Source organism: Corynebacterium sp. NML 120412, from assembly GCF_002285155.1.
Lineage (GTDB): Bacteria > Actinomycetota > Actinomycetes > Mycobacteriales > Mycobacteriaceae > Corynebacterium > Corynebacterium gottingense.
In genome coordinates, this window is record NZ_NSGL01000003.1 from 115,344 (window position 1) to 172,141 (window position 56,798).

At 67.8% G+C, this 56,798-nt stretch carries 55 protein-coding genes (2 of these 55 cut by a window edge); 38 read left to right on the top strand and 17 right to left on the bottom strand.

Features of this window, described 5'->3' with window-relative positions; genetic code table 11:
- On the top strand, positions 1-791 hold the 3' portion of the coding sequence (locus tag CKJ84_RS08755; RefSeq protein ID WP_095546688.1) for a glutamate--cysteine ligase. Its footprint begins 346 nt before the window's first position; 791 of the gene's 1,137 nt are visible here — the last part of the coding sequence; its start codon lies off the left edge, out of view; its stop codon occupies positions 789-791.
- Between the two features lie 30 nt (positions 792-821).
- Here CKJ84_RS08755 and CKJ84_RS08760 read toward each other — a convergent pair whose 3' ends face one another.
- The 7 genes from CKJ84_RS08760 to CKJ84_RS08790 all read right to left on the bottom strand — a co-directional run bounded on the left by CKJ84_RS08760 (position 822) and on the right by CKJ84_RS08790 (position 8,916).
- Positions 822-1,223 (bottom strand): monovalent cation/H(+) antiporter subunit G, encoded by a 402-nt coding sequence (locus CKJ84_RS08760; RefSeq protein ID WP_095275617.1) that lies wholly within the window; start codon positions 1,221-1,223, stop codon positions 822-824.
- Entirely contained in the window at positions 1,220-1,498 is a 279-nt protein-coding gene (locus CKJ84_RS08765; protein WP_095275616.1) for a monovalent cation/H+ antiporter complex subunit F, read from the bottom strand. The genes CKJ84_RS08760 and CKJ84_RS08765 overlap by 4 nt, the downstream gene beginning before the upstream one ends.
- Positions 1,499-1,501: 3 nt before the next feature.
- On the bottom strand, positions 1,502-2,023 hold the full coding sequence (locus CKJ84_RS08770) for a Na+/H+ antiporter subunit E (RefSeq protein ID WP_233125625.1): 522 nt from the start codon (positions 2,021-2,023) through the stop codon (positions 1,502-1,504).
- A complete protein-coding gene (locus tag CKJ84_RS08775) occupies positions 2,024-3,874 on the bottom strand; it encodes a Na+/H+ antiporter subunit D (RefSeq protein WP_095546689.1) in 1,851 nt (616 codons plus the stop codon). It abuts the gene before it with no gap.
- A complete protein-coding gene (locus CKJ84_RS08780; RefSeq protein WP_095275614.1) occupies positions 3,864-4,355 on the bottom strand; it encodes a Na(+)/H(+) antiporter subunit C in 492 nt (163 codons plus the stop codon). Before CKJ84_RS08780 ends, CKJ84_RS08775 begins: the two co-directional genes overlap by 11 nt.
- Positions 4,356-7,343, bottom strand: a complete 2,988-nt coding sequence (locus CKJ84_RS08785) for a Na+/H+ antiporter subunit A (protein ID WP_095546690.1) — start codon at positions 7,341-7,343, stop codon at positions 4,356-4,358.
- Positions 7,344-7,578: 235 nt separating this feature from the next.
- Positions 7,579-8,916, bottom strand: coding sequence for a dipeptidase (locus CKJ84_RS08790; protein ID WP_095546691.1), 1,338 nt, complete (start codon positions 8,914-8,916; stop codon positions 7,579-7,581).
- A gap of 217 nt (positions 8,917-9,133) precedes the next feature.
- On the opposite strand from CKJ84_RS08790, the gene groL reads away from it, so the two are divergent.
- The 4 genes from groL (at position 9,134) to ppk2 (ending at position 12,817) form a co-directional block, all read left to right on the top strand.
- The gene (groL, locus tag CKJ84_RS08795; protein WP_095546692.1) at positions 9,134-10,774 is read left to right on the top strand and encodes a chaperonin GroEL; all 1,641 of its coding nucleotides are present in this window, start codon (positions 9,134-9,136) and stop codon (positions 10,772-10,774) included.
- A 426-nt stretch (positions 10,775-11,200) separates the two neighbouring features.
- Positions 11,201-11,359, top strand: a complete 159-nt coding sequence (locus tag CKJ84_RS12235) for a hypothetical protein (protein ID WP_158221635.1) — start codon at positions 11,201-11,203, stop codon at positions 11,357-11,359.
- Positions 11,360-11,451: 92 nt separating this feature from the next.
- On the top strand, positions 11,452-11,580 hold the full coding sequence (locus tag CKJ84_RS12610) for a hypothetical protein (protein WP_255396015.1): 129 nt from the start codon (positions 11,452-11,454) through the stop codon (positions 11,578-11,580).
- Between the two features lie 337 nt (positions 11,581-11,917).
- Positions 11,918-12,817 (top strand): polyphosphate kinase 2, encoded by a 900-nt coding sequence (ppk2, locus tag CKJ84_RS08800; protein WP_095275641.1) that lies wholly within the window; start codon positions 11,918-11,920, stop codon positions 12,815-12,817.
- 57 nt (positions 12,818-12,874) lie between these two features.
- Here the strand turns inward: ppk2 and CKJ84_RS08805 are convergent, their stop codons facing one another.
- Both CKJ84_RS08805 and CKJ84_RS08810 read right to left on the bottom strand, forming a co-directional pair.
- Entirely contained in the window at positions 12,875-13,318 is a 444-nt protein-coding gene (locus CKJ84_RS08805; RefSeq protein WP_095546693.1) for a MarR family transcriptional regulator, read from the bottom strand.
- A 93-nt stretch (positions 13,319-13,411) separates the two neighbouring features.
- Complete coding sequence (locus CKJ84_RS08810; protein WP_095275609.1) at positions 13,412-13,705, bottom strand: rhodanese-like domain-containing protein; 294 nt, start codon at positions 13,703-13,705, stop codon at positions 13,412-13,414.
- A 27-nt stretch (positions 13,706-13,732) separates the two neighbouring features.
- Between CKJ84_RS08810 and CKJ84_RS08815 the strand changes: the two genes are divergently transcribed.
- From CKJ84_RS08815 to CKJ84_RS08830, 4 genes are all read left to right on the top strand, one after another.
- Positions 13,733-14,410, top strand: coding sequence for a hypothetical protein (locus CKJ84_RS08815; RefSeq protein ID WP_095546694.1), 678 nt, complete (start codon positions 13,733-13,735; stop codon positions 14,408-14,410).
- A 124-nt stretch (positions 14,411-14,534) separates the two neighbouring features.
- A complete protein-coding gene (locus CKJ84_RS08820; protein ID WP_095546695.1) occupies positions 14,535-15,374 on the top strand; it encodes a hypothetical protein in 840 nt (279 codons plus the stop codon).
- Between the two features lie 381 nt (positions 15,375-15,755).
- Complete coding sequence (locus tag CKJ84_RS08825; RefSeq protein ID WP_095546696.1) at positions 15,756-16,265, top strand: SpaA isopeptide-forming pilin-related protein; 510 nt, start codon at positions 15,756-15,758, stop codon at positions 16,263-16,265.
- 66 nt (positions 16,266-16,331) lie between these two features.
- Positions 16,332-18,563 (top strand): hypothetical protein, encoded by a 2,232-nt coding sequence (locus CKJ84_RS08830; RefSeq protein WP_095546697.1) that lies wholly within the window; start codon positions 16,332-16,334, stop codon positions 18,561-18,563.
- 221 nt (positions 18,564-18,784) lie between these two features.
- Here CKJ84_RS08830 and CKJ84_RS08835 read toward each other — a convergent pair whose 3' ends face one another.
- Positions 18,785-19,261, bottom strand: a complete 477-nt coding sequence (locus CKJ84_RS08835; protein ID WP_095546698.1) for an inorganic diphosphatase — start codon at positions 19,259-19,261, stop codon at positions 18,785-18,787.
- Between the two features lie 64 nt (positions 19,262-19,325).
- On the opposite strand from CKJ84_RS08835, the gene dacB reads away from it, so the two are divergent.
- The 20 genes from dacB to ptsP all read left to right on the top strand — a co-directional run bounded on the left by dacB (position 19,326) and on the right by ptsP (position 40,411).
- On the top strand, positions 19,326-20,603 hold the full coding sequence (gene dacB, locus CKJ84_RS08840) for a D-alanyl-D-alanine carboxypeptidase/D-alanyl-D-alanine-endopeptidase (RefSeq protein ID WP_095546758.1): 1,278 nt from the start codon (positions 19,326-19,328) through the stop codon (positions 20,601-20,603).
- Positions 20,604-20,760: 157 nt separating this feature from the next.
- Positions 20,761-21,489, top strand: a complete 729-nt coding sequence (locus tag CKJ84_RS08845) for an ATP-binding protein (RefSeq protein ID WP_233125627.1) — start codon at positions 20,761-20,763, stop codon at positions 21,487-21,489.
- Positions 21,490-21,495: 6 nt separating this feature from the next.
- Positions 21,496-21,735 (top strand): hypothetical protein, encoded by a 240-nt coding sequence (locus CKJ84_RS12085; RefSeq protein ID WP_143340351.1) that lies wholly within the window; start codon positions 21,496-21,498, stop codon positions 21,733-21,735.
- A 90-nt stretch (positions 21,736-21,825) separates the two neighbouring features.
- Positions 21,826-22,416, top strand: coding sequence for a hypoxanthine phosphoribosyltransferase (gene hpt / locus CKJ84_RS08850; protein WP_095546759.1), 591 nt, complete (start codon positions 21,826-21,828; stop codon positions 22,414-22,416).
- Between the two features lie 52 nt (positions 22,417-22,468).
- Entirely contained in the window at positions 22,469-24,925 is a 2,457-nt protein-coding gene (gene ftsH / locus CKJ84_RS08855) for an ATP-dependent zinc metalloprotease FtsH (RefSeq protein WP_095546699.1), read from the top strand.
- Complete coding sequence (gene folE / locus CKJ84_RS08860; RefSeq protein WP_095275596.1) at positions 24,915-25,487, top strand: GTP cyclohydrolase I FolE; 573 nt, start codon at positions 24,915-24,917, stop codon at positions 25,485-25,487. Before ftsH ends, folE begins: the two co-directional genes overlap by 11 nt.
- Before the next feature lie 2 nt (positions 25,488-25,489).
- A complete protein-coding gene (gene folP, locus CKJ84_RS08865; RefSeq protein WP_095546700.1) occupies positions 25,490-26,341 on the top strand; it encodes a dihydropteroate synthase in 852 nt (283 codons plus the stop codon).
- On the top strand, positions 26,341-26,715 hold the full coding sequence (gene folB, locus CKJ84_RS08870) for a dihydroneopterin aldolase (protein WP_095546701.1): 375 nt from the start codon (positions 26,341-26,343) through the stop codon (positions 26,713-26,715). Before folP ends, folB begins: the two co-directional genes overlap by 1 nt.
- A 1-nt stretch (position 26,716) precedes the next feature.
- Positions 26,717-27,190, top strand: coding sequence for a 2-amino-4-hydroxy-6-hydroxymethyldihydropteridine diphosphokinase (folK, locus tag CKJ84_RS08875; protein WP_095546702.1), 474 nt, complete (start codon positions 26,717-26,719; stop codon positions 27,188-27,190).
- A 4-nt stretch (positions 27,191-27,194) separates the two neighbouring features.
- Positions 27,195-27,677 (top strand): DUF3180 domain-containing protein, encoded by a 483-nt coding sequence (locus tag CKJ84_RS08880; protein ID WP_369801179.1) that lies wholly within the window; start codon positions 27,195-27,197, stop codon positions 27,675-27,677.
- A gap of 10 nt (positions 27,678-27,687) precedes the next feature.
- The gene (locus CKJ84_RS08885) at positions 27,688-28,614 is read left to right on the top strand and encodes a DUF6779 domain-containing protein (RefSeq protein ID WP_095546703.1); all 927 of its coding nucleotides are present in this window, start codon (positions 27,688-27,690) and stop codon (positions 28,612-28,614) included.
- The gene (locus tag CKJ84_RS08890) at positions 28,614-29,309 is read left to right on the top strand and encodes a hypothetical protein (RefSeq protein WP_095546704.1); all 696 of its coding nucleotides are present in this window, start codon (positions 28,614-28,616) and stop codon (positions 29,307-29,309) included. Before CKJ84_RS08885 ends, CKJ84_RS08890 begins: the two co-directional genes overlap by 1 nt.
- Complete coding sequence (locus CKJ84_RS08895; protein ID WP_095546705.1) at positions 29,306-30,097, top strand: pantoate--beta-alanine ligase; 792 nt, start codon at positions 29,306-29,308, stop codon at positions 30,095-30,097. Before CKJ84_RS08890 ends, CKJ84_RS08895 begins: the two co-directional genes overlap by 4 nt.
- A 20-nt stretch (positions 30,098-30,117) precedes the next feature.
- Positions 30,118-31,401, top strand: a complete 1,284-nt coding sequence (locus CKJ84_RS08900; RefSeq protein WP_095536294.1) for a hypothetical protein — start codon at positions 30,118-30,120, stop codon at positions 31,399-31,401.
- Positions 31,402-31,522: 121 nt separating this feature from the next.
- Positions 31,523-32,944, top strand: a complete 1,422-nt coding sequence (locus CKJ84_RS08905) for a DHA2 family efflux MFS transporter permease subunit (protein WP_233125628.1) — start codon at positions 31,523-31,525, stop codon at positions 32,942-32,944.
- Positions 32,945-32,963: 19 nt separating this feature from the next.
- Positions 32,964-34,505, top strand: a complete 1,542-nt coding sequence (gene lysS / locus CKJ84_RS08910) for a lysine--tRNA ligase (protein WP_095546762.1) — start codon at positions 32,964-32,966, stop codon at positions 34,503-34,505.
- Complete coding sequence (locus CKJ84_RS08915) at positions 34,506-35,672, top strand: glycosyltransferase family 87 protein (RefSeq protein WP_095546706.1); 1,167 nt, start codon at positions 34,506-34,508, stop codon at positions 35,670-35,672.
- 75 nt (positions 35,673-35,747) lie between these two features.
- Positions 35,748-37,799 carry a glucose PTS transporter subunit IIA gene (locus CKJ84_RS08920; RefSeq protein WP_095536291.1) on the top strand — a complete coding sequence of 684 codons (2,052 nt, stop codon included), beginning with the start codon at positions 35,748-35,750 and terminating at the stop codon, positions 37,797-37,799.
- A 64-nt stretch (positions 37,800-37,863) separates the two neighbouring features.
- Positions 37,864-38,694, top strand: a complete 831-nt coding sequence (locus CKJ84_RS08925; protein WP_095546707.1) for a PRD domain-containing protein — start codon at positions 37,864-37,866, stop codon at positions 38,692-38,694.
- Positions 38,695-38,725: 31 nt separating this feature from the next.
- Complete coding sequence (ptsP, locus tag CKJ84_RS08930) at positions 38,726-40,411, top strand: phosphoenolpyruvate--protein phosphotransferase (RefSeq protein WP_095536289.1); 1,686 nt, start codon at positions 38,726-38,728, stop codon at positions 40,409-40,411.
- A 66-nt stretch (positions 40,412-40,477) separates the two neighbouring features.
- Here the strand turns inward: ptsP and CKJ84_RS08935 are convergent, their stop codons facing one another.
- Positions 40,478-41,506 carry an HNH endonuclease signature motif containing protein gene (locus CKJ84_RS08935; RefSeq protein ID WP_095546708.1) on the bottom strand — a complete coding sequence of 343 codons (1,029 nt, stop codon included), beginning with the start codon at positions 41,504-41,506 and terminating at the stop codon, positions 40,478-40,480.
- A 203-nt stretch (positions 41,507-41,709) separates the two neighbouring features.
- Between CKJ84_RS08935 and CKJ84_RS08940 the strand changes: the two genes are divergently transcribed.
- Positions 41,710-44,442: an ATP-dependent Clp protease ATP-binding subunit gene (locus tag CKJ84_RS08940; RefSeq protein WP_095546709.1), complete on the top strand. Its 2,733-nt coding sequence runs from the start codon at positions 41,710-41,712 to the stop codon at positions 44,440-44,442.
- Between the two features lie 6 nt (positions 44,443-44,448).
- Here the strand turns inward: CKJ84_RS08940 and CKJ84_RS08945 are convergent, their stop codons facing one another.
- From CKJ84_RS08945 to CKJ84_RS08955, 3 genes are read right to left on the bottom strand one after another with little or no spacing between them, the layout of a single operon-like run.
- On the bottom strand, positions 44,449-45,759 hold the full coding sequence (locus tag CKJ84_RS08945) for a lipase family protein (protein ID WP_143340352.1): 1,311 nt from the start codon (positions 45,757-45,759) through the stop codon (positions 44,449-44,451).
- 10 nt (positions 45,760-45,769) lie between these two features.
- Positions 45,770-46,522 carry a zinc transporter ZupT gene (zupT, locus tag CKJ84_RS08950; protein WP_095546711.1) on the bottom strand — a complete coding sequence of 251 codons (753 nt, stop codon included), beginning with the start codon at positions 46,520-46,522 and terminating at the stop codon, positions 45,770-45,772.
- Positions 46,523-46,537: 15 nt separating this feature from the next.
- Positions 46,538-47,377 carry an A/G-specific adenine glycosylase gene (locus CKJ84_RS08955; protein WP_233125630.1) on the bottom strand — a complete coding sequence of 280 codons (840 nt, stop codon included), beginning with the start codon at positions 47,375-47,377 and terminating at the stop codon, positions 46,538-46,540.
- Between the two features lie 21 nt (positions 47,378-47,398).
- Between CKJ84_RS08955 and CKJ84_RS08960 the strand changes: the two genes are divergently transcribed.
- Both CKJ84_RS08960 and CKJ84_RS08965 read left to right on the top strand, forming a co-directional pair.
- A complete protein-coding gene (locus CKJ84_RS08960) occupies positions 47,399-48,028 on the top strand; it encodes a carbonic anhydrase (RefSeq protein ID WP_095546712.1) in 630 nt (209 codons plus the stop codon).
- 9 nt (positions 48,029-48,037) lie between these two features.
- Positions 48,038-48,766 carry a hypothetical protein gene (locus CKJ84_RS08965; RefSeq protein ID WP_095546713.1) on the top strand — a complete coding sequence of 243 codons (729 nt, stop codon included), beginning with the start codon at positions 48,038-48,040 and terminating at the stop codon, positions 48,764-48,766.
- Here the strand turns inward: CKJ84_RS08965 and radA are convergent.
- Together radA and CKJ84_RS08975 are read right to left on the bottom strand one after the other, a co-directional pair.
- Positions 48,759-50,108 carry a DNA repair protein RadA gene (gene radA, locus CKJ84_RS08970; RefSeq protein ID WP_095278727.1) on the bottom strand — a complete coding sequence of 450 codons (1,350 nt, stop codon included), beginning with the start codon at positions 50,106-50,108 and terminating at the stop codon, positions 48,759-48,761. The genes CKJ84_RS08965 and radA overlap by 8 nt on opposite strands.
- A complete protein-coding gene (locus tag CKJ84_RS08975; RefSeq protein WP_095536281.1) occupies positions 50,101-50,643 on the bottom strand; it encodes a hypothetical protein in 543 nt (180 codons plus the stop codon). The genes radA and CKJ84_RS08975 overlap by 8 nt, the downstream gene beginning before the upstream one ends.
- A 218-nt stretch (positions 50,644-50,861) precedes the next feature.
- On the opposite strand from CKJ84_RS08975, the gene CKJ84_RS08980 reads away from it, so the two are divergent.
- The 6 genes from CKJ84_RS08980 to CKJ84_RS09005 all read left to right on the top strand — a co-directional run bounded on the left by CKJ84_RS08980 (position 50,862) and on the right by CKJ84_RS09005 (position 56,111).
- Complete coding sequence (locus tag CKJ84_RS08980; RefSeq protein WP_095278725.1) at positions 50,862-51,446, top strand: CarD family transcriptional regulator; 585 nt, start codon at positions 50,862-50,864, stop codon at positions 51,444-51,446.
- Between the two features lie 4 nt (positions 51,447-51,450).
- Positions 51,451-52,182: a 2-C-methyl-D-erythritol 4-phosphate cytidylyltransferase gene (gene ispD, locus CKJ84_RS08985; protein WP_095546714.1), complete on the top strand. Its 732-nt coding sequence runs from the start codon at positions 51,451-51,453 to the stop codon at positions 52,180-52,182.
- Positions 52,183-52,192: 10 nt separating this feature from the next.
- Entirely contained in the window at positions 52,193-52,678 is a 486-nt protein-coding gene (gene ispF, locus CKJ84_RS08990) for a 2-C-methyl-D-erythritol 2,4-cyclodiphosphate synthase (protein ID WP_095546715.1), read from the top strand.
- A gap of 5 nt (positions 52,679-52,683) precedes the next feature.
- A complete protein-coding gene (cysS, locus tag CKJ84_RS08995; RefSeq protein WP_095536278.1) occupies positions 52,684-54,078 on the top strand; it encodes a cysteine--tRNA ligase in 1,395 nt (464 codons plus the stop codon).
- Between the two features lie 8 nt (positions 54,079-54,086).
- Positions 54,087-55,019: a 23S rRNA (guanosine(2251)-2'-O)-methyltransferase RlmB gene (gene rlmB / locus CKJ84_RS09000; RefSeq protein ID WP_095546716.1), complete on the top strand. Its 933-nt coding sequence runs from the start codon at positions 54,087-54,089 to the stop codon at positions 55,017-55,019.
- 159 nt (positions 55,020-55,178) lie between these two features.
- Positions 55,179-56,111 (top strand): Abi family protein, encoded by a 933-nt coding sequence (locus CKJ84_RS09005; protein WP_233125632.1) that lies wholly within the window; start codon positions 55,179-55,181, stop codon positions 56,109-56,111.
- A 14-nt stretch (positions 56,112-56,125) separates the two neighbouring features.
- Here the strand turns inward: CKJ84_RS09005 and CKJ84_RS09010 are convergent, their stop codons facing one another.
- On the bottom strand, positions 56,126-56,798 hold the 3' portion of the coding sequence (locus CKJ84_RS09010; RefSeq protein WP_095546717.1) for a metal ABC transporter permease. Its footprint extends 158 nt past the window's final position; the window shows 673 of its 831 coding nt (coding positions 159-831); its start codon lies beyond the right edge, outside the window; it ends in the stop codon at positions 56,126-56,128.

Here is a 56,798-nt window from a genome sequence, read left to right on the forward strand (position 1 = left end):
CGTACCAGGAGATCATTAACCGCACGCAGTATTGGGGGCAGCAAATGCTGCTCTGGGGCGTGCACTGCCACGTAGGCATCAGCCACGAGGACCGCGTGTGGCCCATCATCAACGCGATCATGGCGCACTACCCGCACTTGCTGGCTATCTCCGCGTCGAGCCCGGGGTGGGACGGCATTGACACCGGCTACGCCTCAAACCGCACCATGCTCTACCAGCAGCTTCCCACCGCGGGCATGCCGTACCAGTTCCGCGACTGGGACGAGTGGGTCGGCTTCATGCGTGACCAGCAGACCTCCGGCGTGATCAGCCATACGGGAAGCATGCACTTCGACGTCCGCCCGGCCGCCAAGTGGGGCACGATCGAGGTGCGCATTAGCGACGCCCCCTCGAACCTCCGCGAACTCGCCGGAATCGTCGCCCTCACGCACTGCCTCGTGGTGTACTACGACAGGAAGCTGTCCGCAGGCGAAGCGCTGCCGACGCTGCAGCCCTGGCACGTCGCCGAAAACAAGTGGCGCGGCGCCCGCTACGGCATGGAGGCGCTCGTGATTACCAGCCGCGACACCGACGAGCGCTGGGTAAAGGATGAGCTGCGCGACATGCTCGTGGAGCTCGCACCCATCGCGGAGGAGCTTGACTGCGTGGAGGAGCTGGAGCTCGTGCGCGAGATTTTGCGCGACGGGGCGGCCTACCAACGGCAGCGGAAAATCTACGAGGCGACCGGGGACTGGAAGCGCGTGGTGGACGCGACCTGCGACGAGATGCAGGAGATGCAGCCGCCCCGGTAGTCCAAGGCGGCGACCTGCCACCGGCGAGCTCTAGTCCGCGGGCGCGTCCGGGTTGACGCGGCGCGGGTGGTAGGCGGCGGGCCGATCGTTGCGGGTGAGCTGGTCCTCGGAACCGTAGAGCCCTTCGCGCCTGGCCACGCGGCCGAGGCGCTGCGCGGTGACCGGGTTGGTCATCAGCGCGAATAGGACCAGGAGCACCAGGATGCCCAGGTCACCGCGCTCGTGCACGGAGAAGCTGGGGGAGCTGACCAGCCGGATGATGGTGCCCACGAACATGAGCAGGAGACCGGTGGTTTGCGGCTTGGTAATCGCGTGGACCCGGGCCAGGGTGGAGCCGAACCGGACGGCGCCGACCGCCGCCGAGAACACCATGAAGGATCCGGGGAGGATGAAGAGGAGGGAGATGGCGTCGAAAAGCATTGCCCAATTCACAGCGAACCATCCCTCTTGCGGAAGCGGGCGACGGAGATGGAGGCGATGAAGCCGAGCAGCGCGATGACCATCATGACGTTGACCACCGTGGTATCCAGCGTCCAGCACACGTAGAGGGCGAGGGCGCACTGGAGGGAGGCGGTGATGGCGTCGTTGCCCAGCAGACGGTCCATGGAGTCGGGGCCGACGATGACGCGCCAGGCCAGCAGCAGGAAGCCGACGGCGATGAAGACGGCGGCGATGCAGAGGAAGACGTTGTACAGGGTTGGGTCCATGGGTTAGCTCCTGCTCTCAAAAATGTCGATCATCTGGCGCTCGAGCGCGGCGACGTTATCAATCTCGCGCTGGATGGCGTGCGGGTCGGCGGCGTCGAGGACGTGGATGGTCCACTCGCGGTCGGCGAGGTTGATGTCCGTAACCGAGCCACCGGGCTGCAGGTTGTACGCGCAGGTGGCCAGGTACAGGACGAACTCGCTGCTCAGCCGCATGGGGACGGTGAGGATGGCGTTCTTCGGCGGCGCCGCGGGGCGCAGGGCGAGCCAGCTCACCTTCGCCGACGCGATGAGCAGGTCGCGCAGCCACGCCAGCCCGAACAGGACCAGCTTGCCCCACCGGACCTTGTAGCCGGCGTTGGGGATGTGCGGTAGCGGCAGCAGCAGCACGATCAGCAGCGCGAGCGCGAGCCCGGCGGCGACGTTGCCCCAGCTCAGCTCGCCCATCAGCAGCACCCACATGAGCGTCAGCCACACCACAAACAGCGGCCGGAACCGGTGCCTGACGCCTTGCATCGTCTCCAGCATCTACTCCTCACCTCCGTCGGTGCTCGTGCTTGTCTGCGCCTCCGCCCCCGGCGTCGCTTCCTCCGTATCCCCAGCGACGGGCGTGGGCACGGTCTCCGTGGAAACGCCCTCGCCGCCTTCGGGGGTTCGCTGGTCCCGCTCTACGTGGTGGCGGTCCAGGTTGTCGGATGCGCCGTAGTCCGAGTGCGGGGTGGTGAAGCGCTCGGGGCGCCGGGTCGGCTCGTCGCTGTCCGCCCCTACGGGGCCCTCCAGCACCGCGTTGCGGTAGATGGAGCTGTCCTGCGCCGACTCCGCCGCGCGGTCCGTGATGCTGGAGATCGGTCCTGCCAGGAAGGTGATGGACACGGAGGCGGCGACGAGCAGCGCCGTGGACAGGAGCATGCCCGCGGGCAGGCGGCCGACGTCGTCGCGCTGCTCAAACTGGGTGGTTTCGCCGCGCTCGGCAAGCAGGGACGGCCGCGCCATGGCCACGTTGCCCTCGGGGGCGTCGGCGCGGTCGCGCAGGAAGCCCTTGGACCAGACCAGGATCATGGCGTAGAGGGTGAGCAGCGAGGTCACCACCGCGCCGCCGATGAGGACCCAGGCCAGCCAGGACCCGTCGTCTGCGCCTGCCTGGATGAGCATTACCTTGCCCAGGAAGCCGGAGAACGGCGGGATGCCGCCCAGGTTGAGCGCGGGGATGAAATACAGGATGGCAATGATCGGGGCCGTGTACAGCAGGGAGCCCAGGCGCCGCAGCTGGGCGGACCCGGCCTGGCGCTCCACCAGCCCGACGACCAGGAACAGGGAGGTCTGCACGAGGATGTGGTGGACCGCGTAGAAGATCGCGCCGGACAGGCCCGTCATGGAGCCGAGCGCGATGCCAAAGATCATGTAGCCGATGTGCGAGACCAGCGTGAACGACAACAGTCGCTTGATGTCGTTCTGGGCAAGTGCGCCCATCACGCCGATGATCATGGTCAGCAGTGCCACCCACATGAGCAGGGTGTCCAGGGAGCCATCCGTAAACACGGTGGAGCGCATGCGGATGATCGCGTACACGCCCACCTTGGTCAGCAGGCCCGCGAACACGGCGGTGACCAGGGAGGCCGCGGTGGGGTAGGAGTCAGGCAGCCACGCGTCCAGCGGGAACACGGCCGCCTTGATGCCAAACGCAACAAGCAGGGTGGCAAAGATGGCGGCGCGGGTGCCGTCAGGGATCTCCTCCATGCGCATGCCCGCCTGCGCCATGTTTACGGTGCCCACGGCGGAGTAGACCAGGGCCAGGGCGACAAGGAAGACCATGGACGAGGCCATGGAGACCATCACGTAGCCGATGCCGCTGCGCACGCGCCCGGGTGAGGCGCCGAGGGTGAGCAGGACGTACGAGGCAACCAGGAAGATCTCAAACCCGACGTACAGGTTGAACAGGTCGCCGGCCAGGAAGGAGAGGTTCACGCCCATGCACAGGAGCATGTAGACGGGGAGGAAGACGGCGATGGGGTCGTCCTCGTCGCCGTCGCGAAGCCCCTGCGAGATGCCGTACCACATGACGGCGAAGAGCACGGTGGCGGAGACGAACAGCATGATGGTGGACAGCCGGTCCGTCACGAGCGTGATGCCCACGACGGCGTCCCAGCCGCCCATGTGCACGGTCTGGATGCCGTGGACGTCGGCGATGATGATCATGGCGCCGGCGATGAGGGCGAGCGCGAACAGCGTGGTGAGCGCGATGGCGCGCTGCAGCTGGACGTGCTTGCCCGAGACCAGGATGAGCGCCGCCGCGATGGCGGGCAGGATCAGCGGCATCACCGTCAGGTACGGCATGGCGGGCAGCGCCCAGTCGGCGAAGTCGAAGAGGCTACTGGTCATTCTCCGCCTCCTTCACGGGTGTCTCGAACGAGCGCGGGCCGAATGAGTCGCCGGACACGCTCGGCTTGCCGGTCTCCGGGTCGTCGGAGCGGTCGTGGTCCGGCGCGGCCGCAGGCGTGGTCGGCCGCTTCGCAATCGCGCGGTCCTCCTCGTCGCGCTCGATGATGTCGTCGGTGCGGTAACGGTACTGCCGGTACGCCAGCGCGAGCATGAACGCGCTCATGGCCATGGAGATCACGATGGCGGTGAGGATCATCGCCTGCGCGAGCGGATCCGCGCTGTCCGCGTACTGCTCGGATTCGCGCCCGAGAATCGGCGGCGAGCCCGCCTGCCCGCCGGACTGCAGCAGCAGGAGGTTCGCCCCGTTGCCAATCAGCAGCACGCCGAGGATCATGCGGGTCATCGCCCGATCCAGCATCATGTACACCCCGCACGCGATGAGCACGCCCGAGCCGATCAGGAGGAAGAGGTTCGCTTCCATCTACTTGCTCCCTTCTTGGGCTTGGTTGCTTATCGACGATCCCGCGCCTCCAGCCGAAGCCCGCTCGGACTCCCTGGCGGCGCGCCGCTGCGCCTGCTGCTCCCGGCGCCGCTTGTTCTTTTCCTGCAGCTCGCGGGCGCGGTCGCGGGCCCGCTGCTTGCGGGTGTCTTCCTCGCGGTCCAGGTACGCGCCCATGGAGCCGAGGATGTGCAAGGTGAGGCCGACGACGATGGCGTACACGCCGGCGTCGAAAACGAGCGCCGAGGGGACGTCGAACTCGCCGATGAGCGGCAGCGCCAGCGAGGCGTAGCCGGTGGTGAGCGGCGGGTTGCCAAAGAAGAGCGGTACCACCACGCACGCGGCGGAGAGGAGGATGCCCGTGCCCAGGATTTTCGCGGGGTCGACCGGCAGCGCCTCGTCGATCTCCGCGCGGCCGCCCGCCAGGTAGCGCAGCGTGAACGCGAGCGCGGCAACCAGGCCGCCCGCAAAGCCGCCGCCGGGGGCGTTGTGGCCGGAGAAGAAGAAGTAGAAGGACAGGAGCATGATCGACGGGAAGAGGATGCGCGTGACCACATCGACCATGATGGAGCGGTTCTGCGCCGTCTCCGAGTCCACGCCCGAGGCGAGCCAGCGGGGCTTGTTGGTGGACAGGGTGGGGCGCCGGGACTCGCGCCCGAACGTGCCCGTGCCGAAGATGAGGCTGGCCACGCCGGTGGCGGCGATGACCAGGACCAGGATCTCTCCAAAGGTGTCGGCGGCGCGCAGGTCCACGAGCAGCACGTTGACGGTGTTGCGGCCGTGGCCGATCTCGTACGCCAGGTCCGGCATGTACTTGGACACCGGGTCCTGCACGCGCGCCGACATCGCCGTCATGGCCACGATCACCACGGAGAGGCCCGTGCCGATGGAAAGCCAGGCGCGCAGCCGGTTGTCGTCGTTGCGCGGCTCCACCTCCGTGGGCATCTTGCGCAGGACCAGCATGAACACCACCATGACGATGGTCTCTACCAGAGCCTGCGTGAGCGCGAGGTCCGGGGCACCGTGCAGCGCAAAGATGAACGCGAGCGAGTAGCCGGTGAGGCCGACCATGACTACGCCGGACAGGCGGTTGCGCTGCAGCGTGGCAAAGATCGCCATGGCGCACAGGATGCAGACCACAAGGCCTTGCCACGGGTTGTCCCACAGCAACATGTGGATGTCGTTGCTCTGCCCCAGAATCAGCGCGGCGAGCGGGACCACCATGAGCGTGGCAAAGATGACCGCCAGGTTGATGGTCAGCGAGCCGCGCTGCGTCGACGCCGTGAGCTTGAGCGACGCGTTGCGGAGCTGGTGGAGGATGAGATCCCAGATCTCGTCGGCGTCGCCAAGTGCCGGCTTGTCAAAGCGGACCCTGCGGATCAGGTCGCGCTGCCAGAACAACACGGTGCCGGCCACGACGATCACCACGGTGAGCATGAGCGGGGTGGTGATGCCGTGCCACAGCTTCAACGGCGCGCCCTCGTCGCGCGGGAAGCGGACGTCCAGGTAGGAGTTGATGGCGTTGGACAGCCAGGCGGGCAGGAGCCCGAACGCGATGGTGGCCAGCGTGAGCATCGCCGGGGAGGCGGACAGCAGCGGGCCGATGTGGTGCATCTTTGCCACGGCGGGGGAGACGCCGGTTTCGCGGTGCTGCGCCTTCGTGGCGAACGCGCCCCACAGGAAGTACAGGGAGTAGCCCATTGTCAGGATGGAGCCGACCACCAGCACGACCAGCGTGATGTGGCCCGGCATGCCGTGCAGCGACTCCTCGTGCAGGATCGCCTCCAGCGCCGACTCCTTGGCAATGAATCCGAACAGCGGGGGCAGGCCCGCCATCGACGCCGCCGACACGACAGCCAGGAACGCGACGAAGGGTTCCTTGCGGCCCAGGCCGGAGAGCTCGCCGATGTCGCGGGTGCCGGTCGTGTGGTCGATCGCGCCGACGATCATGAACAGCGTCGCCTTAAACATGGAGTGCGCGAACGTGATGGCCAGGCCCGCCATCGTCGCCTCGCGCGAGCCCACGCCGATCACCGCGGTGATAAAGCCCAGCTGGGAGACCGTTCCATATGCCAGGATGAGCTTGAGGTCGCGCTGCTTCAGCGCCATCCACCCGCCGAGCAGCATGGTGAACAGGCCGGTGGAGATGACCACCAGGTGCCAGGTGCTCACGGCCGCCATGTCCGGCGCCAGACGGGCGACCAGGTAGATGCCCGCCTTCACCATCGCCGCCGAGTGCAGGTAGGCGGACACCGGGGTGGGCGCCGCCATCGCGCCGGGCAGCCAGAAGTGCCACGGGGCTTGGGCGGACTTGGTCAGTGCGCCGAGCATAATGAGCACGATCGCCGCCGAGATCGCCGGCGTGTTCTGGATGTCTGCGAACTGCGGGATCTGGCTGAGCTTCCAGATGCCCGCGTTGAACCCGAGCAGGTTGATGCCCACCAGCATGGCCAGCCCGCCCATGGTGGTGATCATGAGCGCCTGGATCGCGGCCCTGCGTGACGACGCCCGCTCGCCGTAGTACGAGACGAGCAGGTAGGACAGGATGGACGTCAACTCCCAGAACACGTACATGAGCAGGAAGTTGTCCGAGATGACCAGGCCGTACATGACGGTGGCGAACATGGTGAGCTCGCCGCCGAACTTGGCCAACCGGCGCGGGTTGGAGTCGAAGTAGCCCCAGCAGTACAGCAGGACGAGGGCACCGACGCCCAAAATGATCAGGGAGAACAACCCGGCCAGGGGGTCGAGGCGGAACTCCAGGTTGAGGTTGACGGAGGGCATCCAGGCGTAGCTGGCAACGATCTCGCCTTCGTCGGTAAAGATGCCCCGCTGGAACAGGCTGGCCATCCAGATGAAACCGCCGAGTGGGACCGTGGCGAGCAAGCCGAACGCTGCCCGGCCGCAGAACCTGATGAGCGGGGGTGCGGCAATCGTCGCGATGATGAGCGCGGCGAGCAGCGTGAGCAAAGTGCGGACCTCTCCTTGGGCATGTACGGATCGAGTTCTCATACCGAGCCCAACAAGCCCAACAAAGCGGCCCAAGGAGGCACAAAGCGGCCATGAATTGGAAACTCGTGCGAGTGTGTGGGGCGCGTCGAAAAGAATAGGCGCGGCCAATGCGTCCAACTGTACCGATTAGATAACTATTCCGCTACCGAATTGTGGCCGCATCGTGACCGCGCCCTGAGCGGCCGAGGGTGGCTTACTTGCCGTACTGGCGGAGGAAGCTGGCCTCGGCGACGGCGATGCGCTCGATCTCGGTCGGGTCGACGGACTCGTCCACGCCATGGATGCCGCAGGCGGGTTCCTCAACGCCGTAGAGGGCGATCTCAGCATCCGGGAACTGCTCCTGCAGCGTGTTGGTCAGCGGGATGGAGCCGCCCGAACCGATGAGGGTGAGCTTGTCGGTGCCGTACGCCTCGCGCAGGCACTCGCCGAGCTTCGCGGCGGCTGGGCGCTCCGGGTCGGTGGCAAACGGGGCGTTGACGCCGCTGATTTCCACGGTCACCTTGGCGCCCCAGGGGGTGTGGGCCTTGATGTGCTCCTCCATCTTCTGTGCGATCTCGGCGGCGTCTTGACCGGCCGGGACGCGCAGGTTGAACTGGGCCTCGGCGCGCGGGTTTACCGCGTTGACCGCTTCAGCGACCGGGGTGGAGGTAAAGCCGATCATGGTGACGGCCGGGCGTGCCCAGCACATGTCGGCGGGGTCGTCATCGACGGTGCCGAGGAGCTGGACGCCGTCGAGGACGCCCGCGTCGGTGCGGAAGGTGTCGCGCTCGTAGGCGTCGCCGGTCCACTTGGCGGTGGTGTCGACGCCGTCGATGGTGGTGCGCCCGTGCTCGTCGAAGAGCGAATCGGCGATGCGGATCAGGGCGTGGGCCGCGTCGGGGGCGGCGCCGCCGAAGCTGCCGGAGTGGATCGCGCCCTCGAGGGTTTCCACGGTGACCTTCACCTGGGCGCCGCCGCGCAGGGAGGTGGTCAGGGTGGGCTCGCCCACGGCGGCGTTGCCGGAATCGGCGATGAGGATGGCGTCGGCGCGGAAGATCTCCGGCTCAGCCTCGATGAGTTTGCCCAGGCCGTCGTCGCCGCCGAGCTCCTCGGAGCCCTCGACGACGACCTTCAGGCCGAGGTCGGTGCCGCCGGCGGCCTCGACCAGGCGCAGTGCCTCGAGGTGCATGGCCAGGTTGCCCTTGCAGTCGGCGGCGCCGCGGCCATACCAACGGCCGTCGCGCTCGGTGAGCTCGAACGGGTCATTCGTCCACACCGACGGGTCGCCCGCCGGGACGACGTCGTAGTGGGAGTAGAGGAGGACGGTCGGGGCGTCGCCCACCGGCTCCTTGACGGCGACGATGGTGTCCGCGTTGTCCACGGTGGCGTGGCGGGTCACGGTGAGACCCAGGCCCTCGAGGGCGGAGACGGTCCAGGCGCAGGCGGCCTCGTGCTGGTCGGCCAGCTCCGGGGTGGAGTGCGGGGAGTTGAAAGAGACCAGTTTGGCCAGGTCGGCGAAGATGCGTGTGCGGTCCGGTGTGAATTCACTCATGGGGGCGACGCTACCATTGGGGAAACGGTGGGCGTCGATAAGCAAATGGTGCTTGCACTCGCTGGGGGTGAGTGCTAAAAATGGGTCCTAGCACTCGGAGATGCCAAGTGCTAAGCGGGTGAGGCTGCACCACTCAGCAGCCGTGCCGTCGCGGGCGCCTGCTTGAACCGACGAATTGAGTACTCGTTCCACAATAAATAAGGAGCAACAAACTCACATGGCAAAGACCATTGCATTCGACGAGGAAGCACGCCGCAGCCTCGAAAACGGCCTGAACACCCTGGCAGACGCCGTGAAGGTGACGCTTGGCCCGAAGGGGCGCAACGTTGTCCTGGAGAAGTCTTGGGGCGCGCCGACCATTACGAACGATGGCGTGACTATCGCGAAGGAAATCGAGCTCGAGGATCCGTACGAGAAGATCGGCGCCGAGCTGGTGAAGGAAGTTGCCAAGAAGACTGACGATGTCGCTGGCGACGGCACCACCACCGCAACCGTCCTGGCCCAGGCGCTCGTGCGCGAGGGTCTGCGCAACGTTGCGGCCGGCTCCAACCCGATGGGCATTAAGCGCGGCATCCAGGCCGCGACCGACAAGGTGTCCAAGCACCTGCTCGACTCCGCGAAGGAAGTGGAGACCCAGGAGCAGATCGCTTCCACGGCCGGCATCTCCGCCTCCGACCCGGAGATCGGTGCCAAGATCGCCGAGGCGATGTACGCGGTTGGCAACGGCACCGTGAACAAGGAGTCCGTCATCACGGTCGAGGAGTCCAACACCTTCGGTGTTGAGCTCGAGGTGACCGAGGGTATGCGCTTTGACAAGGGCTTCATCTCCGCCTACTTCGCCACCGACATGGAGCGCGGCGAGGCCGTGCTGGAAGACCCGTACATCCTGCTGGTCTCCGGCAAGATCTCCAACGTCAAGGAGCTCGTCCCGGTCCTGGAGCAGGTCATGCAGTCGGGCAAGCCGCTGCTCATCGTTGCTGAGGACGTCGAGGGCGAGGCCCTGTCCACCCTCGTGGTGAACAAGATCCGCGGCACCTTCAAGTCCGTCGCCGTGAAGGCACCGGGCTTTGGCGACCGCCGCAAGGCGATGCTGCAGGACCTGGCTATTCTCACCGGCGGTCAGGTCATCTCCGAGGAGGTCGGCCTGTCCCTGGAGACCGCCGGCATCGAGCTGCTCGGCCAGGCACGCAAGGCCGTCATTACCAAGGACGAGACCACCCTGGTCCAGGGCGCTGGCGACCAGGCCCAGATCGAGGGCCGCGTAAAGCAGATCCGCGCCGAGATCGAGCACTCCGACTCCGACTATGACCGCGAGAAGCTGCAGGAGCGCCTGGCCAAGCTGGCCGGCGGCGTTGCGGTGATCAAGGTCGGCGCCGCCACCGAGGTGGAGCTCAAGGAGCAGAAGATGCGCATCGAGGACGCCGTGCGCAACGCCAAGGCTGCCGTGGAGGAGGGCATTGTCGCCGGCGGTGGCGTGGCCCTGCTGCAGGCGGCCAAGGAGCTCGAGGGCGACCTGGAGCTGACCGGCGACGAGGCTACGGGCGTGAAGATCGTCCGCGAGGCACTCTCCGCCCCGCTGAAGCAGATCGCCCACAACGCAGGCCTGGAGCCGGGCGTCGTTGCGGACAAGGTTGCCAACCTCCCCGCGGGCCAGGGCCTGAACGCCGCGACCGGCGAGTACGTTGACATGCTCTCCGAGGGCATCAACGACCCGGCCAAGGTGACCCGCTCCGCGCTGCAGAACGCCGCGTCCATCGCTGGTCTGTTCCTGACCACCGAGGCTGTCGTTGCTGACAAGCCGGAGCCGGCTGGCGCCGCAGGTGCCGGCATGGACCCGGAGGCCATGGGCATGATGTAAGCCCGTTTGCGCCCGAAACGCCCCGAGTAGCCCCGCGCTGCTTGGGGCGTTTTGCTGTCTCCTTCGGCCCCTTCCAGCCCGTATACCCCCGTATGTGGGGAAATGTCCGTCTCTGTGGGGGCATTGCTTATCGACGCCACCGCAACCCCCGTTACGCCGCCCCGCCGGAGTTAAGAGACAGTTAACTTAGTAGCACCATAACAAAGCTGTAACGGCGCAGGTTGGCGGTGAACCTTGGAAAAAGGTTGCGTTTGGGTGAACAAACTCTCAAATGGGGGCCGATTTTGGCGAGGAAAAAGTTTCGCCGAAACACTTGCGAGCTCACAATGCTGTGGCAAAATACTTCGTGTGATGCCCCACGGCGGGTGTCAGGACACTGTCAATCAAGAGCCAGACATTCTGGCACCTACACGTAAGGGGAAAACAATGGGTGACCTCTCTACCATCGCTGACATGCTGAAGGACTTCGGCAAGTTTGGTAAGAACTTCGTCGAGCTGTTCCGCGGCATCCCGGACATCCTGATCCGCTTCGGCTCCCTGGGCACCGCTGCCAAGGAGCTCCCGAACGACACTGCCTCCAAGTAGTCGTCTCTCGCGCGTCCATTTTCGGCAACGCGCAAACTTCAACACTCACCTCATTGGCCTTGGATAGGGTCACTCGTTAAAAGGAGAACATCATGGAAGCACTTCAGAACTGGGCATTTCTGTCCTCTGACGCACACGTTGCAGGCGCACTGCTCGGCATCCTGGGCGCAGTTGCTAAGGCGGCTGGCAACCTGGGCGAGCTGATCGGCCTTGTCGCGTAAGACAAACCGCCTTACAACCCCGCCGCTGCGCGGGGTTGTTTTGCGTTTAAGGCGTCTCTTTGGTCGCGTGCGCGGAACCGGCGAAGCGCAGCTTGAGCTGGAGGCTCCCCGCCCGAAGCCGGAAGCAACTCAGCCGGCCAAGGATCCCAGCGCGCTCGCATCCGAGGAGAAGCTGGTCGCTCCGGTGCCGGAATCGACTCGGAGGGCCCCGGACCCGAAGCCCGCGGCGAAGGCCCACAACGCACACCAGGCGGACACCCCGGCGAAACTGACCTCCGATTCCACCTCTCAATCTTCCATCGAACACAAACCCCAGACGGGCGGTAAACTTAAGGACATGGCTGACCACAAGGATGATGAACTCCCTTTGATCGACTTGGCAGAGGTCGAGGGCTGGGTTGTTGACGATACTGATGAAGACGATCCGGTGCTCATGATGCCGGACGGCACGCCGATTCAGACCTGGCGTGAGAATTACCCGTACGACGAGCGCCTGAGCCGCGCGGAGTACGAGAAGGAAAAGCGCGCGCTGCAGATCGAGCTGCTGAAGTGGCAGAACTGGACCAAGGACACGGGCCAGCGCCACATCATCCTTTTCGAGGGGCGCGACGCCGCCGGCAAGGGCGGCACCATTAAGCGCTTCAACGAGCACCTCAACCCGCGTGGTGCCCGTACGGTTGCGCTGGAGAAGCCCAGCCCGCGCGAGTCCACCTCGTGGTACTTCCAGCGCTACATTGAGCACTTCCCGTCCGCGGGCGAGATCGTGTTCTTTGACCGCTCCTGGTACAACCGCTCGGGCGTCGAGCGCGTCATGGGCTTCTGCACCGAGTCGCAGCACGCGGAGTTCCTCCGCGAGGTACCGATGCTGGAGAACATGATCCTGGGCTCCGGCATCTCGCTGACCAAGTTCTGGTTCTCCGTGACCCAGCGCGAGCAGCGCACCCGCTTTGCCATCCGCCAGGTGGACCCGGTCCGCCAGTGGAAGCTGTCCCCGATGGACCTGGCCTCGCTGGACAAGTGGGACGACTACACCCGCGCCAAGGAGGAGCAGTTCCGCTACACCGATACGGACGAGTCCCCGTGGGTGACCATCAAGTCCAACGACAAGAAGCGCGCCCGCCTCAACGCGATGCGCTACATCCTGTCCAAGTTTGAGTACACGAACAAGGACCACGAGCTCGTCGGCGAGCCGGACCCGCTGATTGTCAAGCGCGGCCGCGACCAGATCGGCGACTAAGCTCGCGCCTCATTGCCCGGTCCCCGTGGGGGCCGGGCTTTTCGCTTATCGACGCCCCTACTGGTCCTCGTCCTGCAGAATCGCCTTCGACAGCTTCTTCAGGCTCTTGAGCTGCTTGGCGCTGGACGCGTCGAGGGCGCGGTCCTCAGCATCGGCGACCTCCGCGGCGAGCGTCCCCAACGCCTTGGAGCCCTTCTTGGTCGCGGTGACGATCTGGCGGCGCCGGTCCTTCGGGTCGCGGTCGCGCTTGACCCAGCCCAGTTTCTCCAGCGAATCGACGAGGCGGACCATGTCGGAGGCGTCAACAGCCAGCAGGCTGGACAGCTGCGACTGCGACAGCGCAGTGTTGTCAACGCAGGTGAGTACCCAAAAGCCGCGCATGCTCACGTCGTGCTTGAGCAGGGTGCGCTCCACCTCTTCCTTGGTGTGGCGGCGGACCCGCTCGATTTGGAAGGACGGGGACTTAGTGAGTGCGTTGGGGAGCTCGTCGTGCGTTGCCATGCCCACATCATACGGTTAGTTGGCTAATTCAATCAATTACAGGTGCGCGGAAAACTGCCCCCGCCGGGCGGTGTGTTTTGCCGGGGTAGGTGGCTATTCCGTGGGAAGGTCGGCGGCGAGCCAGGCGTCTGTGCCACCAGCGACGTTGATGACATTGTCCCAACCGCGGGCCTGCTCCAGGTACTCGGCGGCGTGGGCTGAGCGGCCGCCGGACTTGCAGATGACGTAGATGTCCTGGTCCGGGTCGATCTTGTCTGCTAGGCCGACAAAGTTGGACAGGGGAAGATTGACAGCGCCCGCGGCGTGGGCGATGGCGAACTCGTCGGGCTCGCGGACGTCGATAAGCTGTGCTCCCTGCGGTACTTCTGTGACATTGACTGTTTTCATGGGGCCGATCCTATACGCTATTGCGCCATGGGATCCCGGAGACCGCGTCGCCCGCAGTGGGTGTATTGGGTGCGGCGCGCGATGGTGCTTGCGGTGCTGGTGGCGGTGTTAGCGCTGCCGGTGGCGCTGCTGAGCCGATGCGGGGGAGGGGAGCCGGGTGAGGTGGGCCCGATTGGGCAGTCGCGGCCGGTGGAGATGGCAGTGCCGCAGATAGGCTTGCGCGCCGAGTTTGAGAAGGGGGATTGCCGGGTGAAGGACGGCGCGATCAATCCGGCGTCGATGGGCAAGGCGTGCGCGTACACGGCGGAGGGGAAGCCGTATCAGCTCCCGGGCCCGGGTGCTGGCGACCTTGTCGTGGTGGCGGGGCACACCGGCGCGGCGGTGCACGGTGTGTTTGACGGGCTGTACGACGCGCGCGCGAATGCGCACAACGTGCGCGAGGGGGACACGCTTTACCTGCGCACGCAGGATTCGCGCGCGGCGGGCAAGTGGTTGGAGTACCGCGCGACGGACCTGCACGACCCGGAGAAGGAGGGGCTGGCTGACGACGCCTCCGTGTGGGGCACCGAGCCCATGCCCGGTCGCTTGCTCACCATCTCCTGCATCCAGCCGGTGAACCCACTTGCCGCGGCGGTGCGCAACGCGGTGGTGGGGTGGCAGTTTGCGGGCGTGGTGGACGACGCGACGGTGGACGCCGCCGAGTAGCCGGCGGACCCGCGAGACAATCGTTGCCAATGTGTTACGTGTGACTCCTGGGAAAACGCGCCATCTCTGTGTAAAGTCTAAAGGTGAACTTGAGAGTGACCCTCGCTCGAGACAGGAGACCACCATGAACCGCATTTCCCTCGCCGTCGCCTTTGCCGGTGTGCTCACGCTCACCGCGGCCCCGCTCGCCAGCGCTCAGGACCTCCCCGCCGAGGTGACGGACGCCCTCGGCGCCACCTACTTCCTCAACCAGGCTGGGGACCACTACGTGTCCGACGCCAACCTCGTCGCCACCCCCTACGCGCAGCTGAGCGCCGACGACCAGGAGCGTGCGGTCGACGTGACCAGGGCAGCAGTCGCAGGGCTTATCGACGCCCCCGCGCCCGCCCCCTCCGCCCCGGCTGCTCCCGCCGACGCGCCGGAGAGCCAGCAGGGCGACCAGCCTGCCACCCCGGTGCAGCCCGACGCGGACCAGGCGCCGGCGGAGCAGGTGCTCGACGCGGACGCGGTGGACTCGAACAACCCGGCGCCAGTTGCCGGCGGCCTGGTCGCGCTCCCGTCTGTGCTGAATGTGGACGGGCAGACCTACTACCTGAACAAGGACGGCGCCACCTACGTTGCTGACGTGGCCCGCGTTGCTGAAACCCCGACGCGGGAGGAGGCGGAGGCCTCGGCGCAGCTGGTGACGGACAACGCTGGTGCGATCCGTGAGCAGGGGTTGGAGGAGGCCCGGGCCGGTGGTAAGACCGAGCAGGCCGACGGTGAGGCAGCACCCGCTGTGGAGGTGCAGCAGCAGGCCGCGCCCGTGACCGCGGATGCTGTTGCCGGCGCGGCCGAGGTACAGGCCCGCGGCATGGCTGCCGAGACCGGCTCCAACACAGTGGCGCGCGCGCTCGTGGCGCTGTTGATCGCCTCCGCGGTCGGCGCAGCGGTCTTTGTGGTGGGACGCCGGTACCTGGTGTAGCCCTGTGGACGCCGCCGGCTGGATCGTCGGCTGCGTGGGGCGCTCGCATGATGTGCGGGCGCCCCCTTTTTGTGTCCTACCTCCTGGTTTTCTATCCCCCCCGTTTGCTCACACCCGAGCGAGGTGCTGTGGCGAAGAACACCCAGGGGTTGAGTGTGCTTCACCGCACTTTGGGCAACCTTTGGTGTTTTAGTCAAACGTTCAATTTCCCAGGTCGGGGGTCTTAGCTATTTGGCTAAGAAGTGCAAACGAGCTGCATAAATGTCTGCATGTTAAATTTACGCCCGCGCCACCGGCACCTGCACCCCCAACACCGTCACCGCGCGCAATACGGGCGGCGAGCTCACCCCGGCCGACAACGTCGCCACCGCGCCGTGCCCCGTGCAGCTGCGCGTGCGCAAGGTGGATCACCAGGATCGCACCGTGGCCCTCGAGGCCGGCCTTGAGCTTCGTCCGCTTATCGACGCCCCGTCGTCCCCCATTCCCCTCGCCCCAACCCCCGACGGCTTCCTCACCACCGGAGCCGCCCTCGAGCGCGGCCGGGAGTACCAGCTTGTGGAGACGAAGGCGCCCGCCGGCTACTCACTGCTCGCCGAGCCGATTGTGCTGCGCGTCGTGCGCGAGGGGGAGACGGACGTCCTTGAGTTCCGCGGACCCGACGGCGCGTTTTCTCAGGATTCGCCGATGGTGGGGCTGTGGGCGGGCGCGCCAGGGGAGAACGTGCAGCTCATCGACGCCGCGAACACCGTCAGTGTCTCCCTCGCCAACGTGCGCCAGGGGAACCTGCCCAAGACTGGTGGTGCGGGGCTTATAGTGTGGGTGGGCGTGGCGTCGATAATGCTCAGCGCTGGTTTCTGCGGGCTGTGGCGGCGCGGACGGCGAACTGGCTAATTGGTGGGCGAAGCTGTACTCTTTCTAAGCACGCCGTTAGTCATCTCTTAAAAAGGTCATCCCCACGTGTCTTCCCGAAAGTATCTCGCCGCCGCGCTCGGCGCCTCCTTGTTGATTGTCAACGCCCCCTCCGCGCACGCGTACAGCGGAGAGGTCGATCCGCTCGACGCGCAGTGCAAGACTGATACTGCGCTGGCGAACCAGGGGAAGGAGCTCCCGAACGTGGAGCGCTACTTCTTCGGCTCGAACCAGAGCAACATCCACGGCAACACGCTCAAGGTCTACAACACCACCGCCTACGGCGAGCACCTGAAGGAGGCCATGGACGCGTGGATCAAAGCCACCGGCGGTCTGCTGCGTGTGGAGTACGTGGACCACCGGGACCCCGAAGCCGTGATGCTGGAGCTCGGGTCCTTGCCTGGGATTACTGCGGGCCGCCAGCAAGGCACGCCCGGCAACAACCCTCGCGTGACGTTGAATCAGGCGCTGTACGCCAACCCGGCGAACGTCCACCACGCCAGCATGGTGATGACGATCGCCCACGAGATGGGCCACGCCATGGGGCTCGCGCACTCCTGCAGCGGGGCGCTGATGAAGAACGGCACAAACCGAGGCGATCTGGCCCTGCTGCCGCAGAAGCTCGACGTGCAGATCCTGCTGCAGACGCACCCGCAGCTGCGCGAGCTGGGCGGGCAGCCTATGACGAGCGAGGCGTCGCAGCCGGCGGAGGAGACTTCAGTTTCGGCGGAGCCGTCCGTGGAGACTTCGGCGGAGCCCGAGCCTTCCGTCGAGCCGGAACCCTCGGAGACCTTCGTGCCGGAGACTACGGAATCCACGGCGACCTCGGCGGAACCGGAACCGTCAGTGGGGCCGGAACCAACCGTGGCGCCCGAGCCGTCGGAAACTGCCGCGCCGGAGACCTCAGTGCCGTCGCCGGTTGCCATCACGACGGAGCCGACACCAACGGAGCTGCCGCCTATCGACGTCCCCAAGCCCGCCACCATGGCAGACGCTGAGCAGGCCGTCGAAGACTACTCGGAGAAGTACCAGCAGGCACTTGCAGACGCCAAGGCAGCGGAGGACGCAGGCGATGCTGCACGCGCCGCAGCGCTGCAGCAGCACGCCGACCGGTACCTCGCCGCGTTCTTTGAGGCTGCCGACAACCGCGATGCGCTGGAGGCGGAGCTGAAGGCGAGCAGCGAGCCAACGTCTGAAGCTACTTCTGAGCAGCCGAAGCCTGCGGAGGAATCTACCCCGGCCGCCCCGACGACTACTACGGCTAAACCTGTGGCCTCGAAGCCGCAGTCGACGACGTCGGCCGCCGAGTCTCCGACGAGCAAGGCGCCCACTACCGCGAAGCCCGCTCCGAAGACAACTGCGGATACGCCGAAGACGTCCGTCAAGCCTGCAATGACGACGCAGGAGACGTCGACGGCATCGGCGGAGGCGTCCACGACGGTTGCGCCGGCGACCACTACCGTGAAGCCTGTGGCCTCGAAGCCGCAGTCGACGACGTCGGATTCCGAGACCCCGACGAGTAAGGCGACCACGCCCACTCCGAAGACAACTGCGGATACGCCAAAGACGTTCACTAGGCCTGCAATGACGACGCAGGAGACGCCGACGACATCGGCGGAGACGTCCACGACGGTTGCACCGGCGACCACTACCGTGAAGCCTGTGGCCTCGAAGCCGCAGTCGACGACGTCGGCCGCCGAGTCTCCGACGAGTAAGGCGACCACGCCCGCCCCGATGACGACAGTGGCAACGCCCAAGGCAACCACTGAGCGAGTCTCAACGACCACTGTTGCGAAGCCGGTGGCGTCGACTCCGCGGGAGTCCACGGCGGAGGTGACGGATGTGTGGGCGTCGACAAGCACTCAGGCGCCTGCGACCACGAGGGAAACGGCGCCTACCGTTGGCCCGGTCGACGTGGCGGAGTCCGCGCCGACGGAAACTCGCTGGCCGTGGCCGGCGCTCCCGGAGCGCCCGACCAACACGACCAGTCCGATCAGCACGACCAGCGAAACCACCAGCGTCGCAACCCCGACCAGCGCCACCCCCGAGCCGACCGAGGACAGCACCGCGACGACGCAGCCGACGGTGACCACCACGCCGACGGAGCCGGCCGACGCCCAAGATGCGTCCGGCAGTGCGTCAAGCGAGCGTGAGGGGTCGAGCGGTGGGACCATTGCCGCGATTGTGATCCCGCTGGTGCTGGGGCTCATCGGCATCCTCGGCGCCGGGTGGGCGTGGGCCGGCGGCCTGATTCCGGGGGTTCCGGCGCCGAATTTCTAAGCGCGTCGAAAAACCAGGATGGTAACCAGAGGATGGTGATTAGTCGAGTAACGTCTCGCAAACTCGCGGCTGTTACTCGGTTGATCACCATCCTGACGTTCCCATCCTCTGGTTACCATCCTGTCGCCTCACCGCGCGAACGGAGCCACCCGCCCCCGCAAAAACAGCAAAGGCCCGGGCCGCCAAGAAACGGCAAGCCCGGGCCAGCAAAGCAAAAGGCGCTACTTCTTGTACGCCTCGACGGCTGCCTGCAGGATCTTCTCCGCCTCAGCCTTGTCGCCCCAGCCGGAACCGGTGACTTCCTTGTTCGGCTCCAGGTCCTTGTAGTGGACGAAGAAGTGCTCGATTTCGTTCTTCAGGAAGTCGGAAACGTCGGAAATGTCCTGGTAGCCCTCGTAGCGGACGTCGTCGATGACGCAGAGCAGCTTGTCGTCGCCGCCGGCCTCGTCGGTCATCTTGAACACGCCGATCGGGCGCGCGGCGACAACAACGCCGGGGAACACGGGCTCCGGGGTGATGACGAGTGCGTCGAGGGGGTCGCCATCGTCGGCAAGCGTGTGCTCGATGTAGCCGTAATCAGCGGGGTATGCCATCGGGGTGAACAGGTAACGGTCGAGGTGGACGCGGCCGGTCTCGTGGTCGACCTCGTACTTGTTGCGCGAGCCCTTCGGGATTTCGATGATGACCTCGGTAGCCATTGTTGCTCCTTTGCTTCGAGTGATGGTTCGGCTCACCATCATACGTGGGCTAGGGTTAGTGCCCGTGAAAGTATGGACTTGGGTAGTGGGCGCGCTCGCGCTCGGAGCTGTCGGCACCGTCGCGGGGTTCGGCGTCGCGGCGCAGCGCGATCTCGCATCGCTTGAGCACGCGCCGGCCTACGCGCTGCAAGCCCCGCCCGGTCTCCTCACGCCCGCGGAGGGGTCGCCGGTTGATGAGCAGTTGCTTATCGACGCCCTCTCGTCCCCCGCCGCAAACCCGGACCTTGGGACCTTCCACGCCCGGATTTCCAACGCCGCCACAGGCGAGGTCGTCTTTGACCAGCACGCGAACGAGCCGCTGCGGCCGGCTTCCGTGACCAAGATCCTCACCGCCGCGGCCGCGCTCTACCAGCTCGGCCCGGAGGATACGCTGTCCACCGCGGTGGTGCGCGGCGCGAACCCGGGCGAGGTGACCATCCTGGCCGGTGGCGACGTCTGGCTCGACGACGAAGCTTTGGATGCGCTCGCCGCCCAGGTCAGCAACGTCGGAGACGCCGTCGACACCGTCACCATCGACACGTCCTCCTGGGACGGCATGGAGGAGTACCCCGAAAGCTGGGACCCGGAGAACGTGGACGCCGGCTTCGTGGCGCCGATGCAGCCCGCGATGCTCTCCGGCGGCCGGCTCGGCGGGGCGACGGAGGGCGACGTCCCGCGCACCCACACCCCGGCCCTGGACGTGGCGCAGGCGCTGGCGAACCGGCTGGGGGCGGCGAACGTCGCCGTCGCCGATGGCCCGGCGCCCGCGGACGCGGAGGTCGTGGCGTCGGTGGAGTCGCCGACCCTGCTCGAGCGGATGCGGGTGATGATGCGCAACTCCGACAATGTTTACGCCGAGGCGATCGGGCGCGAGCTCGCGCTGGCGCGGGGCACGACCGACGCGCCGCAGGCTGCCCTGGACACGCTCGCGGAGCAGGGCTTCGACGTCAGCGGCACCACCCTCTTGGACAACTGCGGGCTTTCGGACGCGAACCGCATCCCGCCCGCGCTGCTTGATGGCGTTCTACTCTCCTCAGCCACCGAAGCACCGATCCGCGACCTACTGGGCACCCTGCCCGTCGCCGCGGGCGAGGGCACCCTCGCCTCCCGCTACGGCGACCTGGCCGGCCGCGGCTGGGTGCGCGCGAAGACCGGCACGCTCGATGAGACCTCCGCGCTCGCAGGCACCGTCACCAGCGTGAACGGCAACGTCTACACCTTCGCGTTCATCTCCAACGACTCGTCCATCCTGGAGGCGCGCCAGGGGATGGACCAGCTCGCCTCCGTCCTCCGCGACTTCTAGCCATGGCCGCGCAGCCGTTCTGGCCCCGCACCTCGCCCCACTTCCTGGCCTGTCGGCGCGCCGTCCGCGCCGCCGCAGACGCGCCCGCTGCGCCCGCGGGCCTGATTCGCTCGCGCTCGTCGCCGCCGCGGCCGCTGAAGGCATCCCGGCGCGCGCCGTGGTGGTGGACCACGGGCTGCAGGAGGGCAGCGGTGGCGTCGCAAAGCGTGCCGCCGAGCAGGCGCGAGGCTTTGGCGTCACGGCCGAGGTCGTGGAGGTGGCGGTGCCGCGCGGCGGGAACCTGGAGGCCGCGGCCCGCGAAGCCCGCTACGCCGCGCTCTTCGCCCACGGTGGCGAGGTATGGGTGGCGCACACCGCCGACGACCAGGCCGAAACGCTGCTGCTCGGCGCGCTGCGCGGCAACCCGTCCGGCATGGCGCCGCGCGCCGGGCGCCTCGTGCGCCCCTTCCTGCCCATCCGCCGCGCGGATACGGTCGGCGCGTGCGCCGAGCTCGGCGTGACCCCGTGGGAGGATCCGATGAACGGGGACCCCGCGTTTCGTCGAGTAGCGCTGCGCACGCGCATCATCCCCGCGCTCACCGAGCTCCTTGGTGGCGACGCCGTGCCGCCGCTGGCGCAGACCGCCGACCGGATCGCGGCCGCGCAATCGCTTCTCGACGCCCCCGCGACCACCTCCTGCGACGAACTCGCCGCCCTGCCCAGCGCCGTGCGCCGCTCCCGGATCCACGCGTGGCTTGTCAGCGCAGACGTGCGCCCCAACCGCGGGCAACTCGCCGCCATCGAGCGGCTCATCACGCATTGGAACGGTCAGGTCGGCGTGGACATGGCCGGGGGAGTGCGCGTGCGCCGGGTGGGCGGCGAACTCACCCTCGAGCGGCGCGAGTAACGCCGCTTGAGGGGTTGCGCGATACTCAACACGACCGCGATCGCTCTCGCCGCTCCCGCAGCTCCCGCGGCAGAACACCCCGCGATCCCGGGCTCCTCCTGCGGCCTGTTCACCGGCTCGTCCGCCCTCTCCTCAGACCCAGCCCTCTTCTTTGCTCACCCGGTCGCCGCGCTGATCGGTGCCCTGCTCGCGCCGTGCCTGCAATACGGGCTGGATACCCGCCCGCCGGAGGACCGCTGCAAGTAGTCCTCCCGTTGTTGTCGCAGGCGGGGAAGAGGTGGCAGTATGAAGGAGTTGTAAGCCAACAGGAGATGGAAGGGCCCAACCATGACCGAGCTGTACACCAAGAAGGATTTCAACGTCCCCGCGAACCGCTACGGTGACGACGTTGAGGCCATCCTGCTGACTGAGGACGACCTGCAGGCCCGCATCCAGGAGCTGGCGGACATGGTCTCGGAGAAGTACAAGGACGCCGAGCAGGACCTCATCCTGGTGTGCGTGCTCAAGGGCGCGGTCTTCTTCCTCACCGACTTTGCCCGCAAGCTTTCCATCCCGGCCGAGATGGAGTTCATGGCTGTGTCCTCCTACGGCAACTCCACCACCAGCTCTGGCGTGGTGCGCATTCTCAAGGACCTGGACAAGGAGATCGCCGACCGCGACGTGCTCGTGGTGGAGGACATCATCGATTCCGGCCTGACCCTGTCCTGGCTGCTGAAGAACCTGAGCGGCCGCGGCCCGAAGAGCCTCGAGGTCATCACGCTGCTGCGCAAGCCCGAGGTGCAGACCGCCAAGATCGACCTGCTCGACGTCGGCTTTGACATCCCCAACGAGTTCGTCATCGGCTACGGGCTCGACTACGCGGAGCGCTACCGCGACCTCCCGTACGTGGGCACGCTGCACCCGCGCGTGTACTCCGAGGGCCAGTAGGCCCCTCCAGGCGACAACTAACTGCGACGACAAGTAAGACCCAAAAAACTGTATGACTAGAAATAAAAACGTGTTGCGGTGGGGCATTTTCGCCGCCATCGCGCTCATCGCGCTGTACGTCCTGACGCTGTTTGGAGACGACACGCGCAACTACCAAACGGTCGACACGTCCGTTGCCGTCGAGCAGCTGCACAACTCCAACGCGCAGGAGGTGCAGATCGACGACCGCGAGCAGCGCGTCCGCATCGAGCTGCGCGAGCCGATCACGGTGGACGAGCACGAGGGCATCGAAGCCATCTCCGCCCAGTACCCGGCGCGCACCACGCAGGAGATTTTCGACGCCGTGCGCGAGTCCGGGGCCGACAAGTACAAGACGAACGTGACGCAGGAGTCCTTCCTCCTGTCCATGCTGGGCTTCATGCTGCCGATGATCCTGGTCTTCGGCCTGATCTCCTACATGATGTACCGCATGCAGTCCGGCGGCGGCATGTTTGGCATCGGCGGCTCGAAGGCGAAGCAGCTGACCAAGGACAACCCGACCAACACCTTCGCGGACGTCGCGGGCGCCGACGAGGCCGTCGATGAGCTGCAGGAGGTCGTCGACTTCCTCATGGACCCGGGCGTCTACGAAAAGCTGGGCGCGAAGATCCCGCGCGGCGTGCTCCTCTACGGCCCTCCCGGTACCGGTAAGACCCTGCTGGCCCGCGCCGTGGCTGGCGAGGCCGGCGTGCCGTTCTACTCCATCTCCGGCTCCGACTTCGTGGAAATGTTCGTTGGCGTGGGCGCCTCCCGCGTGCGCGACCTGTTCAAACAGGCCCGGGAGAACAGCCCCTGCATCATCTTCGTCGACGAGATCGACGCCGTCGGCCGCCAGCGCGGCTCCGGCATGGGCGGCGGCCACGACGAGCGCGAGCAGACCCTCAACCAGCTGCTGGTGGAGATGGACGGCTTCGGCGACCGCGAGGGCGTCATTCTCATCGCGGCGACCAACCGCCCCGACATCCTGGACCCCGCCCTGTTGCGCCCGGGCCGTTTCGACCGCCAGATCCCGGTGACCAACCCGGACCTGGCCGGCCGCGCCCAGATTCTCAAGGTCCACGCCAAGGGCAAGCCGTTGGCCAAGGACGTCTCCCTCGACGCGCTGGCCAAGCGCACCGCCGGCATGTCGGGCGCGGACCTGGCCAACGTGCTTAACGAGGCCGCCCTGCTCACCGCCCGCGTCGGCGGCAACGTCATCACTACCGACGCGCTCGAGGAGGCGACCGACCGCGTGATCGGCGGCCCGCGCCGCTCCACCAAGATCATCTCCGAGCAGGAGAAGAAGGTCACCGCCTACCACGAGGGCGGCCACACCCTGTCCGCGTGGGCGCTCAAAGACATCGAGCGCGTCTACAAGGTCACCATCTTGGCCCGCGGCCGCACGGGCGGCTTCGCCATGACCGCGGACGAGGACGACAAGGGCATGTACAACCGCAATGAGCTGTTCGCCCGCATGGTCTTCGCCATGGGCGGCCGCTCCGCCGAGGAGCTCGTCTTCGGCGCGCCCACCACCGGTGCCTCCAACGACATCGAGCAGGCCACGAAGATTGCCCGCGCGATGGTCACGGAGTACGGCATGACCTCCTCGCTCGGCGCCGTGAAGTACGGCCAGGAGCAGGGCGATCCGTTCTCCGGCAAGGGCGGCGGAGGCTCGCTGGAGTATTCGCCGGCCGTCGCCGCCAAGATCGACGAGGAAATGCAGGCGCTTCTCGACGAAGCCCACCAGGTGGCCTACCGCACCCTCGAAAAATACCGCGACCAGCTGGACGCGCTAGCCTCCGCACTCTTGGAGAAGGAGACCCTGCGCCGCCCGGACCTGGAGCAACTGTTCACCGACATCGAGCCGGTGCGCCCCGAGCTGCCCGCCCACGACGCCCGCTTCCACCAGCAGATCGGCCGCGAGCCGGTCAAGACGCCGGTGGAGCTGGCGAAGGAACGCGGCGAGGAGCCGCCGAAGCGCTTCTCCATCCTGGAAGCGTCGAAGGCGACGCGTGAGCGTCGTCAGCGGGAGCGCCAGCAGCGTCAGCAGGGCCAGCAGGGTGGCAACCACTGGCGTCCGGGCAAGCCGGGCAAGGACGACGACGGCTCGTCGCAGTGGACCCCGCCGACCGGTGGCAGCCGCCCGAACTACGGCGGCCCGACGCCGCCTCCGGGCTGGACCTACCCGGGGGATGGCCAGCAGGGCCAGCAGGGCCAGCACCCGGGGATGCGCAACTACGCGCCGACCCCGGACCAGCCGGAGCAGCCGGACAACGAGACCGCCGAGATCGGTTTCCGCCTCCCCGACAACGAGCGCCCCGACGAGTCGTACTACAACGATGATGCGGAAGGCCGCGGCGGCAGCACCGCCTACCGCCCCGCGTCCGAGGACATGACCCGCCAGCTGCCGCGGCACCGGAAAGAGGACCGCGACAGCAACAGCGACAACCACCCCAATGACCCAGAGGACCGACCCAACAATGACCAATAAGTTTGACCAGCAGCGCGCCGAAGCCGCGGTGCGCGAACTGCTCATCGCCGTGGGTGAAGACCCGGACCGCGAGGGCCTCAAGGAGACGCCAGCGCGCGTCGCCCGCGCCTACGAGGAGGTCTTCGCCGGCCTCCACACCGACCCCACCGAGGTCCTGGAGAAGACGTTCGCGGAGAACCACCAGGAGCTGGTCCTCGTGCGCGACATCCCGATCTACTCCACCTGCGAGCACCACCTCGTGCCCTTCTACGGCAAGGCGCACGTGGGCTACATCCCGGGCAAGGACGGCAAGGTCACCGGGCTGTCCAAGCTCGCCCGCCTCACGGACATGTACGCCAAGCGGCCGCAGGTGCAGGAGCGGTTGACGGGGCAGGTGGCTGACGCGATCGTCGATAAGCTTGGTGCTTCCGCAGTCATCGTGGTGGTCGAATGCGAGCACCTGTGCATGGCTATGCGGGGGATCCGCAAGCCAGGCGCCGTGACCACCACCTCCGCGGTGCGCGGCGGCTTCCAGTCCAACGCGGCCTCGCGCGCCGAGGTCATGAGCCTGATAAGGAGCTAGCCATGGTCAGCGTGGCCGATCTCACTGCGCCCGGCCGCACGACGGTGATGGGCATTGTCAACGTCACCGAGGACTCGTTCTCCGACGGCGGCCGCTGGCTTGCCGCCGACGACGCGATCGCCCACGCGCACGAACTCGTGCGGCTCGGGGCAGACATTATCGACGTCGGCGCCGAATCCACCCGACCCGGCGCCACCCGCGTGCCTGCGGAGGTGGAGGCGGAGCGCGTCCGCCCCGTCATCGCGGCGCTGCACGCGGACGGGATCCGCACCTCGGTGGACACGATGCGCGCGTCGACGGCGCTCGCGGCTGCCGACGCCGGCGTGGACCTCATCAACGACGTCTCCGGCGGCCTCGCCGACGCCGACATGTACCGCGTCATGGCCCGGACCCAGCTGCCGGTGTGCCTGATGCACTGGCGCGCCGACGCCTTTGTCAACGCCTCCGGGGCCGCCGACCACGGCGGGGACGTGGTGCGCGACGTCCACCAGGTGCTGGGCGAGTTGGTGGACAACGCGCTGGCCGCCGGCGTGGCGCACGACCAGATCACGCTCGACCCCGGCCTTGGCTTTGCCAAGACGGCCGCGGACAACTGGGCGCTGCTGAACGCGCTGCCGGAATTCATCGCCGGCGAGTTTCCCATCCTGGTCGGCGCGAGCCGCAAGCGCTTCCTCACCGGGGTGCGCAAGGAGCGCGGCCTGGAGCACGGCCCCGTCGACGCCGACCCCGCCACCGCCGCCGTCACCGCGCTGTCCGCGCACTACGGCGCGTGGTGCGTGCGCGTGCACGAGGTCGCGGTCTCGCGCGACGCCGTCGACGTCGCCGCGCTGTGGCGCGACGGGGGTGCGCACTGATGGCCGACCGCATCGAACTGAAGGGCCTGCAGTGCTTCGCGCACCACGGCGTGCTCCCGCACGAGACCGAGTTTGGCCAGGCTTTCACCGTGGACATCACCTGCTGGGTGGACTTCGCCGAGGCCGCGGCGGGCGATGACCTAACCAAGACCGTCAACTACGCGGAGCTCGCGCAGCTCGCCTACGACGTTGCCGTGGGCACCCCGCGCCAGCTCATCGAGACCGTCGCCACTGAGATCGCCGACACCGCGATGGGCCGCTTCGACGCGCTGCACGCCATCGAGGTCACCGTGCACAAGCCGCACGCCCCGATTCCGCTCGTCTTCGACGACGTCGCCGTCGTCTGCCGCCGCAACCGCAAGCACAGGAGGTAGCATGCGCGCCGTCATTTCCGCTGGCTCCAACATGGAGGATTCGCGCGCGCACCTCGCCTCGGTGGTGGATCACTTCGCCGACTCGCTCGTCGCCGTCAGCTCGCTCTACGCCACCGCCCCCTGGGGCAAGACGGACCAGCCGGACTTTCTCAATCAGAGCATGCTTATCGACGCCCCCCTCACCCCCGCCCAACTCCTCAGCGAGTGCCAGGCGCTCGAGGAGGCCGCCAACCGCGTCCGCGTCGAGCGCTGGGGGCCGCGCACCCTGGACGTGGACATCGTGGACATCGCCGGCTACACGTCCAACGACCCGGAGCTGACGGTGCCGCACCCGCGGGCGCACCTGCGCGCGTTCGTCCTCGCGCCCTGGCTGGAGATCGACCCGGCCGCTACCCTGGGCGGCGAGCGCGTCGCCGACCTGCTCGCCCGCCTGGACCCGGCGGAGCGCGACGGCGTGCGCAGACTGGAGGGCTAAGAGGATGAGCAGCGAGGGCATGCGTCGCACGTCCTACGCGGCGCTGATCGGGACGGCGGGGTTCTGCGCGGCGGCCACATTGATTCTGATGCGCCGGTGGTACGGGGCGGTGGCGTCGATAGGCGCTGCTGTGCCCTCGAGCCTCTGGGTGCTGGCGCTGGTGTGTGCGGTGCTCGTGGTGGTGGTGAAGCGGCGGCGCTCCGACGGGCGGGTCGGGCTGGACCGCTCGCAGCTCAACCCGATGATGGCCGCGAATTTTATGCTGTTTGGCAAGGCGTGCGCGTGGGCCGGCGCGGTGTGCGGCGGGGCGTACCTCGGGCCGCTGGTGTACGTGGTGCCGCGGCTGGGCACGCTCACCGCGGCGGGGGAGGACCTGCCGGGGCTCATCGGCGGCGTGGTCGGCGGCCTGCTGCTCGCGGTGGCGGGGGTGTTGCTGGAGAAGGCGTGCGAGGTGTCGCCACCCTCGTCGGGCGAGGGCGTTAGCTAAGGTACTAATCATGACTGCCCAACCCTCTTCTAGTGACCGCGGAAACCTCTGGGTCATCGTGCCGTTCGCGCTCGCGATCGTGGGCACGGTGGTGATGCTGTTTACCAACTCGGCAAACGCGCTGAAAATCTCGCTCATCCTCGCGCTGTGGGCCGCCGCGGCCGGGCTGATCGTGATCTTCCGCATGCGCCGCGACCGCGACGAAGCGACCCGCGCGCTCAAGCAGAGCGAGGCGAACCACAAGGAGGAGCTGGCGCGCCTGGAGCGCCAGCCGGCGGCCGCCGCGGGTGGCGCGAGCCCGGTGGACACCGAGCTGCTCCGCGAGCTGCAAGCGGAAATCAAGGCGCTGCGCTCCCAGCTGGAGGAGATGAGCGGGCAGGTCTTCGAGTACGAGCCGGCCGCGGTGCGTGCGGCGGCGCGGCGCATCCAGGAACTCGAGCGCCCGGCGGAAGCGGAGGCAGCGGCTGAGCCGACTGCGCCGAGCGAGCCGGCTGAGCCCGTTGAGGCGCCCAAGCCCGAGCCCCACAAGCACGAGACCAAGGGGCCGTCGAGCTTTGACACCGCGAAGATTTCCGTGGTGCGCACCCCGGCGCCGGAGCGCCCGAACGGCTCCCACCGCCGTGGCCGTCCCAGCGGTGCGCCGAGCAGCGACGCTGTGCGCGGCAACATCGGGCAGCAGCCGCAGCGCGAGCAGCAGAACCCGCTGTCGGCGCTGATCAGCGAGCGGACCAAGACCGAAACCGCCGCACCCAAGCCGGAGCCGGAGCCCAAGCCTCAACCCCAACTGCAGCCGGAGCCGGAAGAGCACGTCGGGCGGCATGAGCAGGGCGTCGAGAAGCGTGAAAGCGATGAGCGCCGCGGAGGCCGACGCCGCCGCGATGCCGGCCGCGAGGGCTCGCTGTCCGTCTCTGAGCTGCTGGAACGCAACAAGCGCTAGTGGCGCCGACACTCTTGGCCGGCGCGATCGGCAACGCGTGCGGGCTCGCCGACGACCTCGAGCGCGCCGGGCACACCGTCCGCCCGCTCGACCTCGCGGACCCCGGGCTCATCGCGCACGTGGACCTCGTGCTCATCGACGTCGCCAGCCCCGCCGAAGTCCGCAGCATCGCCGCCCGCCTCGCCCCGTACGCGCGGCCGCGCCAAATGTTCCTGCACACGGCGCTGCTCGGCGGCGCGCAGCTGCTCGATGACGTGGAAACGGCGCACGCGATCGTCATGTGCGCCTACCGCCTCCACGACCGCACGTGGCTTACGTCCGCGGCCGACGAGCTCGGCGAAGGCGTCGTCGCCATGCTCGTCGCGGAATCCGGCGGCACCGCCGTACCCATCGCAGATTCGGCGCGCCCGCGCATCGCCGCCGCGCAGGAACTCCGCGCCGCGCAGCGCACCTTGCTTATCGACGCCCACCAACTCCTCACCTCCGCCGTCCCCAACCTCCCGGCGTTCGGGGACGAGCCCGCGGGCGAGGGGCCGGGCCTCGACCCGGCCACGGCGGACCTGCTGCTGGGCGCGATCGATGATCCAGGCGTGCGCCGCGCGTTCGTGGACATGCAGCGCAGGGGTGCGGAACAGGCCCGCGACGCCGCCATGCAAGTGTGGGCAATGGACAAATACGAAGGGAGAAACCAATGACGTTTACACCGGGAGCAGCGACCGTCGTGCGCGACGAGGCGCTGCTGGCCACCTACGGGCGCGCGTTCCGGAAGGTGGGCAAGTCGATCGTGGTCGTGCCGCTCGGCCGCGCGGTGCACGCCGGGCACATCGAGCTGATCCGGGCGGCGAAGTCGCTGCTGGGCTCGTACGTGTTTGTCACCTTTTCGGGCGACGAGGTCCCGGAAGTCTTCGCCGAAGAAAAGGTTGACGTGGTCTTCCACGGAGAACTGGGCTGCGCCGCCAGCGTGGACACCGGGATGGCGCACCTGGAAGACGCCGAGGCGGTCGGGCGCGACGTGGCGCGGCTGCTCGCCACGCTCAACGCCACCCACGCCACGGACCTGGTGCTGGGGGAGAAGGACTTCGAGCTGCTCGTGGCGACGCAACTGGCGGTCACGGCGCTGCGCATGGAGGTGAAGATCCACAGTGTGCCCACGGTGCGTATGCCGGACGGGCTGGCGGTGAGCCTGCGCAACGGCGACGTGCCGGAGGAGCACCGCGACGCGGCGCTCGCGCTGGCCGCGGCGTTGACGGCGGGCGCGCACGCGGCGGAGCGCGGAGCGGACGCGGTCCTGGAGACCGCCCGCGGGGTGCTCGCCGCCGCCGGGGTCGAGCCCGCCTACCTTGAGCTGCGCGACCTTGCCATGCGCCCCGCCCCACCGACCGGCGACGCCCGCCTCCTCGCCGCCGTCGATCTGGGCGGCGTGCACCTGATTGATAACGTCGGCGTGCCGCTGGGCGTCGGGTTTAAAAACATCGAGGCATAGCGGGCGCTACACTCTTGGGCATGTCTGTGTCCAACATCGCTGCACTGCTGAACCAGCGCTTCGGCTTCACCTTCGACCAGGAGCAGGTCCTGGAAACGGGCCGCACCGCCGATTCCACCCTGTACACCGCGTCCAACGAGAGCGGCCAGGCCGTGGAGGTCGAGCTGTTTGCCGCCACGCCGGGGCCCGACGCAGCCGATGTGGTCGGCGCGCTCAACACCGCGCTCGCGGAGGCGTCGCACCCGGGCGTGTTCCAGCCGCGCGGCGCCGGACTGACCGACGGCGGGCACCTGTTCGTGCTGCGCGAGGCCCCGACCGGCACACCCCTGCGCCAGCTGTTGGGCGAGAAGCAGGCCGTCGGCTCCGCCTTCACCAAGACTGAGGCCCGCGACCTGCTCCAGCCGGTCGCCGAGGCCATCGACGCCTACAACCGCGAGGGCCACGCCGACTTTGTCGCCCGCTCGATTACACCGGACCACCTGCTGGTCCAGCCCGCCTGGTCGTCCACGCCCGTGAAGATGGCGCTCGTGGGCCCTGCGCCCTCGCTGAGTGACGCCACCGGGTCCGCCGAGCGCAACCGCGCCGATTTCCGCGACCTCGTCGCCGAGCTCACCGGCACCCCCGTGGACGCCGAGCTGGCCGGCGAGTCCGGCTCCTGCGCCGGCTACCTCCTCGCCCTGGCAGGCGGCGCCGCCTCCGCGGTCGAGGACCAGGGCCCGCTGACCTCCGTGGCGCCGCGCCCGCAGGACGGCTACCGCAAGCCCCCGGAGCCGTACGCCTACGGCCCCACCGGCGAGTACAAGCGCCCGGCCGTGGTGAAGAGCAAGATGAACCCGTGGCCCTGGATCATCGCGGTGCTCGTCCTGCTGCTCATCGCGCTCGGCGCGTTCTGGTGGTGGTGGGACAACAGCCGCGGCGCGCAGTGGGAGGGCGCCGACGCGGAGATCGCCGAGGCGTACCCGCAGCTGGTGTCCGGCAGCTCGGGCCAGAAGGGTTGGGAGGACCTGCAGTGCGAGTCCGCCACCCCGGAGCAGGGCCAGGAGGGCAAGATCCGCTGCGCCAACCAGGACCTGGGCGTGTCCGTGTCCAAGTACGTGTCGCAGGACGCGCGCGACGAGGTCGTGCCGGGCCGCGACGAGGCCGTCATCCTGGGCAGCGGCGAGTGCATGATCGACTCCTACGAAGTCCCGGACGCCTACCCGCCGGCCTTCGTGATGGTGCCGGAGAACAAGGAGCAGTTCATGGTGGTCATCAACGGCCACGAGGCCGAGGAGAAGCGACTCGCGCTGCCGATGTGCGAGTAGCGCCACCGCCCGCCGTGGCATACAGTAGGCGGGCTCAGCATTGCCTGGAGCACAGGGGAGCGTCGATAAGCGTGCTGCCCGCGTGCTTTTTCTTTTATCCCACAGAAAGGTGACTCCGCGCGTGACCGCCCGTACCGCTTCCGCCGCACCCAACCCGGCGGTCCTGCTTGGCATCCTCGTGTTCTCGGCGATGATGATGATCTTCAACGAGACGACGGTCTCGGTGGCCCTGCCGGCGATCATGCAGGAGTTCGCGGTCAGCGCCGACGTGGCGCAGTGGCTGCTCACCGGCTTCATGCTCACGATGGCCGTGGTGATCCCCACCACCGGCTTCCTCATCGAGCGGCTTACAACCCGCACCCTGTACTTCGCAGCGATGGGCCTGTTCATCGGCGGCAGCGTGCTCGCGGCGCTCTCGCCTGCCTTCGTTGTCTTGATCCTCGCCCGCATCGTCCAGGCCGCGGGCACGGCGGTGATGATCCCGCTGCTGTTCACGGTCACGCTCAACGTGGTTTCGCCGCAGCGCCGCGGCACGGTGATGGGGCTCAATGCCGTGGTGATCTCGGTCGCCCCGGCGCTCGGCCCGGCGCTGGCCGGCGCGGTGCTGAACGCGTACACGTGGCACCACATCTTCTGGGTGATGGTGCCGGTGCCCGTGCTGCTCGTCGTCTGCGCGTTCTTCTTCATGCGCAATGTTGGCGAGACCCGCTCGACGCCGCTCGACCTGCCCTCGGTCGGGCTGTCGGTGCTGGCGTTCGGCGGCCTGGTCTACGGCTTATCGACGTTCACGCAGCTCCTCACCGGCGAGTCCGTCGCCCCGGCGATCGCGCTGGTGGTGGGCATTGCGTTCACCGTCGTGTTCGTGCGCCGCCAGCGCCGCCTTGCCGCCCGCCACCGCGCGCTGCTGGACTTCGGGGCGTTCCGCTACCGCGACTTCACCTGCTCCATCATCGCCGTCGTCTTCATCTTCGGCGCGTTCCTGGGCACCGTGAACCTGCTGCCCATCTACATGCAGGGCGCGCTCGGGCTGTCCACGCTGCTCACCGGCCTGCTCCTGCTGCCGGGCGGCGTGGCGCAGGGGATCGCCTCGCCGATCGCGGGGCGGATCTACGACGCCGTGGGGACCCGCCCGCTGGCCGTCCCCGGCGCGATCCTCATGGGGGCCTCGCAGGCCGCGCTGTGGCTGCTGCTCGGCGAGGACACTCCGGCGTGGGTGATCGTGGTCTCGCTGATCGCGGTGAACGTGGCGATGGCGATGGTGATGACGCCGCTGCTCACCGCGTCGCTGTCCGCCCTGCCGAACGCGCTGTACTCGCACGGCTCCGCGATCCTCAACACGCTGCAGCAGCTCGGCGGCGCGGCCGGCACCGCGGTGCTCATCGGCGTGATGTCGCTGCGCGTGGCGGCGGGCGCGACGCAGGCGGAGGGGTCTGCGTCGGCGTTCGTGGCGGGGGTGGTGGCGTCGATAATCGCCCTGGCCGCGGTGAGTCTTGTGGGCGGGCGGCGCGGTACCGTGACCGTGGAGTCGAGTGAGCCTCGCTGACCGACTACGATGGCTGAACGTGAATACGCCAGAACTTTCAGAGCAGCAGCAGATCCGCCGGGACAAGAGGCAGAAGCTTCTCGACGCCGGCCAGGACGCCTACCCAGTCAGCGTCGAGCGGACCACCTCCCTGCAGGACCTGCGGGCGAAGTACCAGGCCGTGCCCGAGGGGGAGGGCGACGGCGCGACCAAGCTGGAGCCGGGGCAGGAGACCCAGGACGTGGTGGCCGTCGCGGGCCGCATTATGTTCCAGCGCAACACGGGCAAGCTCTGCTTCGCCACCCTGCAGGAGGGCAACGGCACGCAGCTGCAGGTCATGCTCTCGCTCGCGGAGGTCGGCGAGGACGCGCTGGCCGCGTGGAAGTCGGACACTGATCTCGGCGACATCGTGTCCGTGAAGGGCCGGGTCATCGCTTCTCGACGCGGCGAGCTCTCCGTCCAGGCGCAGTCCTGGCAGATGGCGTCGAAGGCGCTGCGTCCGCTGCCCGTCGCGTTTGCGGACATGAACGAGGAGCAGCGCGTCCGCCAGCGCTACACCGACCTGATCATGCGCGAGGACGCCCGCACGAACGCGATGACGCGCATCCGCACCATCGCCGCGGTGCGCAAGTACCTCACGGGCGAGGACTTCGTGGAGATTGAGACGCCGATGCTGCAGACGCTGCACGGCGGCGCCGCCGCCCGCCCGTTTGTGACCCACTCGAACGCGCTGGACATCGACCTGTACCTGCGCATCGCGCCGGAGCTGTACCTCAAGCGCGCGGTCGTCGGCGGCATCGACCGCGTCTTTGAGATCAACCGGAACTTCCGCAACGAGGGCGTGGACAAGTCGCACTCGCCGGAGTTCACCATGCTGGAGACCTACCAGGCGTGGGGCACCTACCACGACGGCGCCAAAATGATGAAGGGCCTGGTGCAGTTCTGCGCCCGCGAGGTCTTCGGCTCCGAGCAGGTCACGCTTGCCGACGGCACCGTGTACGACTTCTCCGGCGAGTGGAAAGTCCTGGAGATGTACCCGAGCCTCAACGAGGCCCTCGCCCGCAAGTTCCCGGGCCAGCCCGAGGTGACCATCGAGTCGAGCGTGGAGGAGCTCACCGCCATCGCCGACACCATCGGCCTCAAGGTGCCGGAGGGCGCCGGCTGGGGCCACGGCAAGCTGGTCGAGGAGATCTGGGAGGAGCTGTGCAGCGACCAGCTCTACGAACCGACGTTTGTGACCAACTTCCCGGTCGAGACCTCGCCGCTGACGCGCGACCACCGCGACAAGCCCGGCGTGACCGAGAAGTGGGACCTCTACGTGCGCGGCTTCGAGCTGGCCACCGGCTACTCCGAGCTCGTCGACCCGGTGATCCAGCGCGCTCGCTTCGAGGATCAGGCGCGCCTGGCCGCCAACGGCGACGACGAGGCCATGGTGCTTGATGAGGACTTCCTCGCCGCCATGGAGCAAGGCATGCCGCCGACAGCCGGCTGCGGCATGGGCGTGGACCGCCTGCTCATGGCCCTGACTGGCCTGGGCATCCGCGAGACCGTGCTGTTCCCGATGGTCAAGCCGGAGGCGTAGGTGGCCGCAGACGCGGGCGTTCCCGCGCACGGCGCGCACATGGCGCTGCTGCCGCGGCGCGTGCCGGCGTGGCTGCTCTGGTCGGCCGCAATCATCGGCCTGCTGCGCGCCGCGATCATCCTGCCGCTGCTTCGCGACGGCCTCGACTTCGTTCCCATTTGGGACGCCGTCCAGCGCTACACGCACGGCGTCCCGGTCTACAACGAGGACTACTCCACGTCCGACCCCCACTACCTGTACGGGCCGGGGGCGAACGTTGTCCTGGCGCCGCTGGCGGTGTTCGGCTCGTTCGATGTGGCCCGGTGGGCGATGGTGGGGGCGAGTGTGGCGTCGATAAGCATTGCCCTCTGGTGGACCGCCAAGATGGTCGCGCCGGACATGGCGCGCCCGCTCACGCTCGCGGCGATCGGCATTGCGTTCAACGTGCCGGAGCCGGTGGAATCCACGATCTACCTCACGAATATCAACGGGTTTTTGCTGCTGGTCATGGTGGCGTTCGTGCACGCGTGCCTGCGCGACTACCGCGGGTCGAGGGTTGTCGCCACGCTCCTGCTCGCGTACGCGGTGACGATCAAACCGCAGTTCATCGTGCTCATCGCCGTGCCGTTCCTGCTGGGGCAGTGGTGGGTGCTCGTCGGCGCGGGCGCGGTCTACGCGGCGCTGTTTGGCATCGGCTGGGCCACCACCGCGGAGCCGGGCTGGTACACCGAGCGGCTCGTGCCCTACCTGGCGGAGACGCGGCAGTACGACAACGGCGCGATCGGCGCGCTCGGGCTCAGCGGCGCGGGCACGGTCGCGGTGAGCATCGTCGTGCTCATCGGCGTGTTCGGCGCGGTGGCGGTGCTGTTCCCGCAGCGGCGCGAGCTTGGCGTGGTGTGGGCGTTTTGCACGATCGGCGTGCTGTTCTGCGGCGTGTTCCTGGTCGGCGGCCTGCTGCAGGGCTACTACGCGGTGTGGTTGATCCCGCTGGCCATGACGGCGGTGGACCTGCGCTCCCCGGTGCGCAGTTGGGCGGCCGGCGTGGCGCTGGTGTGCACGATGGGCGTGATCGCGCTGCCCGGGGTGCCCAGTTTGCTCTCTACCCTCGGATGGAGTGCCCTGCCCTTTGCTATTGCGGTGGCGGCGGGCCTAAGATTGAGGCCAACAACAGGGTTGTTACCCGCGTGAGTTCGCGGGGCAAGACCTGGGGCGTTTTGGCGTCCCAGGTCTTTTTGTTTGCCTGAAGCGAAAAGGAGCATACCGATGGCATCCACGAAGGTCGGCCGCCAGGAGCAGGCTGCCGACATCCTCGCCGGTATCGGCGGGCCGGACAACATTGTGAGCATGACGCACTGCGCGACGCGGTTGCGCCTCGAGCTTGTCGACGCCACCAAGGCCGACAAGGAACGCCTCGAAGCCAACCCCAAGGTGATGGGTGCTGTGCCGCAGGGCGGGAGCCGCTACCAGGTCATCATCGGCGGTGACGTGGCGAATGTGTACAACGACATCAATAACCTGCCGGAGATGGCGGGGCGCGGCGCCGTGTCCAACGACGACCTGAAGAAGCAGCAGCGCGACAAGGCCAAGGGCCGGCTGCCGTGGCTGGATACGTTCTTTGAGTACCTGTCGGACTCGTTCCGCCCGATCCTGGGCGTGCTGCTGGGCGCGTCGCTGATCATCGCGTTTGCCGCGGTGCTCGACGCGTTCCACCTCGTGGACTTCCGCGCGGAGGTGAAGACGCCGGGCTGGCAGTTCGTCGACGCGATGTGGAACTCCGTGTTCTACTTCCTGCCCGTGGCGGTGGCCTACAACGCCGGCAAGAAGCTCAACATTGACCCGTGGGTGCCCGCCGCGATCATGCTGGCGCTGTTCACGCCGAATTACATGACGCTTGACGAGCACCCAGAGGTGCACACGGTCGAGCTTTTCGGCGAGCCGACCGACGTGATCGATGTCTTCGGCCTGCCGATGATCCACAACGGCTACGACGGCAACGTGTTCGTACCGCTCATCATGGCCGCGGTCGCCGCGGCGCTGTACAAGGGTTTCCAGAAGATCATCCCGTCCGCGGTGCATATGGTCTTCGTGCCGTTCCTCACCCTGCTGGTGATGATCCCGGTCACCGCCTTCCTCATCGGCCCCTTCGGCTACCTGCTCGGCGCCTGGATTGGCACCGGCCTGGCCTGGATGAACGGCAACGCCCCGTTCGTTTTCGCGCTGCTTATCCCGATGCTGTACCCGTTCCTGGTGCCGCTCGGCCTGCACTGGCCGCTCAACGCCTTGATGCTGGTCAACATTGACACGCTCGGCTACGACTTCATCCAGGGCCCGATGGGCGCGTGGAACTTCGCCTGCTTCGGTGCCACCGCCGCGGTGCTGGCTATCTCGCTTCGCGACCGCGACCCGCTCATGCGCCAGACCGCCGGCTCCGCCCTGGCCGCTGGCCTGCTCGGCGGCATCTCCGAGCCGTCGCTCTACGGCATCCACCTGCGCTTCAAGAAGATCTACCCGCGTATGCTCGTCGGCTGCTTCGCCGGTGGCCTGACCATCGCGATCCTGGGCACCCCGTTCGGCGGCGTGAAGACCAACGCGTTCGTGTTCACCTCCATCCCGACCGTGTTCGTGTTCGACCCGATGTGGGTCTACCTCGTCGCGATTGCCGTCGCGTTCTTCACGGCTTTCTTCGTCATCCTCATCACCGACTACCGCACCCCGGAGGAGAAGGCGGAGGCGCTCGCCCGCGCCGCCGCTGCACGTGACGGTGTGGAGACTGAAGCCGCCGACGCCGTCGACCCGGCTCCCGCAACCGCCGCAGCACCTGCTGCCGCCGCTGAACCTGCTGAGCCCGCCGTGGTGACCAAGGAGGTCCTGGCGCCGATCGCCGGCGCGGTCGTCCCGATGGACAAGCTCGGCGACGCCGCCTTCGCCTCCGGTGCGCTCGGCCACGCGGTCGGCATCGAGCCGCAGGCCGACAACGTCACCGTCGCCGCCCCGGTGTCCGGCAAGGTTATTTCCGTGGCCAAGACGGGCCACGCCTACGGCATCAAGACCGCCGACGGCGTGGAGATCCTGGTGCACATTGGTATTGACACCGTCAAGCTCGGCGGCGAGGGCTTCACCCCGGTCGCTGAGAAGAAGCAGCAGATCAAGGCCGGCGAGCCGCTGGCGGAGGTGGACTTCGCGTCCATCAAGGCCTCCGGCGTCGACCCGACCGTGATCACCACGGTGGTCAACTCCAAGACGCTCACCGGTGTTGATGACCTGGCCGCCAACACCGTCGCCGAGGGGCAGCCCGTCCTCGGCGTGACCAAGTAAGGCCCACTCAGCCACAGCGCGCCCGCAGCGGAAGATCCCGCGGCGGGCGCGTTACGCTTAGGGCATGCAAGTCCTGCGCGTGTTTAACAACAACGTCGTGCTCGCCCGCCGCGGCGACGAACCGGTCGTGGTCACCGGCCGTGGCGTGGGCTTCAAGATCAAGCAGGGCGACGCGCTCGACGAGTCCAAGATACAGCGCATCTTCGTGCCTATCGACGGTCGCGACCCCGACCACGCAGGCGAAATGATCGCGGGACTACCGGCCCGGACGGTCGACGATGCCGCGGCCGCCCTCGAAGAGATCGGCGTGAACCCACGGCTGACCCTGGTGACCGCCATCGCGGACCACATCGGCGGCGCCGCCGAGCGCGCGGAGGCGGGCACCACCGTGGAGTACCCGCTGCGCGCTGAGGTCACGCACCTCTACCCTGAGGAGGCGGCGCAGGGGGAGCGGCTGCTCGCCGCGATCAACCGGCGGCTCGACGCGCCGCTCCCGCCCGAGGAGGCGACGGCGCTGACCCTCCACCTGGTCAACGCGGGGTTCAACACCGGCGACTTGGCGCACACGTACCGCATGACGGGCGTGATCCAGCAGATGCTGGACGTGATTGGGGCTGAATGGGGTGAGGGGGTGGACGTGGCGTCGATAAGCACTGCCCGCTTCATCACGCATGCGAGGTACCTCTTCGTGCGGCTGGAGCGCGGGGCGCAGCTGGACCACGGGAATTCGCCGCTGACGCGCGAGCTGCTGCGCGCGTACCCCGCCGAGATGGCGGTAGCGCGGAAGGTCGCGCAGGTGGTTGAGCTGCGGTTCGGGCGCGAGCTGACTGACGACGAAGTCGCGTACCTGGGGCTTCACGTCGCCAGGCTGCAGGAGGCGCAGGCGGACGAGTAGGGTCGGGGGCGGACTAGCGAAAGGAATGACCATGACCAACCGCACTGTTCTCTACGGAATCGGAGTGTCCGCCGGCACCGCATCCGGCCCGCTTGCAGTTGTGAGGCCCGCCGTCGGCGTGGACGACAGCGAGCCGGCCGCCGTTGAGGGCGACAGCGAGCGCGTCAAGGCGACGCTGCAGGAGGTGGCGGAGTCCCTGAAGCAGCGCGCCGAGCATGCGAACTCCGCGACGTCGAAGCAGGTGCTGGAGGCGACCGCGACGCTGGCGACGGACCGTGGGCTGATTCGCGGCATCGAGAAGGAGCTGAAGAAGGGCACCGGCGTTACGCACGCGATCCACGACGCCGTCGAGGTCTACGCCGGGAAGCTGCGCAAGCTCGGCGGCTACATGGCGGAGCGCGTGACCGACCTGTACGACATCCGCGACCGCGCCACCGCGCGCGTGCGCGGCCTGCCGGAGCCGGGCGTGCCGGACTTCGCCGAGCCGTCGATCCTCGTCGCCCACGACCTCGCGCCCGCCGAGACTGCGACGCTCGACCCGGAGCGCGTGCTGGGCATCGTCACCGAGGGCGGCGGCGCGACCTCGCACACCGCGATCCTGGCCGCGCAGCTGGGCATCCCGGCGGCGGTGCAGGTGAAGGGCATTCTTGGGGCGATTGACGACGCCACCCCGCTCGCCATCGACGGCGGCGTCGGCGAAGTCATCGTCGCCCCGTCCGACTCCGATGTGAACGAGCTGGAGGAGCGCTCCCGCCGCCGTGCAGAGGCGCTGGCCGGCTCGTCCGGCGAGGGCGCGACCCGCGACGGCTACAAGGTGAAGCTGCTGGCCAACATCGGTACCGCGGAGGACGCGGAGAAGGCCTCCAAGTTCGACCTGGAAGGCTCCGGCCTGTTCCGCACCGAGTTCCTGTTCCTGGACCGCGACTCAGCGCCGACCGTGGACGAGCAGACCGAGACCTACACCCGCGTGCTGCGTGCCTTTGGCAAGCGCCGCGTGGTCGTGCGCACCCTGGACGCGGGCGCGGACAAGCCGCTGAGCTTTGCCGACCTCGGCGAGGAGGAGAATCCGGCGCTGGGCCGCCGCGGGCTGCGCCTGTCCATGGTCCGCGAGGACCTGCTCAACGACCAGCTGCAGGCGCTGGCCAACGCCCACGCCAATGTGCCGGAGGCCGAGCTGTGGGTCATGGCGCCGATGGTCGCCACGGTGGAGGAGACCCAGTGGTTCTGCGACAAGGCCCGCGGTTACGGGCTGCCCAAGGTGGGCATCATGGTGGAGACCCCGGCGGCGGCGATCCGCGCCGGGCACGTGCTGAGCATTGCTGACTTCGCCTCGATTGGCACCAACGACCTGTCCCAGTACACGATGGCCGCCGACCGCATGCAAGGTGAGCTGGCGGAGCTGCTCAGCCCGTGGCAGCCGCCGGTACTGAACATGATCAAGGCGACCGGCATGGGCGGCTACGCCACCGGCAAAACGGTCGGCGTGTGCGGCGAGGCCGGCGGCGACCCGCTCATGGCGCTCGTACTCGTCGGCTTGGGCATCACCTCGCTGTCCATGGCGCCGACGAAGGTGAACGCGGTGCGCGCCGCGCTGCGCCTGCACGACATGGACACCTGCCGCCAGATGGCCAACTACGCTGTCGACGCCCCGACCGCGAAGGAAGCGCGCGAGAACGTGCTGAAGATCGCGGATCCGGTGCTCCGCGACCTGCTGTAACGCCTTTTGGGCATGGCTGCCCGCGCGCCAGGATTCCTGGCGCGCGGGCTTTTGCGTTGGGGGGAGTTAGCCGGGCGGCGTGCGGCTGGGCGCGCGGGCGGCGTGGTCGGTGCCTGTGGGGGTGGCGTTTCCGTATGGTGAGACGTAGTAGATCTGTCCGTCCCGCCGTTCGGTGTGGCCCCGGGCGCCGGTCGCGGCCTGCGAGTTGTGGTACTGGCACAACCAACCAAGGTTGGCGGGCGTGGTCTCGCCGCCGTGGCGGTGTTCGCTCATGTGGTGCGCCTGGCAGCGTGTGGCTGGTACGGTGCAGTCTTTCCAGGTGCACGTGGCGGCGTCGGCAAGCATGATCTCGCGGTGTTTCGCCGAGGCGAAGCGCGCGCTGTAGGCGTTGACGGGCCCGTCCATCGCGCCGATGAGGATGATGCTGCCGAGCTCTGCGAGTTGCATGCGCACGAATTCTTCCCCGGTGGTGATCACCCCGTTGGCGAAGTGGACCTCGACGTCGTCGCCGGTGCCGGCGATGATGCGTTGGTAGTCGCCGAGGTCCAGGTTGGCGGTAACGCGTACGAGGTAGTCGGCTTTGGGGCAGTCGTTTGCCAGCCAGCCGGTGATGTTGTTGTTCGCCGCGTCGTAAACACCTTGGATGGCTAGGGCGGGCCCGGTGATGCGCAGGGTGGCCATGCCGTCGCCGTGGTGGGTTACGCGGGCTTGTTCGGGGCGCGGGGGTGCGGGCTGGAGTTCGGTTTTCAGTTCGTTGGCAACGCGGGTGATGTGGGTCAGGTCGCCGGGTGTGTTGCAGAGGGTGTCGATGTAGGTCCAGCGGGCGGTGGTGTCGGTGATGGTGCGGGCGCGGCGGGCGATGTAGGCGAGGGTGTCCAGGCGGTGCTGGTTGGTTGCGGCGCCGGTGTGGGCGCGGCGTTGGTAGGCGGTGTGGGTGGTTGTGCCGCACAGTACGGTTGCGGCGGTGTGGAGTTGGCGGGCGCGGTCGCGTGGCAGGCCGAGTGCGGTGAGGTCCTCGAGGGTCATGCCAGCGGCCGCCGCGACAAGTTGCATGCCGCGGCGGTCGATGGATACGAGGTCTGCCAGTGCGTTCATGGCAGCCACGTTACCGGCTCTGAGCTGGGGAAACAATGGGTTGTGAGGATTCACCCATTTTCGGCCCGGGAGGGAACCGCGGGCCGGTTTGGTGCGTCTAAATAGGGTTGGGGGTTTGCGTGTTCGCCAGTGGCGAACACGGGATTGATTGGGGCTGTGGCGCGTTAGAGTAGGTGAAAACTCACGACAAGAAGGGGCACACCATGTTCGAGAGGTTTACGGACCGAGCACGGCGCGTGATCGTGCTGGCGCAGGAAGAAGCGCGCGAGCTCAACCACAATTACATGGGCACGGAGCACATCCTGCTCGGCCTGATTAAGGAAGGCGAGGGCGTCGCCGCGAAGGCGCTCGAGCAAATGGGCATCAATCTCGACGACGTGCGCCGCGAGGTCATCGAGATTATCGGACACGGCTCGCAGCCCGTCTCCGGGCACATCCCGTTTACGCCGCGCGCCAAGAAGGTACTCGAGCTGTCGCTGCGCGAGGGCCTCCAGATGGGCCACAAGTACATCGGCACCGAGTTCCTGCTGCTCGGCTTGATCCGCGAGGGCGATGGCGTCGCCGCGCAGGTCTTGACCAAGCTCGGGGCAGACTTGCCGACGGTGCGCCAAACCGTCATCCAGCTGCTCTCCGGCTACGAGGGCGACAACCAGAACCCCGAGATGCCGCAGGCGGGCCCCGGCCCGGTCGCATCCGGCCCCGGCCCGCGCGGCGGCAACCAGCAGGGCGAGCGCTCCAACTCGCTGGTGCTGGACCAGTTCGGCCGCAACCTCACCGCGGCCGCCAAGGAAGGCAAGCTGGACCCGGTCGTTGGCCGCGACAAGGAGATCGAGCGCATCATGCAGGTCCTCTCGCGCCGTACGAAGAACAACCCGGTGCTCATCGGTGAGCCCGGCGTTGGTAAGACGGCCGTCGTGGAGGGCCTGGCGCTGGACATCGCCAACGGCAAGGTCCCGGAGACGCTGAAGGACAAGCAGGTCTACTCGCTCGACCTCGGCTCGCTGGTGGCGGGTTCGCGCTACCGCGGTGACTTCGAGGAGCGCCTGAAGAAGGTGCTCAAAGAGATCAACCAGCGCGGCGACATCATCCTGTTCATCGACGAGATCCACACGCTCGTCGGCGCCGGTGCCGCCGAGGGCGCGATCGATGCGGCGTCGCTGCTCAAGCCGAAGCTGGCCCGCGGCGAGCTGCAGACCATCGGCGCGACCACGCTGGATGAGTACCGCAAGCACATCGAGAAGGATGCCGCGCTGGAGCGCCGCTTCCAGCCGGTGCAGGTGGACGAGCCGAGCCTCGAGGATACCGTGAAGATCCTCAAGGGTCTGCGCGACCGCTACGAGGCGCACCACCGCGTGTCCTACACCGACGACGCGCTCAAGGCCGCCGCGAACCTGTCGGACCGCTACATCAACGACCGCTTCCTGCCGGACAAAGCCGTCGACCTGCTCGACGAGGCCGGCGCCCGCATGCGCATCAAGCGCATGACCGCGCCCGAGGAGCTGCGCGAGGTGGACGACCGCATCGCGGAGGTCCGCAAGCAGAAGGAAGCGGCGATCGACGCCCAGGACTTTGAGAAGGCCGCCGGCCTGCGCGACACCGAGCGCAAGCTTGGCGAGGAGCGCGCGGAGAAGGAAAAGAAGTGGCGCTCCGACGACCTGGAGGACATCGCCGAGGTGGGCGAGGACCAGATCGCGGACGTGCTCGCGCACTGGACCGGCATCCCCGTGTTCAAGCTCACCGAGTCCGAGTCCTCGCGCCTGCTGCACATGGAGAACGAGCTGCACAAGCGCATCATCGGCCAGGACGAGGCGGTCAAGGCCGTCTCGCGCTCCATCCGCCGCACCCGCGCGGGCCTGAAGGACCCGAAGCGCCCGTCCGGTTCGTTCATCTTCGCCGGCCCGTCCGGTGTGGGTAAGACCGAGCTGTCGAAGGCGCTGGCCGAGTTTCTCTTCGGCGACGACGATTCGCTGATCCAGGTGGATATGGGCGAGTTCCACGACCGCTTCACCGCGTCGCGCCTGTTCGGTGCGCCTCCGGGATACGTCGGTTACGAGGAGGGCGGCCAGCTCACGGAGAAGGTGCGTCGCAAGCCGTTTAGCGTCGTGCTGTTCGACGAGATCGAGAAGGCGCACAAGGAGATCTACAACACGCTCCTGCAGGTGCTCGAGGAGGGCCACGTCACCGACGGCCAGGGCCGCGTCGTGGACTTCAAGAACACCGTGCTCATCTTCACGTCCAACCTGGGCACCGGCGACATCTCGAAGCCGGTCGGCCTCGGCTTCACCGGCAACACCGCCACCGACGCCGACGCGCAGTACGACCGCATGAAGCACAAGGTCAACGACGAGCTGAAGAAGCACTTCCGCCCCGAGTTCCTCAACCGCATCGACGAGATCGTGGTCTTCCGCCAGCTCTCGCAGGAGGAGATCGTGCAGATGGTCGACCTGCTCATCAGCCGCGTCGACCTCAACCTCGCTGCGCAGGACATGGGCATCGAGCTTACCGACGCCGCGAAGAACCTCCTGGCCAAGCGCGGTTTCGACCCCGTCCTGGGCGCCCGTCCGCTGCGCCGCACCATTCAGCGCGAGGTCGAGGACGTGCTGTCCGAGAAGATCCTGTTCGGCGAGATCGGCGCCGGCGAGATCATCACCGTCGACGTCGACGGCGACGTCGAAGGCGACGAGAAGAACGCGAAGTTCACCTTCACGCCGCGCCCGCGCCCGCTGCCGGCGGAGACCTTCGACGGCACCGAGACTGCCGAGACTGCCGAGGGCGAGCCCGCCGACGAGGTCCGCGAGATCGACCCGTCCCGCGAGCAGCCGGAGTCCGAGGCGTCGCGCTTCCCCGATGAGTCGGGCGAGCACGGCACTGACGGCACTGACGGCACCGAAGGAACCGACGGCAGCTCCGACGGCCGCGGCCCCGAGCCGGTCTAAGCCGGGCTAAGCCAGTCCGCGCAGGCTCGGCGCCAGCACGGAGCCGACGCCCGCAAGGACCGCGAGTACCGCCAAAATCGACGTCACCGCAACGCGGGTGGCGTCGATTTTTTTCGGCGGCATGTAGTCGGCGAGCCACGCCAGGGCGTCGCTGGCGTTGAGCACGATCGGGGCGGCGTGGCCCGCGACCGGAATGTTGGAGATGGGGTAGGAGCTCAATCGGGTGAGGGCGTCGGCGTCGTCGAAAGGCGCGAGCGAGCTGCCGGAGGACAGCGGCGCCGTCTTCGTGCCGGGGACCGACAGGAGGCGGTACTCCACGTCGGAGCCGAGCGCCTCGTAGTCGCGCGCCAGCTGCGTGGCTTGCGGCTCGGGCACGAGGTCGTCATCCGGGTTGGTCATCACCATGATCGGCGCGTTGACGGGGACGGTGCCGAGTTTGTTGTGGTTGAGAGTGCGGATGAAGCGCTCGTCGGTGAGCACGAGCTCGGTGAGGGTCTCGCCGCCCTCGAACAGGTCGCCGTGGGGGATCGGCGGGTCGGTGATGCAGGACTTCTCCAGCGCGGCGAACCAGCGGCGGCCCTCGTCGGTGAGGTGCTCCTCGAGCGCCTCGCGGAAGTCGGGGTAGGTCGACGCGTAGCTGATCGTGGAGTAGCCCACGACGGTTTCGAGCATCCCGGTGCTGCCCTGCTCCATCACGGCCAGCGGGTCGGCGGGTGGCGCGCCGGCGAAGGTGGCGCGCACGTCGAGCTCGGGCGCGTAGTCGGCGACAAGCTCGGCGGCCGCGGCGGAGGCGCCCCCGCCCTGGGAGTAGCCCCAAAACGCGATGGCTTCGTCGTCGTGGGCGGTGGCGCGGGCGGCGTCGATAAGCGCGTGGCCCTGCTCGATCCGGTTGAGGTACGTGTGGGTGCCGGGGGTGCCGAGGCCGATGTAGTCGGTGACTACGACGCGGTAGCCGGCGTCGATGAGCGTGCCCACGATGGGCGCCTCGTAGTTGATGCCGATCGAGCCGTCCTTGATGGACGAGAGCATCGCCTCGCCCGCCGACGGCGCGCAGTGGTCCGCCATGCCGCGCGTGCCGGGGGCGACGGCAATGAGGCCGCGCGCGTTGGGCGTGTCGTAAAGCGCGCCGGAGACTTCGACGGTCTCGCCGGCCTCGTTCTGGGTGGTGTAGCGGATGCGCTGGCCGTCGCTGGCCGGCACGTCGGCGGTGCTCAGGAGCGTTCCGGGCGGTTCGCTTATCGACGCCCCCGTCACCGGACTCCCCGCGCACACCAGCGCCACGGCCGCGGCCGGAACGATGAATGTAGTGGTCTTCACCAGGCTGATGCTAGGCCAACATGAGCAGGCTGGCAGCCATTAACCCCATTCCGCCCATCATCCAGTAGACGGACGTGTGGTGGTGGCCGGTCTGGATCGCGCTGGGCATCAGCTTGTCGATGCTAATAAACACCATGATCCCCGCCACGGCGGCGTACGACAGCCCCATCGTCTGCGGGCCCATGAACGGGGCGATGAGCGCGAAGCCGACGAGCGCGCCGAGCGGCTCCGCCAGGCCGGACAGGGTGGCCCAGCCGGCGGCGCGCCACCGATTGCCGGTCCCGCGCGACAGGGGCACGGCAACGGCGACGCCCTCCGGGATGTTGTGCAGCGCGATGGCGATGGCGATCGGGACGGCGAGAACGGGGTCGGTGTAGGCGGCCATGAAGGTGGCGAAGCCCTCGGGGAAGTTGTGCAGCGCGATGGCGATGGCGGTGAGCACGCCCGCGCGGCGCAGCGCGCCGGTCGCGCCCGACGTCTCCGGCTCGTGCGGGTTGATGTCGTCCGGGACGAGCCGGTCGATGACGGCGATGAGGGCCACGCCCGCGAAGAACGCCGCGATCGCGGTCCAGCCGCTGCGCAGCGAGTCCATCGCCTCCGGCAGCAGCTCCACGAGCGAGATGTAGACCATGACGCCTGCGGAGAACCCGAGCGAGCCCGCGAGGAAGCGGTCGCCGATGTTTCCTTTCAGCGCGACGATGACGCCGCCGAGGCCCGTGGACAGGCCGGCGAGCATCGAGATGGCGAAGGCGGTTGCGAACATGGCTCGAATATAGCGCTACCGCGGCAGGCGGAAGCGACCGTCCTCGTCCTGCACCGCGAGCCCGTCGTCGAGCAGCGAGAAGAGGGCGCGGTGGGTTTGTGCGGGGTGGTGCCACGTGGCGTCGATAAGCGATTGCTCCACGGGCTCGGTCGATTCGCGCAGCAGACGCATGATTTTGCCGCGCACCTGGCGGTCGGTGCCTGCGAACTTCTGCGAGCGCGGCTTCTCCGCGGCCGGCGGCTTCCCGGCGGCGAGCCACGCGCAATCGACGACGGGGCATTCGCCGCAGCGCGGGTCACGGGCGGTGCACACGAGCGCCCCGAGCTCCATGAGCGCGACCGATAGCTGCGGCCCGTGCGGGATCTCGGTGAGCTCGCGCTTCGACGGCTTCGCGGTCGCCTCGCCGCGCACCGCCCGCGCGTGCACGCGCCGCACGTTGGTGTCCACCACCGGCACGTCGCGCCCGTAGGCGAAGTTGGCCACGGCGCCCGCGGTGTAGTCGCCGATGCCGGGCAGCGCGAGCAGCGCGTCCACGTCCGCCGGCACGTCGCCGCCATGCTTATCGACGATCACCCGCGCGCACTCCAACAACCGCAGCGCCCGCCGCGGGTACCCCAGGTTGCCCCAGGCGCGCAGCACCTCGTCCGCCCCCGCCTGCGCGAAGGCGCGCGGGGTGGGCCAGCGCGCGATCCACTCCTGCCAGATCGGGGCGACGCGGTCGACCTGGGTCTGGTGGCTCATGACCTCGGAAAGCAGCACGCCCCAGGCGGTGGTGCCGGGGGCGCGCCACGGCAGGTCGCGCGCGTTGGCCTCGTACCAGGCGATTAAATGTTCATATTGCTTCGATTCATCCACGATGAGTGACAGAATAGGCACATGACTCAACAAACGACAGCCACCCCATCCACTCCGACAGACGTCTGGGCCGCGCTCAAGGAGGGCAACGAGCGCTTCGCCACCGACGAGACGCTGGCGCCGAACCGCGACACGGCCCGCCGCCAGTCGCTCACCGCGGGCCAGAACCCGGTCGCGGCCGTCATCGCCTGCTCCGACTCGCGCGTGCCGGTCGAGCTGCTGCTCGACGCCGGCTTCGGCGACGTCTTTGTCATCCGCAACGCAGGCGGCTGCATCGACTCCTCCGTCGCCGGCTCCGTCGACTTCGCGGTGCAGGACCTCGGCGTCTCGCTGGTCCTGTTCCTGTCGCACGAGCGTTGCGGCGCGGTCGGCGCCGCGATCCAGGGCGTGAACAGTGCGAAGCTGCCCACGGGCCTGACCCGCGTGTTCGTGGAGAAGATCGCTCCCTCCGTGCTGACGGCGCAGGCGGACGGCCCCGTGGATTCGTCGGAAATCGAGCGCACCCACGCCCGCGTCACCGCAACGCACCTCCTCGACCGGATCCCGTCGCTGCGCAAGGGCATTGACGACGGCACCGTGGGCCTGGTCGGCGCGCGCTACCGCCTGGAGGATGGCCGCGTCGAGACCGTGTACGAGAACTTCGGTGGCTAAGGTAAAGGCATGACTTACCAGCGTCCCACCGACCAGCGCCCGCCGAAGCGTCCGCTTCCGCCCGAGATTTACATGCGACGCCGCGTGGTCGTCCTCGTGGCGCTCCTGGTCCTCGTCGGGCTGATCGTGTGGGGCCTGTCCGCGGTGGCGCGCTCCGGCGGCGATGGCGCCGACACGGCGAGCAGCTCGGTCGAGGCGACCGCCAGCCCGAGCCCCAGCGAGGAGAAGCCGAAGGCGGAGCCGACCGAGACCGTCGTCGGTGAAGAATCCGGCACGAGCGCTGCCAGCTCTGCCAGCGAGACAGCGTCTTCCGAGCCGAGCGTCGCTGCCGCGCACGCGAACCCGGGCGAGTGCTCGCTGAAGGACCTCCAGATTACGGCGACGACGAACCAGCCGTCCTACCCGGCGGGCACGGAGCCGGTGCTGTACATGGAGGTGCGCAACCCCACCGACGTGGACTGCAACATCAACCTCGACGAGGCGAAGCTGCGCTTCGAGGTGTACGCGATGGGCACCAACGAGCGCGTCTGGGCGGACACGGACTGCTACGAACCCGTTGTCGGCGGGATGCAGACGTTCGCTCCGGGCGCGACCCGCGGGTTCGAGGCGCGCTGGTCCGCCACCGGGTCCGCGCCGGAGGCGTGCGAGAACCGCCAGCCGGTGCCGGCCGGGTCCTACTTCCTGCACGCCGTGATCGGCGATAACGCCTCCGACCCGGCGCCGTTTAACATCACTTAGCGGGGGAGACGGCAGCGATCGCCTCGCCGAGCGTGGACACCCGCGTGATGTCCATGCCGGGCGCGTCCGCGTCGCCGCCGGCGGGCACGATCGCGCGCTCGTAGCCCAGCCGCGCCGCCTCCTGCAGGCGCCGCTGCAGGCTGGGGACGCGGCGCAGCTCGCCGGCGAGCCCGACCTCGCCGATCACCACCGTCTTCGGTGGCAGGGGAGTCTCGTGCAGGCTCGACCAGGTGGCCAGCGCCACGGCCAGGTCGGTGGCGGTCTCGGTGATGCGCACCCCGCCGACGGTGGCCACGTAGGCGTCCTTGTCGTTCGTGCGCTGCCCGCAGCGCGCCTGCAGGACCGCGAGCACCATGGGCACCCGGTTGAAGTCCAGGCCGGTAACGACGCGCCGCGGGCTCTTGTTCACGGGGTCGACGGTCAGCGCTTGGACCTCGGCGAGCATGGGGCGCACGCCGTCCATCGCCACCGTCACCGCGGATCCGTCTGGCGTCTTCCCCCGGTGCGAGAGGAACAGGCCGGACGGGTCTGGCACCTCCCGGATGCCGTCGGCGGTCTGCTCGAAGCAGCCGACCTCATCGGTCGCCCCGAACCGGTTCTTGATGCCGCGCAGCATGCGCAGCGTGGAGTGCCGGTCGCCCTCAAAGTTCAGTACCACGTCCACCAGGTGCTCCAGCACGCGCGGGCCGGCGACGTTGCCGTCCTTGGTCACGTGCCCCACCAGCAGGACGGGCAGGTTGGTCCGCTTTGCCAGGCTGGTCAGCGCGGCCGTCACCGCGCGCGATTGCGCCACCCCGCCCGCGACGCCTTCGACGCCGCTGGCCTGCATGGTTTGCACGGAGTCGACGATGAGCAGCGACGGCTTCACCTGCTCGACGTGCCCGAACACTACGTCCAGGTTGGATTCCGCCGCCAGGTAGAGGCTGTCGTGCAGGGCCCCGGTGCGCTCGGCGCGCCCCCGCACCTGGCCGGCCGATTCCTCGGCGGTGACGTACAGCGTGTTGCGCCCCTGGGCGGCCCAGCGCGACGCGACCTCCAGCAGGAGCGTGGACTTGCCCACGCCCGGCTCGCCGGCCATGAGGACCACGGAGCCGGGGACGACGCCGCTGCCCAGCACCCGGTCGAGCTCGGTGATGCCGGAGGCGATGGTGTGGGTCGACGTGGCGTCGATAAGCGTGATGGGCTCCGCTGAAGACGTGGGCGTCAGCGCGGAGCTGGTGGCGACGGGTGTTTGTTCCTGCAGGGTCCCCCACGACCCGCACTCGGGGCAGCGCCCGAGCCACTTCGGTGCAGTGTATCCACACTCGGTGCAGGTGTGGACGCTGCGCGGTTTTTTAGCGATCTGCCTCGCGCTCCACCTGGCCGGACTCCAGCAGCGGCGCGGACACGGTCGCGTCCACGGTCACGGAGCCGCTGTCAAAGTCGAACTCGACCGGCACGGTGCCGCCGTACGCGAAGTCGTCGTTGGCCACGGTGGTGGGCACGTACTGGATGCACGCGTCCTCGGACTGCGGCACGTTGGCCAGGCTCTCGGCGGCGTCAGCGACGAGCACGCAGTTGTACCCGATCGGCTCCGCGCCCTGGACGTTCGCCGGCGTGCCGTTGACCTTCACGGACCGCAGGGTGTGGTCCTTCATCGCGGTGTCCTGGTTGGTGGCGGTGAACTTCACCGCGGCCTGGCCGTTTTCCTGCAGGATGACGGTGGCGTCCTGGACGGAAACCTCCCGGTTGTCGGTGAAGGCGGTAGCGCCGTCGACGGCGGCGACCTGGTCGGAGGTCTGGGTGATCTGACCGGCGGAGCAGCCGGACAGTGCCAATGCGGACGCGGCCACCAGAGCGGCAACCGGCTTCAGGGACTTCACGTGGGTGTCCTCCATCGTAATAGTGCGCGTAGATTTCTCCGCCTTACCTTAGTCCCAGCTGTCCTAGTTTTCCCAGTTTCCCGGGCTGCCCCAGGGGAGCTGGGGCATCCGGGGGTAAACTTTCGGATCCTTTCACGGGAGCTTGCTTGACTACGCTCCCCGCCCCCTCCGCGAAGCAAGGCACCCGAAAGCTACGGTGGTAGGGTTGGTCAACGATGTCTGAAGGAGCTGCCATGGAATTCAAGGTCGGAGAAGTCGTGGTCTACCCGCACCACGGCGCGGCGAAGATCGCCGATATTGAACAGCGCGAGATCGGCGGGGAGAAGCTGGATTACCTCGTGCTGCAAATCCTCCAATCCGACCTGGAGGTCCGCGTGCCCGTGAAGAACACCGAGCTGGTCGGTGTGCGCGACGTGGTCAATGAGGAGGGCCTGCAGAAGGTCTTCTCCGTCCTGCGCGAGGAGGACGTGGAAGAGGCCGGCAACTGGTCCCGCCGCTACAAGGCGAACCAGGAGCGCCTCGCCTCGGGCGACATTAATAAGGTGGCGGAGGTTGTGCGCGACCTTTGGCGCCGTGACCAGGGCAAGGGCTTGTCCGCGGGCGAAAAGCGCATGCTGGGCAAGGCACGCCACATCCTGGTCGGCGAGCTCGCGCTGGCTGAGCCGGTGGACGAGAAGAAGGTCGCGGAGCTGGAACAGGGCATCCAGAAGATCATCGACGAGCAGGTCAAGGCCGGCATCTCCTTCGCCCCGGAGCCGGAGGATGCCGAGGAGGACGACCTGGATTACGGGGACCTGTCCTTCGACGACGAGAAGTAGCGCCGTGTCGCGCCGGGTCGTCGCGGTCGTCGCAGCCGCGGGTCAGGGCACGCGCCTGGGGGCGGCCGTGCCGAAAGCGTACGTGCCGCTGCGCGGCCGCAGCCTGATCGAGCGCTCCGTCACCGCGCTGGAGACCGCCGAGATCGTCGACGCGATCTACGTTGTGGTCAGCCCGTCGATGGAGGACGTGGCCAGGCGCGCGCTGCGCGGCCACGAGGTGCGCTTTGTCCACGGCGGCGCAGAGCGCGCCGACTCCATCTTCGCGGCGCTGCGGGCCATTCCGCTTGACGACGCCTGCGTGCTCGTCCACGACGCCGCCCGCGCCCTCACCCCGCCGGGGATGATCGCGCGCGTGACCCGCCGCGTGCTGGATGGCGCGGACGCGGTCGTTCCGGTCCTCCCGGTCGCGGACACGATCAAGGAGGTCGACGCCGCCGGCGCCGTGGTCGCTACCCCGGACCGTTCGCGGCTGCGCGCCGTGCAGACGCCGCAGGGCTTTGACCTGCGCGTACTCCGCGCGGCCAACGAGGCCTACTTCGGCGGCACCCAGTCCTTTGTGGCTACTGACGACGCCTCGCTGATGGAATGGTTCGGCGCGGACGTCGTCACCGTGCAGGGCGACCCGATGGCGTTCAAGATCACCACCCCGATCGACTTGCGCCTGGCAACCAGCATCACCGACGAGGCCGAGCCCACCGTCTTTGAGATCCCGGGCGACTCGCCGTTGCCCCGGTAAGGTGGCGGGCATGACACACCAGATGACCAAGCTGCGCGTGGGCAACGCGTTCGACGCCCACCAGATCCAAGAGGGCAAGCCGTGTTGGATCGCGGGAATCCTGCACGAGGGGGTCGACGGCTGCGAAGGGCACTCCGACGGCGACGTGGTCGCGCACGCGATCGTGGACGCGGTGCTCTCGGCCGCGGGCCTGGGGGACTTGGGTTCCTTCGTGGGCGTGGGGCGCCCGGAGTACGACGGCGTGAAGGGCACCGAGCTGCTCAGGGAGTTGCGCGAGTTGCTGGGGTGGGAAGGGGTGAGCGTCGTTAATGCTTCTGCCCAGCTCATCGGGCAGAGCCCGAAGATGGGCCCGGTGCGCGAGCAGGCGGAGCAGGTCCTGAGCGAGGCGCTCGGCGCGCCCGTATCCGTGTCGGCGACGACGACGGACCACATGGGCTTTACCGGCGCGGGCCAGGGGAGGGCTGCGATTGCGACGGCGCTGGTTGAACTAAGCTAGCTGGCGTGACTCAACGCATCTTCGATACCAAAACCCGCACGCTGCAAGACTTCACGCCACTCCGCGAGGGGCACGTCTCGATCTACCTGTGTGGCGCGACTCCGCAGTCCGCGCCGCACATCGGGCACTTGCGCTCCGGTGTGGCCTTTGACATCGTGCGGCGCTGGTTTGCGGCGAAGGGCATGGACGTGGCGTTCGCGCGCAACGTCACCGATATTGATGACAAGATCCTGAACAAGGCCGCCGAACACGGCCGCCCCTGGTGGGAGTGGGTGTCCACCTACGAGCGCGAGTTCACCCGCGCCTACAACACGCTTGGCGTTTTGCCGCCGTCGGTGGAGCCGCGCGCCACGGGCCACGTGACGCAGATGGTGGAGTACATGCAGCGGCTCATTGACCGCGGCTTCGCCTACGCCTCCGACGGGTCCGTGTACTTCGACGTGGACGCCTGGGTCGCCGCCGACGGCTCCGATTACGGCTCGCTGTCCGGAAACCGGCCGGAGGACATGGCGCGCAGCGAGACGGGCGCCGGTAAGCGCGGCCCGCTCGATTTCGCGCTGTGGAAGGCGGCGAAGCCGGGCGAGCCGAGCTGGCCGACCCCGTGGGGCGACGGCCGCCCGGGCTGGCACCTGGAGTGCTCGGCGATGTCCACCTGGTACCTGGGCGAGCGCTTTGACATCCACGGCGGCGGGCTTGACCTGCAGTTCCCGCACCACGAGAACGAGCAGGCGCAGTCGCACGCCGCTGGCGACGGCTTCGCGCAGTTCTGGATGCACAACCACTGGGTGACCATGGCCGGCGAGAAGATGTCGAAGTCGCTGGGCAACGTGCTCTCCATCGACAACATGCTCGAGTCAGTCCGCCCGGTCGAGCTGCGCTACTACCTCGGCAGCGCGCACTACCGCAGCGTGCTCGAGTACTCGCCAGAGGCCCTGCAGGAAGCCGCGGCCGGGTACCGCCGCATCGAGGACTTCGTGCACCGCGCGGGCTCGCCCGAGCCGTCGGCCTGGACCGCCGCGTTCGAGCAGGCGCTTAACGACGATTTCTCCGTCCCCAAAGCACTCGCCGAAATCCACAACACGGTCCGGGCTGGCAACAGCGCGCTCGCTTCCGGCGACGCCGAGCAGGCGTCCGCGCTGGCGGCGCAGGTGCGCGCGATGGCCGCCGTGTTGGGCGTTGACCCGGTGGCGTGGGACAATGCTGGCGGAAACGCAGGCGGCGACACCGACCGGACGCTCGAGGCCCTGGACACGCTTGTGCAGGCGGAGCTTCAGCGTCGGACGGAGGCGCGCGCCGCGAAGAACTGGGCGGTTGCAGACGAGGTGCGCGACCGCCTCGCCGCCGCGGGCATCGAGGTCACCGACACCGCCGACGGCCCCACCTGGCAGATCAAGGAGTAGGAGACGAGATGGCAAAGCCGTACCAGCGTCCGGATAAGCAGAAGACGAGCAAGAAGGGCGCCACGAAGGGCTCGGGCGGCCAGCGCCGCCGCGGGCTGCGCGGCAAGGGCGCGACGCCGAAGGCGGAGGACCGCGTCTACCACGCGGCCCACAAGCGCAAGCAGGCGCAGCAGCGCCGCAACCAGGGGCGCCACGAGCGCGAGGTGGCGGACATGGTGGTGGGGCGCAACCCGGTCATCGAGTGCCTGCACGCCAAGGTGCCGGCCGAGGCGCTCTACGTGGCGCAGGGCACTGGCCACGACAACCGGCTGAGCGAGGCGGTGGCACTGTCGCAGTCGCGCGGGATCCCGGTCGCCGAGGTGCCGAAGCGCACCCTGGACGAGATGACCGGCAACGGTATGCACCAGGGCATCGGCCTGAAGATCCAGCCGTACAAGTACGCCGACGTCTTCGACCTGATGAGCCAGGTGCAGGGCAACGGCATGTTCGTGGTGCTGGACAACATCACGGACCCGCGCAACCTTGGCGCGGTGATCCGCTCCGTGGCGGCGTTCGGCGGCGACGGCGTGATCATCCCGGAGCGCCGCTCCGCCCAGGTCACGGGCGTGGCCTGGCGCACCTCCGCCGGCACCGCGGCGCGCCTGCCGGTGGCGAAGGCGACCAACCTCACCCGCACCATCAAGGAGTTCAAGGACAACGGCTACATGGTCGTCGGCCTGGACGCCGGCGGCGAGCACACGCTGGACACCTTCGACGGTGCCTGCGACCCGGTGGTCATCGTCGTCGGTTCCGAGGGCAAGGGGATCTCCCGCCTGGTGCGCGAGAACTGCGACGTGATCATGTCCATCCCCACCGCGGACTGGGTGGAATCGCTCAACGCCTCGGTCGCGGCGTCGGTAGTGCTCAGCGAGTTTGCTCGCCAGCGCCGCGCGGCGAAGTAGGGGCGCACTTTAACCTCCAGTTGACGTGAGGCCGTAAGAACACTAGCATTATGCCCAATCGTTCAGCCCGCCTTAAGAGTTATTCTTAAGTGTGGGCTGGATCTTTATCAACGTATTGGGGGAGCGTTGAGCGCCAGATCATTGAAGCCGGCTGCCACAGTGGAGCAGCAAATTGCCATCCTCAAAGCCAGAAACATGTTGGTGGACGAGGAACTTGCAAGTCAGTGGTTGCAGTTCGTTGGATACTACCGGTTGAGCGCGTATTGGTACCCTGCTCGCGAAATTGCTGGTGATGGGCAATCGCGCACTGACGATTTCTTGCCAGGTACCAAGTTTTCCGACGCAGTGCACCTCTATGAGGCTGATCGAAAATTGAGAACGCTCGTTCACGACGGGATGGAACGCATCGAAATCGCGGTGAGGGCTCTTGTTACAGACACAATATGTCTCGAACCCCTCAACGATCCTCGCGCTTATCTCGACGCTGATAGATTTCGCCCGTCGTTTCATCATGTTGCGTGGCTATCCACCATCTACAGGCGATTGAACCGCGAGTATGGCCGAAGTGAACCGCTCAAGCACTATTCCGAGAAATACGGGAAAAAGTTTCCTTTATGGGTTGTGGCGGAGTCGATGGACTTTCGAGACGTGTCACAACTGTTCAGTGGGCTCAAATCCGAGGAGCAGTTCAAAATCGCAGAACGAATGGGAATCGCAATCCAGTATGATCAACTGAGCCGCAATCAGCAGAGAAGTGTGTTGCGGCGTCATCCTTGGGCAAGCTGGTTAGAGCAGCTGACTGTCATAAGGAACACATGCGCCCATCACGGACGGCTATGGAACAAATCCTTTACGCCAGCGTCCACTACAGCCGTCCGGACTGATGCTGCATTCGCGGCACTGCCGCCGGGACAGAGCGAACGTATCTTTGGTGCTTTAGTGATGATGTCTCATGTCCTGCGAACAGTATGTCCAGGGACTACGTGGCCGGACAAGGTAGCAACACTTCTCGAGGACTCCTTCCTGGATAACCCCATGGTCAAGCGATTCAGCCTCGGGATACCCGAAGGATGGGACTGCGCAGATTTGTAAAAGCGCGACAAGTGCTAATTGCGAACCTGAATCCGCCGCGCCTGCACCGCTCCGATCCCTCGGCAGACCACGTAAATGCCAAAGGACACGAACGCGACGAGCACGCTGACCGGCAGGCCTGGCGCGAGCGAGAGGATGAAGCCGCCGACGGCGGACACCTCGGCGAACACGACCGAGAGCAGGACCGCTAGCTTCGGGTTCGCGGTGACCGCGATGGCGCTCGCGCCGGGCGTGATGAGCAGCGCCATGACGAGCAGGACGCCGACGATCTGCACGCTGTTCGCCGCGGCCAGCCCTACCAGGATGGCAAAGACGGTGGCCATGGTGCGCACGCGCACGCCGGTCGCGGCGGCCATAACCGGGTCGATCGAGGAGAACAGTAGCGGGCGCCACAACGCCACCACCGCAGCCACCACGATGACGGTGGTGATGGCCAGTGTCCAGACGCTCGTCTGCGCCACGCCAACCACCTGGCCGGTGAGCAGGGACATCGCGATGCTGGAGTTGCCTGGGTAGAGGTAGATGCACAGCACGGAGATGCCCATGCCAAAGCTCATGACCACGCCGACGGCGGAGTCGTTGCCGCCCTTGAAGCCGAGCAGCGCGAGCGCGATGGCGGCGGCGATGGAGCCGAGCACGGCCCCGAGCGACAGGTTGAGGCCGAGGACCAGGGCTGCGGCGGCGCCC

Excerpts from the sequence above, each read along its gene's own strand:
- CKJ84_RS08765 (WP_095275616.1), bottom strand. The coding sequence starts at position 1,498 with ATGGACCCAACCCTGTACAACGTCTTCCTCTGCATCGCCGCCGTCTTC.
- CKJ84_RS08770 (WP_233125625.1), bottom strand. The coding sequence starts at position 2,023 with ATGCTGGAGACGATGCAAGGCGTCAGGCACCGGTTCCGGCCGCTGTTT.
- CKJ84_RS08775 (WP_095546689.1), bottom strand. The coding sequence starts at position 3,874 with ATGACCAGTAGCCTCTTCGACTTCGCCGACTGGGCGCTGCCCGCCATG.
- CKJ84_RS08780 (WP_095275614.1), bottom strand. The coding sequence starts at position 4,355 with ATGGAAGCGAACCTCTTCCTCCTGATCGGCTCGGGCGTGCTCATCGCG.
- CKJ84_RS08790 (WP_095546691.1), bottom strand. The coding sequence starts at position 8,916 with ATGAGTGAATTCACACCGGACCGCACACGCATCTTCGCCGACCTGGCC.
- groL (WP_095546692.1), top strand. The coding sequence starts at position 9,134 with ATGGCAAAGACCATTGCATTCGACGAGGAAGCACGCCGCAGCCTCGAA.
- CKJ84_RS12235 (WP_158221635.1), top strand. The coding sequence starts at position 11,201 with ATGGGTGACCTCTCTACCATCGCTGACATGCTGAAGGACTTCGGCAAG.
- CKJ84_RS12610 (WP_255396015.1), top strand. The coding sequence starts at position 11,452 with ATGGAAGCACTTCAGAACTGGGCATTTCTGTCCTCTGACGCACACGTT.
- ppk2 (WP_095275641.1), top strand. The coding sequence starts at position 11,918 with ATGGCTGACCACAAGGATGATGAACTCCCTTTGATCGACTTGGCAGAG.
- CKJ84_RS08805 (WP_095546693.1), bottom strand. The coding sequence starts at position 13,318 with ATGGCAACGCACGACGAGCTCCCCAACGCACTCACTAAGTCCCCGTCC.
- CKJ84_RS08810 (WP_095275609.1), bottom strand. The coding sequence starts at position 13,705 with ATGAAAACAGTCAATGTCACAGAAGTACCGCAGGGAGCACAGCTTATC.
- CKJ84_RS08815 (WP_095546694.1), top strand. The coding sequence starts at position 13,733 with ATGGGATCCCGGAGACCGCGTCGCCCGCAGTGGGTGTATTGGGTGCGG.
- CKJ84_RS08820 (WP_095546695.1), top strand. The coding sequence starts at position 14,535 with ATGAACCGCATTTCCCTCGCCGTCGCCTTTGCCGGTGTGCTCACGCTC.
- CKJ84_RS08835 (WP_095546698.1), bottom strand. The coding sequence starts at position 19,261 with ATGGCTACCGAGGTCATCATCGAAATCCCGAAGGGCTCGCGCAACAAG.
- ftsH (WP_095546699.1), top strand. The coding sequence starts at position 22,469 with ATGACTAGAAATAAAAACGTGTTGCGGTGGGGCATTTTCGCCGCCATC.
- folE (WP_095275596.1), top strand. The coding sequence starts at position 24,915 with ATGACCAATAAGTTTGACCAGCAGCGCGCCGAAGCCGCGGTGCGCGAA.
- folP (WP_095546700.1), top strand. The coding sequence starts at position 25,490 with ATGGTCAGCGTGGCCGATCTCACTGCGCCCGGCCGCACGACGGTGATG.
- folB (WP_095546701.1), top strand. The coding sequence starts at position 26,341 with ATGGCCGACCGCATCGAACTGAAGGGCCTGCAGTGCTTCGCGCACCAC.
- folK (WP_095546702.1), top strand. The coding sequence starts at position 26,717 with ATGCGCGCCGTCATTTCCGCTGGCTCCAACATGGAGGATTCGCGCGCG.
- CKJ84_RS08880 (WP_369801179.1), top strand. The coding sequence starts at position 27,195 with ATGAGCAGCGAGGGCATGCGTCGCACGTCCTACGCGGCGCTGATCGGG.
- CKJ84_RS08885 (WP_095546703.1), top strand. The coding sequence starts at position 27,688 with ATGACTGCCCAACCCTCTTCTAGTGACCGCGGAAACCTCTGGGTCATC.
- CKJ84_RS08895 (WP_095546705.1), top strand. The coding sequence starts at position 29,306 with ATGACGTTTACACCGGGAGCAGCGACCGTCGTGCGCGACGAGGCGCTG.
- CKJ84_RS08900 (WP_095536294.1), top strand. The coding sequence starts at position 30,118 with ATGTCTGTGTCCAACATCGCTGCACTGCTGAACCAGCGCTTCGGCTTC.
- CKJ84_RS08920 (WP_095536291.1), top strand. The coding sequence starts at position 35,748 with ATGGCATCCACGAAGGTCGGCCGCCAGGAGCAGGCTGCCGACATCCTC.
- CKJ84_RS08925 (WP_095546707.1), top strand. The coding sequence starts at position 37,864 with ATGCAAGTCCTGCGCGTGTTTAACAACAACGTCGTGCTCGCCCGCCGC.
- ptsP (WP_095536289.1), top strand. The coding sequence starts at position 38,726 with ATGACCAACCGCACTGTTCTCTACGGAATCGGAGTGTCCGCCGGCACC.
- CKJ84_RS08935 (WP_095546708.1), bottom strand. The coding sequence starts at position 41,506 with ATGAACGCACTGGCAGACCTCGTATCCATCGACCGCCGCGGCATGCAA.
- CKJ84_RS08940 (WP_095546709.1), top strand. The coding sequence starts at position 41,710 with ATGTTCGAGAGGTTTACGGACCGAGCACGGCGCGTGATCGTGCTGGCG.
- zupT (WP_095546711.1), bottom strand. The coding sequence starts at position 46,522 with ATGTTCGCAACCGCCTTCGCCATCTCGATGCTCGCCGGCCTGTCCACG.
- CKJ84_RS08960 (WP_095546712.1), top strand. The coding sequence starts at position 47,399 with ATGACTCAACAAACGACAGCCACCCCATCCACTCCGACAGACGTCTGG.
- CKJ84_RS08965 (WP_095546713.1), top strand. The coding sequence starts at position 48,038 with ATGACTTACCAGCGTCCCACCGACCAGCGCCCGCCGAAGCGTCCGCTT.
- CKJ84_RS08975 (WP_095536281.1), bottom strand. The coding sequence starts at position 50,643 with ATGGAGGACACCCACGTGAAGTCCCTGAAGCCGGTTGCCGCTCTGGTG.
- CKJ84_RS08980 (WP_095278725.1), top strand. The coding sequence starts at position 50,862 with ATGGAATTCAAGGTCGGAGAAGTCGTGGTCTACCCGCACCACGGCGCG.
- ispF (WP_095546715.1), top strand. The coding sequence starts at position 52,193 with ATGACACACCAGATGACCAAGCTGCGCGTGGGCAACGCGTTCGACGCC.
- rlmB (WP_095546716.1), top strand. The coding sequence starts at position 54,087 with ATGGCAAAGCCGTACCAGCGTCCGGATAAGCAGAAGACGAGCAAGAAG.